The organism is Streptomyces sp. SID4985, assembly GCF_009863025.1.
Classification (GTDB): domain Bacteria; phylum Actinomycetota; class Actinomycetes; order Streptomycetales; family Streptomycetaceae; genus Streptomyces.
Genome location: NZ_WWIR01000628.1, coordinates 1 through 50,256 on the forward strand (window position 1 = coordinate 1; position 50,256 = coordinate 50,256).

At 67.5% G+C, this 50,256-nt stretch carries 60 protein-coding genes, 3 tRNA genes and 1 pseudogene; 9 read left to right on the forward strand and 55 right to left on the reverse strand.

All coding sequences use genetic code 11. From position 1 onward, the window contains the following. Window positions 1-48 precede the first annotated feature (48 nt). The 29 genes from GTW40_RS26760 to rpsJ form a co-directional block, all read right to left on the reverse strand. Window positions 49-1,071, reverse strand: coding sequence for a DNA-directed RNA polymerase subunit alpha (locus GTW40_RS26760; protein WP_161182732.1), 1,023 nt, complete (start codon window positions 1,069-1,071; stop codon window positions 49-51). 127 nt (window positions 1,072-1,198) lie between these two features. Beyond that, window positions 1,199-1,603, reverse strand: coding sequence for a 30S ribosomal protein S11 (rpsK, locus tag GTW40_RS26765; RefSeq protein ID WP_003956432.1), 405 nt, complete (start codon window positions 1,601-1,603; stop codon window positions 1,199-1,201). Window positions 1,604-1,672: 69 nt separating this feature from the next. Next, the gene (gene rpsM, locus GTW40_RS26770) at window positions 1,673-2,053 is read right to left on the reverse strand and encodes a 30S ribosomal protein S13 (protein WP_020132619.1); all 381 of its coding nucleotides are present in this window, start codon (window positions 2,051-2,053) and stop codon (window positions 1,673-1,675) included. A gap of 185 nt (window positions 2,054-2,238) precedes the next feature. Continuing rightward, complete coding sequence (gene rpmJ, locus GTW40_RS26775) at window positions 2,239-2,352, reverse strand: 50S ribosomal protein L36 (RefSeq protein WP_003998809.1); 114 nt, start codon at window positions 2,350-2,352, stop codon at window positions 2,239-2,241. Between the two features lie 59 nt (window positions 2,353-2,411). Next, window positions 2,412-2,633 carry a translation initiation factor IF-1 gene (gene infA / locus GTW40_RS26780; protein ID WP_004927214.1) on the reverse strand — a complete coding sequence of 74 codons (222 nt, stop codon included), beginning with the start codon at window positions 2,631-2,633 and terminating at the stop codon, window positions 2,412-2,414. 244 nt (window positions 2,634-2,877) lie between these two features. Further along, window positions 2,878-3,714 carry a type I methionyl aminopeptidase gene (map, locus tag GTW40_RS26785; protein WP_161182733.1) on the reverse strand — a complete coding sequence of 279 codons (837 nt, stop codon included), beginning with the start codon at window positions 3,712-3,714 and terminating at the stop codon, window positions 2,878-2,880. 99 nt (window positions 3,715-3,813) lie between these two features. Further along, a complete protein-coding gene (locus GTW40_RS26790; RefSeq protein ID WP_161182734.1) occupies window positions 3,814-4,479 on the reverse strand; it encodes an adenylate kinase in 666 nt (221 codons plus the stop codon). Next, entirely contained in the window at window positions 4,479-5,792 is a 1,314-nt protein-coding gene (secY, locus tag GTW40_RS26795) for a preprotein translocase subunit SecY (protein WP_161182735.1), read from the reverse strand. The genes GTW40_RS26790 and secY overlap by 1 nt, the downstream gene beginning before the upstream one ends. 187 nt (window positions 5,793-5,979) lie before the next feature. Beyond that, on the reverse strand, window positions 5,980-6,435 hold the full coding sequence (gene rplO / locus GTW40_RS26800; protein WP_161182736.1) for a 50S ribosomal protein L15: 456 nt from the start codon (window positions 6,433-6,435) through the stop codon (window positions 5,980-5,982). Window positions 6,436-6,437: 2 nt separating this feature from the next. Then, window positions 6,438-6,620: a 50S ribosomal protein L30 gene (gene rpmD, locus GTW40_RS26805; protein WP_003974250.1), complete on the reverse strand. Its 183-nt coding sequence runs from the start codon at window positions 6,618-6,620 to the stop codon at window positions 6,438-6,440. Continuing rightward, window positions 6,620-7,225, reverse strand: a complete 606-nt coding sequence (gene rpsE, locus GTW40_RS26810; protein WP_007494753.1) for a 30S ribosomal protein S5 — start codon at window positions 7,223-7,225, stop codon at window positions 6,620-6,622. The genes rpmD and rpsE overlap by 1 nt, the downstream gene beginning before the upstream one ends. A 64-nt stretch (window positions 7,226-7,289) precedes the next feature. After that, window positions 7,290-7,673, reverse strand: a complete 384-nt coding sequence (gene rplR / locus GTW40_RS26815; RefSeq protein ID WP_018543917.1) for a 50S ribosomal protein L18 — start codon at window positions 7,671-7,673, stop codon at window positions 7,290-7,292. Between the two features lie 3 nt (window positions 7,674-7,676). Further along, entirely contained in the window at window positions 7,677-8,216 is a 540-nt protein-coding gene (gene rplF / locus GTW40_RS26820; RefSeq protein ID WP_161182737.1) for a 50S ribosomal protein L6, read from the reverse strand. 24 nt (window positions 8,217-8,240) lie between these two features. Continuing rightward, window positions 8,241-8,639, reverse strand: coding sequence for a 30S ribosomal protein S8 (rpsH, locus tag GTW40_RS26825; RefSeq protein WP_026248232.1), 399 nt, complete (start codon window positions 8,637-8,639; stop codon window positions 8,241-8,243). Between the two features lie 209 nt (window positions 8,640-8,848). Next, window positions 8,849-9,034: a type Z 30S ribosomal protein S14 gene (locus tag GTW40_RS26830; protein WP_003948630.1), complete on the reverse strand. Its 186-nt coding sequence runs from the start codon at window positions 9,032-9,034 to the stop codon at window positions 8,849-8,851. Between the two features lie 5 nt (window positions 9,035-9,039). Next, window positions 9,040-9,597, reverse strand: coding sequence for a 50S ribosomal protein L5 (gene rplE / locus GTW40_RS26835; protein ID WP_161182766.1), 558 nt, complete (start codon window positions 9,595-9,597; stop codon window positions 9,040-9,042). Beyond that, window positions 9,594-9,917 carry a 50S ribosomal protein L24 gene (gene rplX, locus GTW40_RS26840; protein WP_018543913.1) on the reverse strand — a complete coding sequence of 108 codons (324 nt, stop codon included), beginning with the start codon at window positions 9,915-9,917 and terminating at the stop codon, window positions 9,594-9,596. The genes rplE and rplX overlap by 4 nt, the downstream gene beginning before the upstream one ends. Window positions 9,918-9,919: 2 nt before the next feature. Further along, window positions 9,920-10,288, reverse strand: coding sequence for a 50S ribosomal protein L14 (gene rplN / locus GTW40_RS26845; RefSeq protein ID WP_003998823.1), 369 nt, complete (start codon window positions 10,286-10,288; stop codon window positions 9,920-9,922). Between the two features lie 126 nt (window positions 10,289-10,414). Continuing rightward, the gene (gene rpsQ / locus GTW40_RS26850) at window positions 10,415-10,699 is read right to left on the reverse strand and encodes a 30S ribosomal protein S17 (RefSeq protein WP_018543912.1); all 285 of its coding nucleotides are present in this window, start codon (window positions 10,697-10,699) and stop codon (window positions 10,415-10,417) included. After that, a complete protein-coding gene (gene rpmC, locus GTW40_RS26855) occupies window positions 10,699-10,923 on the reverse strand; it encodes a 50S ribosomal protein L29 (protein WP_007494763.1) in 225 nt (74 codons plus the stop codon). Before rpmC ends, rpsQ begins: the two co-directional genes overlap by 1 nt. Then, window positions 10,923-11,342 carry a 50S ribosomal protein L16 gene (gene rplP, locus GTW40_RS26860; protein ID WP_161182738.1) on the reverse strand — a complete coding sequence of 140 codons (420 nt, stop codon included), beginning with the start codon at window positions 11,340-11,342 and terminating at the stop codon, window positions 10,923-10,925. Before rplP ends, rpmC begins: the two co-directional genes overlap by 1 nt. Before the next feature lie 5 nt (window positions 11,343-11,347). Further along, on the reverse strand, window positions 11,348-12,178 hold the full coding sequence (gene rpsC / locus GTW40_RS26865) for a 30S ribosomal protein S3 (RefSeq protein ID WP_030317320.1): 831 nt from the start codon (window positions 12,176-12,178) through the stop codon (window positions 11,348-11,350). Beyond that, on the reverse strand, window positions 12,178-12,525 hold the full coding sequence (gene rplV / locus GTW40_RS26870) for a 50S ribosomal protein L22 (protein ID WP_019329637.1): 348 nt from the start codon (window positions 12,523-12,525) through the stop codon (window positions 12,178-12,180). Before rplV ends, rpsC begins: the two co-directional genes overlap by 1 nt. Window positions 12,526-12,569: 44 nt before the next feature. After that, a complete protein-coding gene (gene rpsS, locus GTW40_RS26875; RefSeq protein ID WP_018543910.1) occupies window positions 12,570-12,851 on the reverse strand; it encodes a 30S ribosomal protein S19 in 282 nt (93 codons plus the stop codon). Window positions 12,852-12,863: 12 nt separating this feature from the next. After that, the gene (rplB, locus tag GTW40_RS26880; protein WP_161182739.1) at window positions 12,864-13,700 is read right to left on the reverse strand and encodes a 50S ribosomal protein L2; all 837 of its coding nucleotides are present in this window, start codon (window positions 13,698-13,700) and stop codon (window positions 12,864-12,866) included. Window positions 13,701-13,740: 40 nt separating this feature from the next. Continuing rightward, window positions 13,741-14,160, reverse strand: a complete 420-nt coding sequence (rplW, locus tag GTW40_RS26885; RefSeq protein ID WP_161182740.1) for a 50S ribosomal protein L23 — start codon at window positions 14,158-14,160, stop codon at window positions 13,741-13,743. Further along, window positions 14,160-14,816 carry a 50S ribosomal protein L4 gene (gene rplD, locus GTW40_RS26890; protein ID WP_018543907.1) on the reverse strand — a complete coding sequence of 219 codons (657 nt, stop codon included), beginning with the start codon at window positions 14,814-14,816 and terminating at the stop codon, window positions 14,160-14,162. Before rplD ends, rplW begins: the two co-directional genes overlap by 1 nt. A gap of 5 nt (window positions 14,817-14,821) precedes the next feature. Continuing rightward, window positions 14,822-15,466: a 50S ribosomal protein L3 gene (rplC, locus tag GTW40_RS26895; protein WP_161182741.1), complete on the reverse strand. Its 645-nt coding sequence runs from the start codon at window positions 15,464-15,466 to the stop codon at window positions 14,822-14,824. Between the two features lie 17 nt (window positions 15,467-15,483). Continuing rightward, entirely contained in the window at window positions 15,484-15,792 is a 309-nt protein-coding gene (rpsJ, locus tag GTW40_RS26900) for a 30S ribosomal protein S10 (protein ID WP_003948644.1), read from the reverse strand. A gap of 475 nt (window positions 15,793-16,267) precedes the next feature. Here rpsJ and GTW40_RS26905 point away from each other — a divergent pair, with 475 nt between their 5' ends. From GTW40_RS26905 to GTW40_RS26925, 5 genes are all read left to right on the forward strand, one after another. Continuing rightward, window positions 16,268-16,573, forward strand: coding sequence for a hypothetical protein (locus tag GTW40_RS26905; RefSeq protein WP_161182742.1), 306 nt, complete (start codon window positions 16,268-16,270; stop codon window positions 16,571-16,573). Next, entirely contained in the window at window positions 16,570-17,286 is a 717-nt protein-coding gene (locus tag GTW40_RS26910) for a hypothetical protein (protein WP_202486472.1), read from the forward strand. Before GTW40_RS26905 ends, GTW40_RS26910 begins: the two co-directional genes overlap by 4 nt. Before the next feature lie 33 nt (window positions 17,287-17,319). Next, the gene (locus GTW40_RS26915) at window positions 17,320-18,843 is read left to right on the forward strand and encodes a putative T7SS-secreted protein (protein ID WP_161182743.1); all 1,524 of its coding nucleotides are present in this window, start codon (window positions 17,320-17,322) and stop codon (window positions 18,841-18,843) included. Window positions 18,844-18,848: 5 nt separating this feature from the next. Continuing rightward, a complete protein-coding gene (locus GTW40_RS26920) occupies window positions 18,849-19,523 on the forward strand; it encodes a hypothetical protein (protein ID WP_237525726.1) in 675 nt (224 codons plus the stop codon). Window positions 19,524-19,609: 86 nt separating this feature from the next. Continuing rightward, window positions 19,610-20,161, forward strand: coding sequence for a hypothetical protein (locus GTW40_RS26925; protein WP_161182745.1), 552 nt, complete (start codon window positions 19,610-19,612; stop codon window positions 20,159-20,161). 70 nt (window positions 20,162-20,231) lie between these two features. Here GTW40_RS26925 and GTW40_RS26930 read toward each other — a convergent pair whose 3' ends face one another. The 19 genes from GTW40_RS26930 to GTW40_RS27020 all read right to left on the reverse strand — a co-directional run bounded on the left by GTW40_RS26930 (window position 20,232) and on the right by GTW40_RS27020 (window position 42,974). Beyond that, window positions 20,232-20,954 carry a hypothetical protein gene (locus GTW40_RS26930; RefSeq protein WP_161182746.1) on the reverse strand — a complete coding sequence of 241 codons (723 nt, stop codon included), beginning with the start codon at window positions 20,952-20,954 and terminating at the stop codon, window positions 20,232-20,234. Between the two features lie 216 nt (window positions 20,955-21,170). After that, window positions 21,171-21,470: a hypothetical protein gene (locus tag GTW40_RS26935; protein ID WP_161182747.1), complete on the reverse strand. Its 300-nt coding sequence runs from the start codon at window positions 21,468-21,470 to the stop codon at window positions 21,171-21,173. 239 nt (window positions 21,471-21,709) lie between these two features. Continuing rightward, on the reverse strand, window positions 21,710-23,707 hold the full coding sequence (locus GTW40_RS26940) for a hypothetical protein (protein ID WP_161182748.1): 1,998 nt from the start codon (window positions 23,705-23,707) through the stop codon (window positions 21,710-21,712). A 16-nt stretch (window positions 23,708-23,723) separates the two neighbouring features. Next, a complete protein-coding gene (locus GTW40_RS26945; protein WP_343245794.1) occupies window positions 23,724-24,122 on the reverse strand; it encodes a hypothetical protein in 399 nt (132 codons plus the stop codon). A gap of 180 nt (window positions 24,123-24,302) precedes the next feature. Beyond that, window positions 24,303-25,496 carry an elongation factor Tu gene (gene tuf / locus GTW40_RS26950; RefSeq protein ID WP_161182749.1) on the reverse strand — a complete coding sequence of 398 codons (1,194 nt, stop codon included), beginning with the start codon at window positions 25,494-25,496 and terminating at the stop codon, window positions 24,303-24,305. Between the two features lie 142 nt (window positions 25,497-25,638). Continuing rightward, window positions 25,639-27,765: an elongation factor G gene (gene fusA / locus GTW40_RS26955; RefSeq protein ID WP_161182750.1), complete on the reverse strand. Its 2,127-nt coding sequence runs from the start codon at window positions 27,763-27,765 to the stop codon at window positions 25,639-25,641. 39 nt (window positions 27,766-27,804) lie between these two features. Then, window positions 27,805-28,275: a 30S ribosomal protein S7 gene (rpsG, locus tag GTW40_RS26960; protein WP_081218873.1), complete on the reverse strand. Its 471-nt coding sequence runs from the start codon at window positions 28,273-28,275 to the stop codon at window positions 27,805-27,807. Window positions 28,276-28,277: 2 nt separating this feature from the next. Beyond that, window positions 28,278-28,649, reverse strand: coding sequence for a 30S ribosomal protein S12 (gene rpsL, locus GTW40_RS26965; RefSeq protein WP_003948652.1), 372 nt, complete (start codon window positions 28,647-28,649; stop codon window positions 28,278-28,280). Window positions 28,650-28,977: 328 nt separating this feature from the next. Continuing rightward, complete coding sequence (locus GTW40_RS26970; RefSeq protein WP_161182768.1) at window positions 28,978-29,478, reverse strand: DUF1707 and DUF4190 domain-containing protein; 501 nt, start codon at window positions 29,476-29,478, stop codon at window positions 28,978-28,980. A gap of 184 nt (window positions 29,479-29,662) precedes the next feature. Further along, window positions 29,663-33,562, reverse strand: a complete 3,900-nt coding sequence (locus GTW40_RS26975) for a DNA-directed RNA polymerase subunit beta' (protein WP_161182751.1) — start codon at window positions 33,560-33,562, stop codon at window positions 29,663-29,665. Window positions 33,563-33,672: 110 nt separating this feature from the next. Beyond that, entirely contained in the window at window positions 33,673-37,158 is a 3,486-nt protein-coding gene (gene rpoB, locus GTW40_RS26980) for a DNA-directed RNA polymerase subunit beta (protein WP_161182752.1), read from the reverse strand. Window positions 37,159-37,729: 571 nt separating this feature from the next. Next, window positions 37,730-38,113, reverse strand: a complete 384-nt coding sequence (gene rplL, locus GTW40_RS26985; RefSeq protein ID WP_161182753.1) for a 50S ribosomal protein L7/L12 — start codon at window positions 38,111-38,113, stop codon at window positions 37,730-37,732. Between the two features lie 118 nt (window positions 38,114-38,231). Further along, window positions 38,232-38,762, reverse strand: coding sequence for a 50S ribosomal protein L10 (rplJ, locus tag GTW40_RS26990; RefSeq protein WP_161182754.1), 531 nt, complete (start codon window positions 38,760-38,762; stop codon window positions 38,232-38,234). Window positions 38,763-39,087: 325 nt separating this feature from the next. Further along, on the reverse strand, window positions 39,088-40,002 hold the full coding sequence (locus tag GTW40_RS26995; RefSeq protein WP_161182755.1) for a hypothetical protein: 915 nt from the start codon (window positions 40,000-40,002) through the stop codon (window positions 39,088-39,090). Between the two features lie 153 nt (window positions 40,003-40,155). Further along, window positions 40,156-40,887 (reverse strand): 50S ribosomal protein L1, encoded by a 732-nt coding sequence (rplA, locus tag GTW40_RS27000; protein WP_161182756.1) that lies wholly within the window; start codon window positions 40,885-40,887, stop codon window positions 40,156-40,158. A gap of 99 nt (window positions 40,888-40,986) precedes the next feature. Continuing rightward, the gene (gene rplK / locus GTW40_RS27005) at window positions 40,987-41,421 is read right to left on the reverse strand and encodes a 50S ribosomal protein L11 (RefSeq protein ID WP_018543896.1); all 435 of its coding nucleotides are present in this window, start codon (window positions 41,419-41,421) and stop codon (window positions 40,987-40,989) included. A gap of 177 nt (window positions 41,422-41,598) precedes the next feature. Beyond that, window positions 41,599-42,435: a transcription termination/antitermination protein NusG gene (gene nusG / locus GTW40_RS27010; protein WP_161182757.1), complete on the reverse strand. Its 837-nt coding sequence runs from the start codon at window positions 42,433-42,435 to the stop codon at window positions 41,599-41,601. An 80-nt stretch (window positions 42,436-42,515) separates the two neighbouring features. Further along, entirely contained in the window at window positions 42,516-42,794 is a 279-nt protein-coding gene (gene secE, locus GTW40_RS27015) for a preprotein translocase subunit SecE (protein ID WP_161182758.1), read from the reverse strand. Window positions 42,795-42,901: 107 nt separating this feature from the next. Beyond that, window positions 42,902-42,974 (reverse strand) — tRNA-Trp (locus GTW40_RS27020). A 261-nt stretch (window positions 42,975-43,235) separates the two neighbouring features. Here GTW40_RS27020 and GTW40_RS27025 point away from each other — a divergent pair. Together GTW40_RS27025 and GTW40_RS27030 are read left to right on the forward strand one after the other, a co-directional pair. Beyond that, window positions 43,236-44,462 (forward strand): pyridoxal phosphate-dependent aminotransferase, encoded by a 1,227-nt coding sequence (locus tag GTW40_RS27025; protein ID WP_161182759.1) that lies wholly within the window; start codon window positions 43,236-43,238, stop codon window positions 44,460-44,462. Window positions 44,463-44,592: 130 nt separating this feature from the next. After that, on the forward strand, window positions 44,593-45,633 hold the full coding sequence (locus tag GTW40_RS27030) for an adenosine deaminase (RefSeq protein WP_161182760.1): 1,041 nt from the start codon (window positions 44,593-44,595) through the stop codon (window positions 45,631-45,633). An 18-nt stretch (window positions 45,634-45,651) separates the two neighbouring features. Here the strand turns inward: GTW40_RS27030 and GTW40_RS27035 are convergent, their stop codons facing one another. Next, the gene (locus tag GTW40_RS27035) at window positions 45,652-46,248 is read right to left on the reverse strand and encodes a TetR/AcrR family transcriptional regulator (RefSeq protein WP_161182761.1); all 597 of its coding nucleotides are present in this window, start codon (window positions 46,246-46,248) and stop codon (window positions 45,652-45,654) included. 117 nt (window positions 46,249-46,365) lie between these two features. Here GTW40_RS27035 and GTW40_RS27040 point away from each other — a divergent pair, with 117 nt between their 5' ends. Beyond that, window positions 46,366-46,998 carry an SDR family oxidoreductase gene (locus tag GTW40_RS27040; RefSeq protein ID WP_161182762.1) on the forward strand — a complete coding sequence of 211 codons (633 nt, stop codon included), beginning with the start codon at window positions 46,366-46,368 and terminating at the stop codon, window positions 46,996-46,998. 16 nt (window positions 46,999-47,014) lie between these two features. Here GTW40_RS27040 and GTW40_RS27045 read toward each other — a convergent pair whose 3' ends face one another. From GTW40_RS27045 to GTW40_RS27070, 6 genes are all read right to left on the reverse strand, one after another. Further along, window positions 47,015-48,070: a UDP-N-acetylmuramate dehydrogenase gene (locus GTW40_RS27045; protein WP_161182763.1), complete on the reverse strand. Its 1,056-nt coding sequence runs from the start codon at window positions 48,068-48,070 to the stop codon at window positions 47,015-47,017. A gap of 80 nt (window positions 48,071-48,150) precedes the next feature. Then, window positions 48,151-48,579, reverse strand: coding sequence for a MaoC family dehydratase (locus GTW40_RS27050; protein ID WP_161182764.1), 429 nt, complete (start codon window positions 48,577-48,579; stop codon window positions 48,151-48,153). 6 nt (window positions 48,580-48,585) lie between these two features. Then, complete coding sequence (locus GTW40_RS27055; protein WP_161182765.1) at window positions 48,586-49,038, reverse strand: MaoC family dehydratase N-terminal domain-containing protein; 453 nt, start codon at window positions 49,036-49,038, stop codon at window positions 48,586-48,588. A gap of 124 nt (window positions 49,039-49,162) precedes the next feature. Next, entirely contained in the window at window positions 49,163-49,327 is a 165-nt protein-coding gene (gene rpmG / locus GTW40_RS27060) for a 50S ribosomal protein L33 (protein WP_003948671.1), read from the reverse strand. 86 nt (window positions 49,328-49,413) lie between these two features. Then, window positions 49,414-49,486, reverse strand: a tRNA-Met gene (locus tag GTW40_RS27065). Between the two features lie 46 nt (window positions 49,487-49,532). Continuing rightward, window positions 49,533-49,605: transfer RNA gene (locus tag GTW40_RS27070), tRNA-Thr, on the reverse strand. Between the two features lie 290 nt (window positions 49,606-49,895). Between GTW40_RS27070 and GTW40_RS27075 the strand changes: the two are divergent. Continuing rightward, window positions 49,896-50,256, forward strand: a pseudogene (locus GTW40_RS27075) (hydrolase); the annotation flags it as partial.

The window sequence follows — 50,256 nt, forward strand, 5'->3', positions numbered from 1 at the left end:
AGGGGCGCGGGGAACTGCGCGACCAGCCACGACGGACCGGCAGCCGAATCAGTACTGCTCGGTCTCCACGAAACCGGCGTCAGCATCGTCATCGGCACCGAACGCGTCGGCGGCAGCGGTCGGGTCGAATCCGGGCGGGCTGTCCTTGAGCGCGAGGCCCATACCCGCCAGCTTCGCCTTGACCTCGTCGATGGACTTCGCACCGAAGTTGCGGATGTCGAGGAGGTCCGCCTCGGAACGCGCGACGAGCTCACCCACGGAGTGGATGCCCTCGCGCTTGAGGCAGTTGTACGACCGAACGGTGAGCTCGAGCTCCTCGATCGGCAGCGCCAGGTCCGCGGCAAGGGCGGCGTCCGTGGGGGACGGGCCCATGTCGATGCCCTCGGCGTCGATGTTCAGCTCGCGGGCGAGACCGAACAGCTCGACCAGGGTCTTACCGGCGGACGCCATGGCGTCGCGCGGGCGCATGGCCTGCTTGGTCTCGACGTCGACGATCAGCTTGTCGAAGTCGGTCCGCTGCTCGACACGCGTGGCCTCGACCTTGTACGTGACCTTGAGAACCGGCGAGTAGATGGAGTCGACCGGGATACGGCCGATCTCCTGGCCCACCTGCTTGTTCTGCACGGCGGAGACGTAGCCGCGACCGCGCTCGACGGTCAGCTCCATCTCCAGCTTGCCCTTGCCGTTGAGCGTGGCGAGGACGAGGTCGGGGTTGTGCACCTCGACACCGGCCGGGGGCGCGATGTCGGCGGCGGTGACCAGACCCGGGCCCTGCTTGCGCAGGTACATCACGACCGGCTCGTCGTGCTCCGAGGAGACGACCAGCTGCTTGATGTTGAGGATCATGTCCGTGACGTCTTCCTTGACACCCGGCACGGTGGTGAACTCGTGCAGGACGCCGTCGACGCGGATGCTGGTGACAGCGGCGCCGGGGATGGACGACAGGAGGGTACGGCGGAGGGAGTTGCCGAGGGTGTAGCCGAAGCCCGGCTCCAGCGGCTCGATCACGAACCGGGAGCGGAACTCGTCGACGACCTCTTCGGTCAGCGAGGGACGCTGAGCGATCAGCATGTTGTGATCCTTCAGTCAGGGGCGCCCACTATTTGACGCCCGACTTGTACTGCAAGGGTACGGGCGGCACGGCCCTTTTACAGTGCCGTACCGCCCGGAACCAGAGCTCTGCAGAAGCAGCCGTGCGTCAGACGCGGCGGCGCTTCGGCGGGCGGCAGCCGTTGTGCGGGGTCGGGGTGACGTCCTGGATGGAGCCGACCTCGAGGCCCGTGGCCTGCAGGGAGCGGATCGCGGTCTCACGACCGGAACCCGGGCCCTTCACGAACACGTCGACCTTGCGCATGCCGTGCTCCTGGGCGCGGCGGGCAGCCGACTCGGCAGCCATCTGCGCGGCGAACGGCGTGGACTTCCGGGAGCCCTTGAAGCCGACGTGGCCGGCGGAGGCCCAGGAGATCACGTTGCCCGACGGGTCCGTGATGGAGACGATCGTGTTGTTGAACGTGCTCTTGATGTGCGCGTGGCCGTGAGCGACGTTCTTCTTTTCCTTGCGGCGCACCTTCTTGGCAGCGCCCTGACGACCCTTGGGGGGCATCTAAAACTCCTACGGGGAGGTGGTCGGTCCTACAGCGAAGACCGCTGATGAAGCGTTGTCCGCTGAGGACTACTTCTTGCCCGGCTTCTTCTTGCCGGCGATGGCGCGACGCGGGCCCTTGCGGGTGCGGGCGTTGGTGCTGGTGCGCTGACCGCGGACGGGCAGACCACGACGGTGACGGAGACCCTGGTAGCAACCGATCTCGACCTTGCGGCGGATGTCGGCCTGGATCTCGCGACGGAGGTCACCCTCGGTCTTGATGTTGGCGTCCACGTACTCGCGGATCGCGACGAGCTGCTCTTCGCTCAGGTCGCGGACGCGGGTGTTCGGGTCGACGCCGGTCGCAGCCAGCGTCTCCTGGGACAGGGTCCGGCCGATGCCGAACACGTAGGTGAGGGCGACCTCCACGCGCTTTTCGCGCGGGATGTCAACACCGGAAACGCGTGCCATTCAATGGCTCCTGGTGATCTTCGGAGGTCTTCCACAGAACCGGGCCCCGGCCGCCGTACTAGGTACGAACCGGGTCCTCGGCCTCCGAACCGAGGGTGTCGAGCTGGATGGCTCGGGCTCTGCGTATGAACATATTCAGCTATGCGTCGCGCGAATCTCTGCGGTGCAGAGGGATCGGTCGTGCGTCAGCCCTGGCGCTGCTTGTGGCGCGGGTTCTCGCAGATGACCATGACCCGGCCGTGACGGCGGATCACCCTGCACTTGTCGCAGATCTTCTTGACGCTCGGCTTGACCTTCATGGGTGAGGTTCTCCGGGTCAGTGCCATCATCCCGGCGGCTGCCGGGATGCGGGCAAGATCTACTTGTAGCGGTAGACGATCCGGCCACGCGTCAGGTCGTACGGAGACAGCTCCACCACGACCCGGTCGTCAGGGAGGATGCGGATGTAGTGCATACGCATCTTGCCGCTGATGTGTGCCAGAACCTGGTGGCCGTTCTGGAGCTCGACCCTGAACATGGCGTTCGGAAGAGACTCGACGACAGTGCCCTCGATCTCGATGGCACCTTGCTTCTTGGCCACGCTTCGCCCTTCGAATCGACTACCTTGATCGACTCTCTCACTTACCCCGAAGGGCGGGCTGCGAGCGCATGAGGACATGCGGGTGCACGAGAGCCGACGAGTCAGTCTACGTCAGCGCACCCGAAAAACACGAATCGCAGAAGTCTGCCCTGCCCAACAGATCATCATGCACCAGGGGGCCCACCACTATGTCTGCGAGGGCTCGCCGCTGTCACTGCGCGGGCTCGCCGCCGTCGCTGTGCCCCTACGCCAGCGGATCCGGCGCCGCGGTAACCCCGTACTCGGCAAGCTTCGCCTTACCCCCGTCAGGCGCCGTCAGCACCAGCGGCCCCTGCTCGGTGAGAGCGACCGAGTGCTCCCAGTGCGAGGACCAGGTCCCATCCGTGGTGATGACCGTCCAGTCGTCGGAGAGCACCTCGGTCCGCGGCGTCCCCAGAGAAACCATCGGCTCGATGGCGAGGCAGAACCCCGGCACCAGCTTCGGCCCCTTACCCCGCCGCCGCTCGACGTAGTTCAGCAGATGCGGGTCCATGTGCATCTCGGTCCCGATGCCGTGGCCGCCGTAGTCCTCGATGATCCCGTACCGCCCGCCACCCGGCTTCGGCTGCCGACGGATGTACGTCTCGATGGCACGGGAGATGTCCACCAGCCGGTTGCCCTGCTTCATCGCCGCGATGCCCGCCCACATCGACTCCTCGGTGACCCGGGACAGCTCGATCAGCTCGGGCGCGTGCCCGGAACCGACGAACGCGGTGTACGCCGCGTCGCCGTGCCAGCCGTCGACGATCGCGCCGCAGTCGATGGAGATGATGTCGCCGTCCTTGAGGACGACGTCGTCGGAGGGGATGCCGTGGACGACGACCTCGTTGGCCGAGGTGCAGATCGTCGCGGGGAAGCCGCCGTAGCCCAGGAAGTTCGACTTGGCGCCGTGCTCGTCGAGCACCTTGCGGGCGACCTGGTCCAGGTCGCGCGTGGTGGCGCCGGGCACCGCCGCCTCACGGGTGGCCGCGTGGATCGCGGCGACGACCAGCCCCGCCGCACGCATCTTGGCGATCTGCTCGGGGGTCTTGATCTGCACCATGGGGGCCTGCGCTCTCCGTCACTCATCGACTGGGGTTAGGGACACAACACTACGGCCGCGGCGCCCCTGAGGGACACCGCGGCCGGTAGGTACCGCTTGTTACTCGTTCTCGCTCTGCTCGCTCTTCAGGGCGGCCAGCGCGCGCTCGGTGATCTCGTCCACCGGACCGAGCGAGGAGATCGTCACGACCAGGCCCTGGGACCGGTAGTAGTCGATGATCGGCTCGGTCTGCGTGTGGTACACCTCGAGGCGCTTGCGAACCGTGTCCTCGGTGTCGTCGTCGCGCTGGTACAGCTCGCCGCCGCAGACGTCGCAGACGTTCTCCTGCTTCGACGGGCTGTACGTCACGTGGAAGACGTGCGAGGAGTCGTTGCGGCAGATGCGCCGGCCGGCGATCCGCTTGACGACCTCGTCCTCCGGGACCTCAAGGTCCAGCACCGCGTCGAGCTTGATGCCCTCGCCGCGCAGCAGCTCGTCCAGCGCCTCGGCCTGCGAGACGTTGCGCGGGAAGCCGTCGAGCAGGAAGCCGCCCTCGGCGTCCGGCTGCTCCATGCGGTCCTTGGCCATCGCGATCGTGACCTCGTCGGGTACGAGGTTTCCGGCGTCCATGAAGGACTTCGCGAGTTTGCCCAGCTCCGTCTGCCGACTGATGTTGGCGCGGAACAGGTCGCCCGTGGAGATGTGCGGGACGGACAGAGTCTCGGCGAGGCGGACGGCTTGCGTTCCCTTACCGGCACCGGGCGGCCCGACGAGGACGATACGCATCAGCGGAGGAACCCTTCGTAATTGCGCTGCTGGAGCTGGCTCTCGATCTGCTTCACGGTCTCCAGGCCGACACCCACGATGATGAGGATGCTGGTCCCGCCGAACGGGAAGTTCTGGCTTGCCCCGAAGCCGGCCAACGCCATCGTCGGCACAAGAGCGATCAGACCCAGATACAGCGAACCCGGCCAGGTGATCCGGTTGAGCACGTAGCTGAGGTACTCAGCGGTCGGTCGGCCAGCCCGGATGCCCGGGATGAAGCCACCATACTTCTTCATGTTGTCCGCGACTTCCTCGGGGTTGAACGAGATGGCCACGTAGAAGAACGCGAAGAACACGATCAACAGGAAGTACAGCGTGATGTAGACCGGGTGGGTGCCCTTGGTGAGGTTCGTCTCGACCCACTGCTTCCAACCCGAGTTCCCGCCCGCGAACTGCGCGACCAGGGCCGGGATGTAGAGCAGCGACGAGGCGAAGATGACCGGGATGACACCGGCCTGGTTCACCTTGAGCGGGATGTACGTCGAGGTGCCGCCGTAGGACCGGCGGCCGATCATGCGCTTCGCGTACTGCACCGGGATACGGCGCTGGGCCTGCTCCACGAAGACGACGAGCGCGACCATGACCAGGCCCACCAGGATGACGGTGCCGAACTCGATCCAGCCGTCGGCCAGGGTGCCCTGCTTCTTGATGGCCCACAGCGCGGACGGGAAGGTCGCGGCGATCGAGATGAACATCAGGATCGACATGCCGTTGCCGATACCGCGGTCGGTGATCAGCTCACCGAGCCACATGACGACACAGGTACCGGCGGTCATGCAGATCACCATGGTGATCGTGACGAAGATGGACGGGTCCGGGACGATGCTCCCGGCGGCGGTGCAGCCGCTGAACAGCGCGCCCGTGCGGGCGGTGGCGACCAGGCCGGTGCCCTGGAGGATGGCGAGCGCCACGGTCAGATAACGCGTGTACTGCGTGATCTTCGCCGTGCCGGACTGCCCCTCCTTCTTGAGGGCCTCCAGACGCGGAATCACCACGGTGAGCAGCTGAAGAATGATGCTCGCCGTGATGTACGGCATGATGCCGAGGGCGAAGATCGTGATCTGCAGCAGCGCGCCACCGCTGAACATGTTGACCAGTCCGAAGAGGCCCTGATTGCCGGACGCCTCGGTCACGCAGGTCTGGACGGCCTTGTAATTGACGCCGGGGATCGGGATGTGGGTACCGACCCGGTAGACCACGATGATGCCCAGCGTGAAGAGCAGCTTCTTGCGCAGGTCGGGCGTCCTGAACGCCCGGGCGAACGCGGTGAGCACGGTGCCTCCTGCGACCCCCGCGCAACTGCGTCAAGGGTGACGGTCTAGAGGTTCGACGAATACGAAAAAGAACAGTGCAGGCCACCTTACCGGCGACACTGCCCCCCTAGGAACGACCAACCGGGGATACCTCATTGTGAGGTATCCCCGGTCGGGATCGTCTATGTCATCGAGAGACCTGAGGGACTCAGACCAGCTCGGTGACCGTACCGCCGGCGGCGGTGATCTTCTCCTTGGCGGAGTCGGAGACGGCGTCCACCGTCACCTGCAGCGCCACGGAGATCTCGCCCTGGCCGAGGACCTTGACGAGGCTGTTCTTGCGAACGGCACCCTTGGCCACCAGACCCTCGACGGTGACTTCGCCACCCTCGGGGTAGAGCGAGGCCAGCTTGTCGAGGTTCACGACCTGGAACTCGGTCTTGAACGGGTTCTTGAAGCCCTTCAGCTTCGGGAGACGCATGTGGAGGGGCATCTGGCCACCCTCGAAGCGCTCCGGAACCTGGTAACGGGCCTTCGTACCCTTGGTACCACGACCGGCCGTCTTACCCTTCGACGCCTCACCACGACCCACACGGGTCTTGGCGGTCTTGGCGCCCGGGGCGGGACGGAGGTTGTGGATCTTGAGCGGGTTCTGCTCACCCATGATCAGTCGACCTCCTCGACCGTCACGAGGTGGCGGACGGTGTGCACCATGCCGCGGAACTCGGGGCGGTCCTCCTTGACGACCTGCGTGTTGATGCCCTTGAGACCAAGGGAACGCAGGGTGTCACGGTGGTTCTGCTTGCTGCCGATGTAGGACTTGACCTGCGTGATCTTGAGCTGCGCCATTACGCACCAGCCCCGGCACGCGCACGCAGCAGAGCCGCGGGAGCGACGTCCTCGAGGGGCAGGCCACGGCGGGCCGCGACCTCCTCGGGACGCTGCAGGCCCTTGAGGGCCGCCACGGTGGCGTGCACGATGTTGATCGCGTTGTCGGAGCCCAGGGACTTCGACAGGATGTCGTGGATACCGGCGCACTCGAGCACGGCACGCACCGGGCCACCGGCGATAACGCCGGTACCGGGGGACGCGGGCTTGAGCAGGACGACGCCGGCAGCCTTCTCACCCTGGATGGGGTGCGGGATGGTGCCCTGGATACGGGGGACCTTGAAGAAGTGCTTCTTGGCCTCCTCAACACCCTTGGCGATGGCGGCCGGCACCTCCTTGGCCTTGCCGTAACCGACACCCACGGTGCCGTCACCGTCGCCCACCACGACCAGCGCGGTGAAGCTGAAGCGACGACCACCCTTCACAACCTTGGCGACGCGGTTGATCGCGACAACGCGCTCAACGTACGCGGTCTTCTCGGCGGCAGCTGCGCCGCCGTCACGGCCCTTCCGGTCCCGCCGCTCGCCGCCACCGGCACCGCCACCGCGGCGCTGGGGTCCAGCCATTGGAATTACCTCTCTCTGTTTTCCGCTAGCTACGCAGTGACACAAGTCGCTGCGCGACGGGGACTCAGAACTTGAGTCCGGCTTCGCGGGCGGCGTCCGCCAGGGCGGCGATGCGCCCGGCGTACTGGTTGCCACCACGGTCGAATACGACAGCCTCGACACCGGCGGCCTTGGCGCGCTCGGCGACCAGGGCGCCGACGGACTTGGCCTGCGCGGACTTGTCGCTCTCGCCACCGCGGATCGAGGCGTCCAGGGTCGACGCCGACGCCAGGGTGTGACCCTTGATGTCGTCGATGACCTGGGCCACGATGTGGCGGTTCGAGCGCGTCACGACGAGACGCGGACGCTCAGCCGTACCCGAGATGTGCTTGCGGATCCGGATGTGGCGACGCTTGATCGCGGCGCGCTTGTAGGCGTCGCCCTTGAGGATCTTCTGTCCGTATGCCATGGCTTACTTACCCGCCTTTCCGACCTTGCGGCGGATGACTTCGCCCTCGTACTTGACGCCCTTGGCCTTGTACGGGTCGGGCTTGCGCAGCTTGCGGATGTTGGCCGCAACCTCGCCGACCTTCTGCTTGTCGATGCCCTCGACCGAGAACCGGGTGGGGTTCTCGACCTTGAAGGAGATGCCCTCGGGGGCCTCGACGACGATCGGGTGGCTGTAGCCGAGCGCGAACTCGAGGTTCGAACCCTTGGCGGTCACTCGGTAACCGACACCGCTGATCTCGAGCTTCTTCACGTAACCCTGGGTCACGCCGGTGATCATGTTCGCCACCAGCGTGCGGGACAGGCCGTGCAGGGCCTTGTTCTGACGCTCGTCGTTGGGGCGGGTGACGTTCAGAACGCCGTCCTCACCCTTGGCGATGTCGATCGGCGCCACGACGGTGTGGGTCAGTTCGCCCTTGGGGCCCTTGACCTTGACCGTACGGCCGTCGATGGTGACGTCCACGCCGGCGGGAACCGTGATGGGGAGCTTGCCAATACGCGACATAGCTGTTTCCTCCGTTCCCTTCCGTTACCAGACGTAGGCGAGAACTTCTCCGCCTACGCCCTTCTTGCCGGCCTGCTTGTCGGTGAGGAGCCCGTGAGACGTGGAGATGATCGCCACGCCGAGGCCACCCAGCACCTTGGGCAGGTTGGTGGACTTCGCGTAGACCCGGAGACCGGGCTTCGAGATCCGCTTGATGCCCGCGATGGAGCGCTCACGGTTCGGACCGAACTTCAGCTCGAGGACGAGGTTCTTGCCAACCTCGGCGTCCTCGGTCTTCCAGCCGGTGATGAAGCCCTCCTGCTGGAGGATCTCCGCGATGTGAGACTTGATCTTCGACGCCGGCATCGTCACGGAGTCGTGGTATGCCGAGTTCGCGTTACGCAGACGCGTAAGCATGTCTGCGATCGGATCAGTCATGGTCATGAATTGGCCTTCGGCCTCTCTCGCCGGGGTTTCCTGGTGCGCCATCCCTCTCCCCGATCCGAGACGGGGCGGGTGCGGCGCGGTGGACCTACGGCGTAGTAAGTCGTACGGGCGACAGACGCCCAACCCCGCTAGCCTACGGCATGCGGGGAAGGGCCTCTGTCGACCCAGATGCTTACCGAGAGCTTCAGGAATCCCGAATTAGGGGATTACCAGGAGCTCTTGGTCACGCCCGGCAGCTCGCCACGGTGAGCCATCTCACGAAGGCACACGCGGCAGAGGCCGAACTTGCGGTACACGGAGTGCGGACGGCCGCAGCGCTGGCAGCGCGTGTAGCCACGCACACCGAACTTGGGCTTGCGAGCAGCCTTGGCAATAAGAGCCTTCTTCGCCATCTCGCTCACGCCTCCTTGAACGGGAAGCCGAGGTGACGAAGGAGCGCGCGGCCCTCAGCGTCGTTGGTCGCCGTGGTGACCACGGTGATGTCCATACCCCGGGTACGGTCGATCTTGTCCTGGTCGATCTCGTGGAACATGACCTGCTCCGTGAGACCGAAGGTGTAGTTGCCACGGCCGTCGAACTGCTTGGGGGACAGACCACGGAAGTCGCGGATGCGCGGGAGCGCGAGCGACAGGGTGCGGTCCAGGAACTCCCACATGCGGTCGCCACGGAGCGTGACGTGGGCACCGATCGGCTGACCCTCGCGCAGCTTGAACTGCGCGATGGACTTGCGGGCCTTGGTGATGGCCGGCTTCTGACCGGTGATGGTGGTCAGGTCACGGACGGCACCGTCCATGAGCTTCGAGTCACGGGCGGCGTCGCCGACACCCATGTTGACCACGATCTTGACGAGACCGGGGATCTGCATGACGTTCTCGTACTTGAACTCGTCACGCAGCTTGCCCGCGATCTCCTCGCGGTACTTCTGCTTCAGACGCGGAGTGGTGGTAGTCATCAGATGTCCTCACCCGTCCGCTTGGCAACGCGGATCTTGTTGCCCTCGTCGTCGAAGCGGTAACCGACGCGCGTGACGACCTTGTTGCCGTCCTTCTCCACGACCAGCTGAACGTTGGACACGTGGATGGGGGCCTCGGTGGTCACGATGCCGCCGGCCTGGGAGCCGCTGGCGGTCGGGCCGGCCTTGGTGTGCTTCTTGACCCGGTTGACACCCTCGACCAGGACGCGCTCGTCGCGCGGGTAAGCGGCAATGACCTTGCCCTGCTTGCCCTTGTCCTTACCGGTGATGACCTGGACCAGGTCGCCCTTCTTGATCTTCATGCTTACAGCACCTCCGGCGCGAGCGAGATGATCTTCATGAACTTCTTCTCGCGCAGCTCACGGCCGACAGGGCCGAAGATACGGGTGCCGCGAGGGTCGCCGTCGTTCTTCAGAATGACGGCGGCGTTCTCGTCGAAGCGGATGTACGAGCCGTCGGGACGGCGGCGCTCCTTGACGGTGCGAACGATGACCGCCTTGACGACGTCACCCTTCTTCACGTTGCCGCCGGGGATCGCGTCCTTGACGGTGGCGACGATGACGTCACCGATGCCCGCGTAGCGGCGACCGGAGCCACCGAGCACACGGATGCAAAGGATTTCCTTCGCACCAGTGTTGTCGGCGACACGCAGTCGCGACTCCTGCTGGATCACGTCTATCTCCTGTTTGTCTGCCGGTTCCCGGCCGGGGTCCGGTGAAGGACCCCGACCGAGCCTGGCGGAACGACCTGCGGATTTACCCCGCAGGAATACCTTGCTTCAGCAACTCCCTCGCGGGAATTACTTGGCCTTCTCGAGGATCTCGACGACGCGCCAGCGCTTCGTCGCGGACAGCGGCCGGGTCTCCATGAGGAGGACACGGTCGCCGACACCCGCGGCGTTCTGCTCGTCGTGCGCCTTGAGCTTGTTCGTACGGCGGATGACCTTGCCGTACAGCGCGTGCTTCACGCGGTCCTCGACGGCGACGACGACGGTCTTGTCCATCTTGTCGCTGACGACGAGACCCTCACGGGTCTTGCGGAAGCCGCGGGCCTCTGCGTTCTCAGTCACGTTCTTCTCGCTCATCAGGCGTTCTCCACCGTTTCGATGCCCAGCTCACGCTCGCGCATCAGGGTGTAGATCCGCGCGATGTCCTTGCGGACCGCCTTCAGACGGCCGTGGTTCTCGAGCTGACCAGTCGCCGCCTGGAAGCGGAGGTTGAACAGCTCTTCCTTGGCCTCGCGGAGCTTCGCAAGAAGCTCCTCGTTGCCCAGCTCGCGCAGCTCGGACGCCTTGGTACCGGCCGACATCACGCTTCACCTGCCTCGCGCTTGACGATCCGGCACTTCATCGGCAGCTTGTGGGCCGCACGAGTGAGGGCCTCACGCGCAATCTTCTCGTTGGGGTAGGACAGCTCGAACATGACCCGGCCCGGGTGCACGTTCGCGATCCACCACTCCGGAGAACCCTTACCGGAACCCATGCGGGTCTCGGCAGGCTTCTTCGTGAGCGGGCGGTCCGGGTAGATGTTGATCCAGACCTTGCCGCCACGCTTGATGTGGCGGGTCATCGCGATACGGGCCGCCTCGATCTGGCGGTTGGTCACGTACGCCGGCGTGAGGGCCTGAATGCCGTACTCGCCGAACGCGACCTGCGTACCGCCCTTGGCCTGACCACGGCGCTTCGGGTGGTGCTGCTTGCGGTGCTTGACCCTACGGGGGATCAGCATGTCGGTCAGGCCTCCGTTCCGGTGCTCTCAGCCGGAGCGGCGGCGGCGGGAGCCTCGGCCTTGGGGGCCTCGGCGCCGGCAGCCTGCTGCGGCTTACGACCGCGACCGCCACGCTCGCCACCGCGGCCACCACGGGCCGGGCGGTCGGCGCCGCCACGGGCCGGGCGGTTACCCGCACGGGCCGCAGCGTTCTCGGCGCGGACCTCGGCGATGTTCTTGACGTCGCCCTTGTAGATCCAGACCTTCACGCCGATGCGGCCGAAGGTCGTCTTGGCCTCGAAGAAGCCGTAGTCCACGTTCGCGCGGAGCGTGTGCAGGGGCACACGGCCCTCGCGGTAGAACTCCGAGCGGGACATCTCGGCGCCACCGAGGCGGCCACCGCACTGGATCTTGATGCCCTTGGCGCCGGCCTTCATGGCGGACTGCATGCTCTTACGCATGGCCCGACGGAAGGAGACGCGGGAGGAGAGCTGCTCGGCGACGGCCTGGGCAACCAGCTGAGCGTCGGTCTCGGGGTTCTTGACCTCGAGGATGTTCAGCTGGACCTGCTTGCCCGTGAGCTTCTCGAGGTCACCGCGGATGCGGTCGGCCTCGGCGCCACGGCGGCCGATGACGATGCCCGGACGAGCGGTGTGGATGTCCACACGCACGCGGTCACGGGTGCGCTCGATCTCAACCTTCGAGATGCCGGCGCGCTCCATGCCGGACGTCATCATCCGACGGATGGCGACGTCTTCCTTGACGTAGTCCTTGTACAGCTTGTCGGCGTACCAACGCGACTTGAAGTCGGTCGTGACACCGAGCCGGAACCCATGCGGGTTAACCTTCTGGCCCATTACCGGGTTCCTTCCTTGCTGCTGACGACCACGGTGATGTGGCTGGTCCGCTTGCGGATCCGGTAGGCACGGCCCTGGGCACGCGGCCGGAACCGCTTCAGGGTCGGGCCCTCGTCGACGTACGCCTCGGAGATGTAGAGGCTGTCGGCGTCGGTGTGGTCGTAGTTGTGCGCGGCGTTGGCGATGGCGCTGTCGAGCACCTTGCCGACCGGCACGGAGGCTGCCTGCGGAGCGAATCGCAGAACAGCCTGAGCCTCCGTGGCATCCATGCCACGGATAAGGTCCACCACGCGGCGGGCCTTCATGGGCGTAACGCGGATGTACCGCGCCTGGGCCCTGGCTTCCATGGTTGTCCCTCTCAGTTACTTACGTGTCTGAATGCGATCCGCTACTAGCGGCGCTTCGACTTCCGGTCGTCCTTGACGTGGCCCCGGAAGGTGCGGGTCGGCGAGAACTCGCCGAGCTTGTGGCCGACCATCGACTCGGTGACGAACACCGGGATGTGGGTCTTGCCGTTGTGCACCGCGAGGGTGTGTCCGAGCATCGCCGGGATGATCATCGAGCGGCGGGACCAGGTCTTGATGACGTTCTTGGTGCCGGCTTCGTTCTGGGCGTCCACCTTCTTGATCAGGTGGTCGTCGACGAAGGGCCCCTTCTTCAGGCTACGAGGCATCTCAACCCGTCCTTAGCGCTTCTTGTTCGTCTTGCGGCGGCGGACGATGTACTTGTTCGACGCCTTCTTGGGCGAACGAGTACGGCCTTCCTTCTTGCCCCACGGGGACACAGGGTGGCGACCACCGGAGGTCCGGCCCTCACCACCACCGTGCGGGTGGTCAACCGGGTTCATGACCACACCACGGACGGTCGGGCGAACGCCCAGCCACCGCTTACGGCCGGCCTTACCCCAGTTGATGTTGCTCTGCTCGGCGTTGCCGACCTCGCCGACGGTGGCGCGGCAGCGCACGTCGACCAGGCGGATCTCACCGGAGGGCATGCGGAGGTGGGCCATGGAGCCCTCCTTCGCCAGCAGCTGCACGGAGGCACCAGCGGAACGGGCGAACTTGGCACCGCCACCGGGACGGAGCTCGATCGCGTGGATCGTGGTACCGACCGGGATGTTGCGGATGGCCAGGTTGTTGCCCGGCTTGATGTCGGCCCCGGGACCGTTCTCGACGCGGTCACCCTGCTGCAGGTTGCGCGGGGCGAGGATGTAGCGCTTCTCGCCGTCGGCGTAGTGCAGCAGCGCGATGCGCGCGGTGCGGTTGGGGTCGTACTCGATGTGCGCGACCTTCGCCGGCACGCCGTCCTTGTCGTGACGACGGAAGTCGATCACTCGGTAGGCGCGCTTGTGTCCGCCACCCTGGTGGCGAACGGTCACACGACCGGCGTTGTTACGGCCGCCCTTGCTGTGCAGCGGGCGGACCAGCGACTTCTCCGGCGTGGACCGCGTGACCTCGACGAAGTCGGCGACGCTGGCGCCACGACGGCCCGGCGTAGTCGGCTTGTACTTGCGGATTCCCATTTCTCAGTCCTCGTCCGATATCGGACGATCCAGACCGCCCTTAGGCGGTCGGACCGCCGAAGATGTCGATACGGTCGCCCTCGGCGAGGGTCACGATCGCGCGCTTGGTGGCGGCACGCTGACCGAAGCCGGTCTTCGTGCGCTTGCGCTTGCCCTGGCGGTTGATCGTGTTGACCCCGGTGACCTTGACGTCGAAGACCGCCTGGACGGCCTGCTTGATCTGGGTCTTGTTGGCGTTCGGGTCGACGATGAACGTGTACTTGTTCTCGTCGATGAGCGAGTAGCTCTTCTCCGAGACGACCGGCTTCAGCAGGACGTCACGGGGGTCCGTGTACGACTTGCTCAGCGGGGTCTCGACCGTGTTCTTGCCCTCGGTGGCGTGGCGCTTCGCCTTGGCGACGCGCGCGGCCTTGGCGGCCTTGGCGGCCTTCGAGGCGATGCTCGGGTGACGCGTAGCCATCAGGCTTCGCTCCCTTCGGTGTCAGCGGCCTTGGGGCCAGACACGAAGGACTCGAACGCGGCCTGGGTGAAGACCACGTCGTCCGAGACGAGAACGTCGTACGTGTTCAGCTGGCCCGGCTCCAGGATGTGGACCTGGGGCAGGTTGCGCGCGGAAAGCAGCGCGGCCTCGTCGGAGCGCTCGATGACCAGGAGCACGTTCTTGCGCTCGCTGATCTTGCCGAGGAAGCTCTTCGCGGCCTTGGTGGAGGGGGTCGCACCCTCGACCACGCCGGTGACGACGTGGATGCGAGCGTTGCGGGCCCGGTCGGTGAGGGCGTGGCGCAGGGCCGCGGCCTTCATCTTCTTCGGGGTCCGCTGCGAGTAGTCACGCGGCGTGGGGCCGTGGACGACGCCACCGCCGGCGAACTGCGGCGCACGGGTCGAACCCTGGCGCGCGCGGCCGGTGCCCTTCTGGCGGTAAGGCTTCCTACCGCCACCACGGACCTCGCCACGGCTCTTGACCTTGTGCGTGCCCTGACGGGCCGCGGCCAGCTGCGCGACGACGACCTGGTGAAGCAGCGGAATGCTGATCTTCTCGACGTCGAAGATCTCGGCCGGGAGCTCGACGGTCCCGGCGTTGTCGCCGGAGGGCGACAGGATGTCAATGGTGCTCATAGTCCTCAGGCCCCCTTGGCCGCGGTGCGGACCAGGACGAGGCCGCCGTTCGGACCAGGAACCGCGCCCTTGATGAGGAGCAGGCCCTTCTCCGCGTCAACGGCGTGAACGGTCAGGTTCTGGGTGGTGACCCGCTCGTTGCCCATGCGACCCGCCATGCGCATGCCCTTGAAGACACGGCCGGGGGTGGCACAGCCACCGATGGAACCGGGCATGCGGTGCACACGGTGGGCACCGTGGGACGCCTTGCCACCCTTGAAGTTGTGGCGCTTCATGACACCGGCGAAGCCCTTGCCCTTGCTCTTCGCGGTGACGTCGACCTTGACGCCCGACTCGAAGACCTCGGCAGTGATCTCCTGACCCAGCGTGTACTCGCTGGCGTCGGAGGTACGGATCTCCACCAGGTGGCGGCGCGGAGTTACGTCGGCCTTGGCGAAGTGGCCCTTGAGGGGCTTGTTCACCTTGCGCGGGTCGATCTCGCCGAAGGCGATCTGGACCGACTCGTAGCCGTCGACGTCGTTCGTGCGGACCTGGGTCACAACGTTCGGACCGGCCTTGACGACGGTGACCGGAACAACACGGTTGTTCTCGTCCCACACCTGCGTCATGCCGAGCTTCTCGCCCAGGATGCCCTTGATCTGCTTAGCCATTCTCAGATCACCGATCCCTAGAGCTTGATCTCGATGTCGACACCGGCCGGAAGGTCGAGTCGCATCAGAGAGTCAACGGTCTTGGGGGTCGGGTCGAGAATGTCGATCAGGCGCTTGTGCGTGCGCATCTCGAAGTGCTCGCGCGAGTCCTTGTACTTGTGCGGCGACTTGATGACGCAGTACACGTTCTTCTCAGTGGGCAGCGGCACCGGGCCCGCGACCGACGCACCAGTGCGCGTCACCGTCTCGACGATCTTCTTCGCCGAGGAGTCGATGACCTCGTGGTCGTAGGCCTTGAGCCGGATGCGGATCTTCTGTCCCGCCATGGCTACTCAGTAGTCCTGTCTCTCAACGCTCTGGAACCCGGTGGTTTCCGATTGCCTTCTCTCCGACCCACGCGGTCGGGCGTGTCGCGCTCCCGCTGACAGAAATGCCCCTATACGGAACATCCCTTCGGGAATGCACACGGCCCGTCCGGAACCGCAGACCGGGGGCGGAAGGCCCACCGAGCGCCTGGCCGGTGCCGCACCCACACTTCCCGGAAGATTCCCGTACGTCCAACCCACAAGGGGTTGACGAGTACTGTGGGACTCGCTTCCGGTCCTCCCGGCGGGAGGCGCGCAGCATCAACACTCGACCGAGCAACTCGGACAGTCTGCCACATGGCCCCCGCCCCTGGCCAATCGAGCGCAAGAGATTACCCCGAGAGTGACGCAGGTCAAACACGGGTGATCCGCCGCGTCGTCCATATGTTGTGATGTGCACATCATTGACGGACGGATCCACGGGAGCGGAACAGGGATGGCGAGCTTCTGCAGGGCCGAGTTCGAGGCACTGGCCCGGCTCGTCGGAGACCTCGGCGAGTGCGCCGAGAACATGCGGTCCGCGATGCGGCAACTGGAGGACATCGGGCCGCGAGGAGCGGGTTCCACCGAGTTGGAGGACGCCTGTGACGACTTCCAGGACAAGTGGGGTCACGGCATCAAGCTGATCGCCGAGGCCACGGGCGGCGTCGCGGAGAAGGTCGCGCAGTCGGGGCGCCTCTTCCAGCACCTGGAGGACGAGGTCGCAGCCAAGGTCCGGTCCGTGAAGGTCGGGGCACGGTGACGGCGCCCCTGCCCGAGGAGACCGCCCCGCCCGCGTTCCGCTTCGAGGTCGGGCCCGAGTTCCACGAGATGCCCCTCGGCCTCGGGGACGACGAGGAGACGCACGGCGATCGCCTGCGGGAGTTCGCCCACGACTACTGGGGCGGGCAGGAGGATCTGGAGCCCCTGCGCCTGCTCACCCGGGCAGTCCAGGCGGCCGGCGCGCAGACCCTCGTCGAGGGCGGTGCCGTCTACCAGGCGATCGGGGTCTTCCCCATCGGTGGCAGCACGGACGGCACCGAGCCGCCCGAGCGGATCAGCCGTGCCACGCTCACCGTCAGCGTGCGGGAGCTGGAGAACCCCGACCCCCATCTCACCGCGGCGGGCATCTCCGAGGTCCTGGCGCAGGACGACGGGGAGAGCGAGGTCCAGCTGATCACGCTGCCGGCCGGTCCCGGGATCGTCCGCGTCGCCGGGTCGCGCTCGGTGTGGGAGCTGCCCGACGAGGAGGAGCTGGAGCAGTTCCACGTCCGGATCGAGGTCTGGCTGCCCTTCCCCTCGGAGGACCGGCTGCTGCTCCTCTGCCTGAGCACCGCCGACGTGCGGGACCTCTTCCACTACCAGGCGGTCCTCGCGGACATCGCCGACACCGTCGCCTTCGGCGAGACCGTCGGCGCCGGGGACGCCGAACCCGCGGACCACAGCGCGCCGCTCTCCCCCTTCACCGCCTACTGACGCCCCCGAGAACGGCACCGGAGATCACCCCCGTTGAGCACACAGACGTACGAAGCTCTCGGCTTCGACCCCGCGCCCGGCGTCCCCGCCTCGGTGGAGCGCCTGGTCACCTCCCTCACCGGGGTGGGCAAGCGACTCCATGACGCGCACACGACGCTGACGCGGCTGGGCAGGTCGAACGGCGCCTGGGCGGGCGAGGCGGCCTCGGCCTTCGCGAAGCAGGTCGGCAGCCTGCCGAAGTACCTGGCCGAGGGACACTCCTCCCTGACCGACGCCGCGCACGCACTGCACGGCTGGGACACGCGGCTGCGCGAGTTCCAGTCCCTCGCGCGCCGCTACGAGAGCGAGGCCGCCGCGGCCCGCAAGGCGCTGAAGGCCGCGCAGAACAACCCCGATCTGGGGCTGGCCGGCAAGTCCTTCGACACGCAGGAGCAGCTGCATGACGCGCAGCAGCGACTGGACCACGCGACGAAGCGGGTGCACGACGCCCGGGCCGACCTGGACGACATCGTCAAGAAGGCCCAGCGCCTGCTCGCCGACCACGACGCGGCGGCCGCGGCAGCCGCGTCGATGCTCCGCAGGGCCGCGGAGATCGCCCCCGACGCGTCCCTCCTCGACAAGCTCGGCGACCTGCTGTCGAGCATCGGCGACGAGGTCGGGAAGCTCGCCGGTGACCTCTGGAAGTGGGTCCAGAAGCACGCGGACACGATCTACGAGATCGGCGACTGGCTCGGCTACGCCAGCGCCGCCTGCGACGTCCTCGCCGTCGTCACCTCCGAGACCGTCGTCGGCGCCATCGCCTTCGAGGCCATCGGCATGGTGCTCAACGGCGGCGCCCTCGCCTTCCACGGCGTCGGCTGGGCGGCCGGCGCGAAGAAGGCCAACGCGATGGACATCGGCCTGGACCTCGTCGGCTTCATCCCGTTCGGGGATCTGCTGCGCGGCGGAAAGATCGCGAAGGGCGCCTTCACGGGCGTCAAGATCCCCATGCGGGCACTGGACTTCGGCGCCAAGGCGGCCGACTCGTGGAAGCGCGCCGGCGACATCATCGAGCACGTCGGAGGCACCGCGAAGCTGGGTACGGATGCCGAGAAGTGGGCGATGCGGAACGTGGGCGCCCTGGGCAGGAAGGCGGCGGCGATCCACATCACCGCGGACACGCTGAAGGACCGTTTCAACGTGGCCGTCGCCAAGGAGCTCGGTGATCGCGTCCTGTACGGGGCCGGTACGAAGCTGACGGACAAGGGCTTCCAGAAGCTGATGCCCCATCTGATCGAGAAGACCCCGCTGCGCCACATTCCCGCACTCGCGGACTCGGTCCGGCCGATCATCGACGACACCGGCAGGGCCGTCGACAGCTACATCGACCCCCGGTCCTGGACAGCGCGCGGGTACGAGGCGGTGACCGGCTCGAAGGACCTGTACAAGGAAGGGGTTCGCATCGCGACCGAGGACGTTCAGTACGGATCCGAGAAGATCCACGAGAAGATCGATCAGGCGCGCGAAAAAGCGGACCAGGTTCTCGGCCGCATCACGAGCGCCAACCCGTTGGGATGACAACCGTGAACAACAACGTGGCACACGCGTTCCAGGTCTCCGTGAACAACCCCGTTCCCGTGTCCGACCCGGCGGCGGGGCGGCTGCCTCAGGACGCCGAGATGGCTTCGACCATCCGGCCACCGGGTTCCCGGCCCGAGGACACACCGTTCGCCCGGGTCTTCGCACCGCGTTCCACCCACCGCCGGAGCCGCCAGTCGCCCGTGCCGTTCTGGATCCACAACGGCGCGGACGACACCCCGCTCTGTTCCGTCCGGCCCGTGGCTCCCGACGTCCACGACGTGCTCACGGCAGAGGGCGTGCCCCTCGCCCGCGTCACCCGCCGCGACGGCCGCCTCCTGCCCTGGCCGCGCCGTGTCCGCTGGACCGCGCGGCTGCACCCCTCGTCCCAGCAGGTCACGGGCCGCGAGGGGACGTGGTACGCGTGGCTCGCCTACGTGGTGACCGCCCCGGTCTGGTTCCTCTTCGTCGTCTGCCTGATGGTGTACTCCTACATCGACGGCTCCCCGGACGACGACTCCTTCGGCCGACCCTCCCGCACCCGCTGGCACGTCCCGGGGCACGGCACGGTCCTGGACTACCGGCGCATCAGCGACACCTACCGCCTCGAACCCCAGCACCTGGACCTCCGACTCGCCTACGCCCTCGCGGTCCTCACCACCTGGTACCGCGAACGCTGAACACGGAAGGCGCACGGCTCGCAGAAGGTGCCCGAAGGGATCGACCACGTGGGTGACAGGGCCCGCGACATCAGGCAGGCGCTCGGATGACCATGAACCGGATCGACTTCTCGACGGACACGCTCCTCACCGACCCCCGGCTGGGCCCCCGCCCACCGAAACCGGTCTCGACCGCACGCCTCCGGTACGTGCTGCAGTGGCTGTGGTTCCCGGCCCTGTGGGCACTGTGGCTGGTGCCCTACCTGGTCCTCGTGTTCCTGTACTTCACGGTCCTCTTCCCCCTCGCCTTCGTCTGGGATCTCGACCTGCCCGCGCCGCCCGGCACCGGCCGCCGCCTCCGCACCCGCCGCCGCCTGTGGCTGAACCGGGCCCGGCTGCGGCGGGAGTGCTCGGCCGACGAGCCCTGGCTGGAAGACCAGTTCCGCGCGCTGCTCGACGGCCGGGCCCCGGTGCTCCAAGGTCGGCAGAGCAGCGGCACGACCTGGCGTCACCGCGACGGCCGCGTGGAGGTCGACGACAGCTACTACGGCCGGCTGGGCGTGGCCCGGGCGGTAGGCATCGCCGAGACGTACGGCTGGCACACCGACGAACGGGGACTCTCCGCAGCTCCCCGCTGGATCGTGTTCCACGCGCGCTGAGCGCCGGACAGACACCGGAAGGGGCCGGTGGGCGTCACGCCCACCGGCCCCTTCCGTCCGACCGTCCGGACTAGCCCTTCGCGGCGTCCGTGCCCTTCAGCGAGGAGAGCACCTTCTCCGTGAGCTTCTTCGCGTTCGCGGCCCCGTTGTCGCTGCCCGCGGTGGACAGCGCGGTCACGACGGCGGTGCCCTTCCGGGCGGCGATGAGGGTGGTCCCGGTCTCCCAGGCGTCGCTGGTGAGGGTGATGGTGTAGGCCTCGTCGCCGAGACCGGCCGTGGCCGCCCCGGCGACCTTGACCTTGCTGTGGGAATCGGTGTCCATGTAGGAGGGGCAGGCGGCGACGACCTTCGGCAGGGCCTTCAGCACGTCGGCCGCGGTGGTGCCGCGGTAGACGTCGATCTCCTGGTCGAGCTCCTCGGACGTGTTCTTGCTGACGTAGGAGTTCTGGGCGAACGACACTCCGCCGATGCCGGTGAGTTCGATCCAGCTGGTGCCGGCGAGAAGGTCGCACTCGGGCTTGGCGACGGGCTTGGCGGACGGCGGCGTGTAGGTGTCACCGGTGTCCCGGCTCGCGGAGTCGTCGACCGCGAATCCCTTCGGGAAGTACGACGCCGGAGCCAGCGCCTTCTTCAGCTGCGCACCGGTCAGCAGGCCGGCGTTGGGGTCCTTGGCCTTGGCCACCTTGGCGCTCGTACCGCCGTCGGAGGCCGAGCCGGAGGAGCACGCCGTCAGAGCGGCCAGGGGAAGCGCCGCTACGGCGAGCAGCGTGACGGCACGGGACGGGAGGCGCATGGGTGTCCTTGCGGAGGAGAGGGCAGCACGAGAAAGCCCGTACGGCGTGCCGCACGGAGCAAGATCGCTGGATGGCTCGCAGAGTGTAGGGGCGCCCGCATCACGAAACGGCGGCCGAACATTCATGCGATGGTCAAGCAATGCGCCATCTTGGCAATCTTTGCCCCGCCTTGAAGCGATCTTGTGTTTCCCGTGGCTCACTGGTGGCACCCGGCGTCATCCAGCGCAGCCCAGAGTCCTGACAGTCGCCGGAAAGTAGGCCCGCATGAACTTCTCGATGTCCTTGCGGTGGGTCTGATCCGTGAGCTTGATCTGGGGGAGCTGGAGGGTGAGAGCGAAGTGGTCGCCTGACTTTGTATCGCATCGAGCGGCCGCAATGGCACCATCCGTTCCCACCACCGCTTTGAACGGCGCTTCCACTTCTCGCGCACTCGCTACGCGGGACACCGATCCAGTTTGTCGCGCCATGTAGTCGAAGTCCACTGGCCCGTCAGCCCACCAGAAATGCAGGCTCATTACCGAGATCTTCCCGGACAACAGGGAACATGGGGCCGAAACAGCTTCGGAGCGATCAACTCCGTTGATTTCATGAAAGTCGCGCCCAGGATCAATCAGTGCCCGAGTGAGGCTGGGGCTGACGCGTGTTCCACAGATGACAGCCGGGAGGGTCCGGTCGGTCGAGTCGACACAGGACGTTGCGAGGAACAGAACCCCCAGGGTGGCAGCGCGCAGAAAATGATCCCACGACCGCCAGTTCATTTGGGCTGCTTCCCCGAGACTCCAGCCGCCTGAACTGCTCCACTCTCAGATGCCTGCATCACCATTGCCCTCGTATCGAAACTGGCGCGCCCTTCTGCGGAGCGCGCTTTGTGCCATTCATCAGCCAGCGCCATTAGCTGCCTATTTCTCGCTGCGTACGTCTTTTCGTTGCTCTCCTTTTGTTGAGAATCCAGCCTCTCCTGCTCATCCTCCAACCACTTCCCCGTAACATAATCAAACCCCTCCTGCACATCCGCACTAGCAACAGGGATATAACCAATCACCCTGTCGAACAACGGCTTGGTCTCAAAGGTCGCCGTCTTCGGGTCCCCCTGAGCCTGCACCCGGGCCTCCTCCAGGAAGCCCACCGTGCGGCCGGCGCGGAGGAGGGGTTCGGGGGACGGGGAGTGGGGGGTGTGGATGTCGGAGACCATCGCTTGGTTGAGGCCGCCGTTCAGGACGCCGTAGGCACCCCGGTCCTTGGAGACCTGCTTCGTCACCTCGAAGAGCTCGTCCTGCGGCAGAGCCGAGCGGGAGATGTCGATCTCGCTCATCGATGCGTGCACGGTCGAACCGTGGTTCACCAGGACGTTCGCCAGTGGGCGGCGCAGGGACGGCGGGAAGTCGTCGCCCTGGCCGGAGAGGTGGTGGAGGGCGGAGCGGAGCACCGCTTCGTTCTGGGGGCCGTGCGGGACGTAGGGGCCGCCCGCCGGAGAGACACCCGTCGCCCCCGCTTCCAGCGCCGCCCCGAAGCCCGCCCGGTCGTCCGCGTCCGGGCCCGGTGTCCAGGTGCCGCCCCTCCCCTCCCGGAGCGTCACCGACCAGTCCCGTTCCTTCACCAGGTACCGCATGTGGGCGTCCGAGGAGAGGTAGTGGGCCGCGATGGCGGGGTCGCGGCTCATCAGGCCCAGCGCGCCGTCCACGGGGTCGTTGGCGAACCAGCCCGAGCGAGCCCCCGCGTACTCCCCCCGCGTCTGCCAGATCCCGGGGCGGCTCCGCTCGGCGGCGATCAGGTCGTCGGTCAGGTTCTCCAGCATGCGTGGGGAGTAGCCGTGGCCCGCGCGCATGAGGGTGACCAGGGACTGGTAGCCGAGTGCCTTGTCCAGGCGCTCGCCCTGCGCGTCGGTGGCCCGGCGCTGGACCCCCGCCCGTCGCATACCGGCGCGCCAGTGGCGGTACCAGGCCGAGCCGGTGTCGCGGGTCGCCGTCGCCAGGCTGTCGGCCAGGCCGGATTCGAGGGCGTGGTACGTCGGGGAGAGGCCGGGGACGCCCCGGGGCCCGTGGAGGAGGTCGTTCAGCTCGTTCGTGAGGCGGACGGTGCCCGCAGGGCCCAGGTCGTCCAGGATCATGCGGGAGAAGGTCTCGTCGCCCGCGTTGTCGCGGAACGCCCGCCGCAGTTCGGCGAGTTCGGCCGGGGTGAGCCGCCCGCCCCGGCTCAGCCGCTCCAGCGGACCCTCCGCCGCCAGCGCCTCGTACTGCTCGACATCGCCCCGCGCCGAACCGTTGAAGCCCCGCCCCGAGCCGCCGTCCACCGCGGCGGCCAGCGCCAGCCGCACCCCCTCGTCCGCGTCCGACACCGCCCGTACGGCATGGTCGACGCGGTCCTGCCAGGACCGTACGGCCGACTCGTCGGAGCCGTCCGCCGTCACCACCCCCTGGTCCGACACCCGCAGCCCCGCCGACAGGGCTTCCCGACGCGTCCTGGTCAACCGCCCCCGCAGCTCCGTGAACTGCGCGTGCGCGTCCCGCAGCAGGGAGGCGACCGCCTTGGCCTCCGTCCGCGCGGACTCGAACTCCCGCAGAGTGGCGCCGAAGCGGCCGTGCGCCGCCTCCGCGCTCATGCCGGACCAGGCGGGCGCGAGCGTGATGCCGTACACCTGCCGCCGGTACGCCTTCTCCTGCTTGGCGAACTCCCCCGCCATGCCGTCCCAGCGCTCGGCCGCGCCGGTGAGCGCGGCGAGGTCGGCGGTCATGATCTCGTGGTACGTCGGCATCGCGGCCCGCCCCCGCTCAGTACCGGTCCAGCGCCGACACGCGCCGTACGTCCGTACCGACGTCCAGGTCGGCCGCCGTCAGCACCGTGATCGTGCCGCCCAGCGCGTCCTTCTCCGCGCCCAGCCGGTCCAGCAGGTTCCGCACCTGCGCGCCCCAGGCCGTGTGCGCCGTACGCAGGGCCGTCGAGGTCAGCCAGCCGTCGCCGTCCCGGGCGCCGAACGCCTTCACGGCGGCGCCGGTCTCGTCGTCCGCCCACGCCCCGGCCGCCCGGGTGTCCGGCTCCAGGCCGTCCTGGAGCGCCCGCGCCGCCGCACGCTGCCGTGCGGGCGAGGAGGCCAGCAGTCCTCCCCCGCCCGGGGAAGCGACAGCACCACGAGCACCGCCAGGTGCCAGAGAAACACCAGGTCCGTCCACCGTCCACACTCCGATCCACCGTCCACCGTCCGACACCCCCCAACCGACGGACGGCGGTCTTCGTCACGGTGGGTTGTCGAGACCCGGGTTGACGGCTGCGCGGGGACAGCAAAGAGGCCCGTACGACCGGAGTCGTACGGGCCTCTCGAAGGTCAGTCAGTGACCTCGAAGCAAGGGAACTTACTTCGTGATCTTGGTGACCTGGCCGGCGCCCACCGTGCGACCACCCTCACGGATGGCGAACTTCAGGCCCTCTTCCATGGCGATGGGCTGGATGAGCTGCACCGACATCTCGGTGTTGTCACCCGGCATGACCATCTCGGTGCCCTCGGGGAGGGTCACAACACCGGTCACGTCAGTCGTACGGAAGTAGAACTGCGGACGGTAGTTGTTGAAGAACGGCGTGTGGCGGCCACCCTCGTCCTTGGACAGGATGTAGGCCTGGGCCTCGAACTCGGTGTGCGGGGTGACCGAACCGGGCTTGATGATGACCTGGCCGCGCTCGACGTCCTCGCGCTTGATGCCGCGGAGCAGCAGACCGACGTTCTCACCGGCCTGGCCCTCGTCGAGCAGCTTGCGGAACATCTCGATGCCGGTGACCGTGGTGGTGGTCTTCTCGGTCTTGATGCCGATGATGTCGACGGTCTCGTTGACCTTGAGGACACCACGCTCGATACGACCGGTGACGACGGTGCCACGACCGGTGATCGTGAAGACGTCCTCGATCGGCATCAGGAACGGCTTGTCGACGTCACGCTCGGGCTGCGGGATGGCCTCGTCGACGGCCTTCATCAGCTCGAGAACCGACTCGGTCCACTCGGGGTCACCCTCGAGGGCCTTGAGCGCGGAGACCTTGACGACCGGAACGTCGTCGCCCGGGAACTCGTACTCGGAGAGGAGCTCACGGACCTCGAGCTCGACGAGCTCCAGGATCTCCTCGTCGTCCACCATGTCGGCCTTGTTCAAGGCGACGACGATGTACGGAACGCCGACCTGGCGGGCCAGGAGCACGTGCTCCTTGGTCTGCGGCATCGGGCCGTCGGTGGCGGCGACCACGAGGATCGCGCCGTCCATCTGCGCGGCACCGGTGATCATGTTCTTGATGTAGTCCGCGTGACCGGGGCAGTCGACGTGGGCGTAGTGACGCGCATCGGTCTGGTACTCGACGTGCGCGATGGAGATGGTGATACCGCGCTGACGCTCTTCGGGCGCCTTGTCGATGTTGTCGAACGCGGTGGCCTCGTTGAGGTCCGGGTACGCGTCGTGCAGCACCTTGGTAATGGCGGCCGTGAGGGTCGTCTTACCGTGGTCGATGTGACCGATGGTGCCGATGTTGACGTGCGGCTTAGTCCGCTCGAACTTCGCCTTCGCCACTGGGTCCTCCTGTGGAGTGGTTCTGGTACGCCTTACTCATCGGCGCCAGGTGATCTTTGCTGGGATGCCGCCCGCCGGGGTGTTTCCGAGTGGTCCGACCCCGGCGGTCGGTGTCAAGCCTAAAGCGTGTAAACGGGGTGCGTTACTCGCCCTTGGCCTTCGCGATGATCTCCTCGGCGACGTTCCGCGGAACCTCGGCGTAGGAGTCGAACTGCATCGAGTAGCTTGCGCGACCCGAGGTCTTGCTGCGGAGGTCTCCGACGTAGCCGAACATCTCCGAGAGGGGCACGAGGCCCTTCACGATGCGAGCGCCCATCCGCTCCTCCATGGCCTGGATCTGGCCACGGCGGGAGTTGATGTCGCCGATGACCTCACCCATGTAGTCCTCGGGCGTGGTGACCTCAACGGCCATCATCGGCTCCAGGAGCACGGGCGAAGCCTTGCGCGCGGCCTCCTTGAAGGCCTGCGAACCGGCGATCTTGAAGGCGAGCTCGGAGGAGTCGACCTCGTGGTAGCCACCGTCGAGAAGAATGACGCGGACGCCCGTCATCTCGTAGCCGGCCAGGATGCCGAACTGCATGGCCTCCTGCGCACCGGCGTCCACCGAAGGGATGTACTCCTTCGGGATGCGGCCACCGGTGACCTTGTTCACGAACTCGTACGAGGTGTCGCCACTCTCGATCGGCTCGATCGCGATCTGCACCTTGGCGAACTGACCGGTACCACCGGTCTGCTTCTTGTGCGTGTAGTCGAGTCGCTCGACGGCCTTGCGGATCGTCTCGCGGTACGCGACCTGCGGCTTGCCGACGTTCGCCTCGACCTTGAACTCACGGCGCATACGGTCGACCAGCACCTCGAGGTGCAGCTCGCCCATACCACCGATGATGGTCTGGCCGGTCTCCTCGTCCGAGTGGACCTGGAAGGAGGGGTCCTCCTCCGCGAGACGCTGGATGGCGACACCCAGCTTCTCCTGGTCACCCTTGGACTTGGGCTCGATGGCGACCTGAATGACCGGCGCCGGGAAGTCCATGGACTCCAGGATGACCGGGTTCTTGTCGTCGGACAGCGTCTCACCGGTGGTGGTCTGCTTCAGGCCCATGACGGCGACGATGTCACCGGCGCCCACCGACTCGATCTCCTCACGCTTGTTGGCGTGCATGCGGTAGATCTTGCCGATGCGCTCCTTCTTGCCCTTGACGGAGTTCAGCACCGAGGTGCCGGACTCCAGGCGGCCCGAGTAGACCCGGACGAAGGTGAGCTTGCCCAGGTGCGGGTCGCTCATGATCTTGAACGCGAGCGCGGACAGCGGCTCGTCCTCGGACGGCTTGCGCTTGACGACGACCTCGGGGTCCTTGACGTCGTGGCCCTCGATGGCCTCGACGTCGAGCGGGGTCGGCAGGTAGCGCACGACCGCGTCGAGCAGGGGCTGGACGCCCTTGTTCTTGAACGCGGTACCGCAGAACACCGGGGTGACGGTGGTGCCGTCGGACTTGCCGGACGCGATGGTGATGCGACGGATCGCGGCGTACAGCTGCTCCTCGGTGGGCTCCTGGCCCTCCAGGAACAGCTCCATGATCTCGTCGTCGTTCTCCGCGACGGTCTCGACCAGCTTGCCGCGCCACTCCTCGGCGGCCTCGGTGTGCGTGGCCGGGATGTCGACGACGTCGTACATCTCGCCCTTGGCCGCCTCGGCGGACCACACGAGCGCCTTCATGCGGACGAGGTCCACAACGCCCTGGAAGTCCATCTCGGCACCGATCGGGAGCTGCATGACGATCGGGACAGCGCCGAGGCGGTCCTTGATCATGTCCACGCAGCGGTGGAACTCGGCGCCGGTACGGTCCAGCTTGTTGACGAAGCAGATGCGCGGCACGCCGTAACGGTCGGCCTGACGCCACACCGTCTCGGACTGCGGCTCGACACCGGCGACACCGTCGAACACCGTCACGGCACCGTCGAGCACGCGCAGGGAGCGCTCCACCTCGACGGTGAAGTCGACGTGCCCCGGGGTGTCGATGATGTTGATGGTGTAGTCGTTGCCCTCGAGGGGCCAGTGGCAGGTGGTGGCAGCGGACGTGATCGTGATGCCACGCTCCTGCTCCTGCTCCATCCAGTCCATCGTGGCGGCGCCGTCGTGGACCTCACCGATCTTGTACGACACGCCGGTGTAGAACAGGATCCGCTCGGTCGTCGTCGTCTTGCCCGCGTCGATGTGAGCCATGATGCCGATGTTGCGCACCTTGGCCAGGTCAAGTGAAGTGGTAGCCATAAGGCTTCAGTCTTCTCTCGGTCTCGATGTGGGTAGCGACTACCAGCGGTAGTGCGCGAAGGCCTTGTTGGACTCGGCCATCTTGTGCGTGTCCTCGCGCTTCTTGACGGCCGCACCGAGGCCGTTCGAAGCGTCGAGAAGCTCGTTGAGCAGACGCTCGGTCATCGTCTTCTCGCGACGGGCGCGGGAGTAACCGACGAGCCAGCGCAGCGCGAGCGTGCTGGCGCGACCGGGCTTGACCTCGATCGGCACCTGGTACGTCGCACCGCCGACGCGGCGGGACTTGACCTCGAGGGTCGGCTTGATGTTCTCCAGCGCGCGCTTCAGCGTGATGACCGGGTCGTTACCGGTCTTCTCGCGCAGACCCTCCATGGCGCCGTAGACGATGCGCTCGGCGGTGGAGCGCTTGCCGTTCAGCAGCACCTTGTTGATGAGGGAGGTCACCAGAGGAGAACCGTAGACCGGGTCGATGATGACCGGGCGCTTCGGGGCGGGGCCCTTACGAGGCATTCTTACTTCTCCTTCTTGGCGCCGTAGCGGCTGCGGGCCTGCTTGCGGTTCTTGACACCCTGGGTGTCGAGCGAGCCGCGGATGATCTTGTAGCGAACACCCGGCAGGTCCTTCACACGGCCGCCGCGCACGAGCACGATCGAGTGCTCCTGCAGGTTGTGTCCCTCACCCGGAATGTAGGCCGTGACCTCGATGCCGCTGGTCAGACGCACACGCGCGACCTTACGCAGGGCCGAGTTCGGCTTCTTCGGGGTGGTCGTGAACACACGCGTGCAGACGCCACGACGCTGGGGCGAACCCTCAAGTGCGGGCGTCTTGTTCTTCTCGACCTTGTCCTGCCGGCCCTTCCGGACCAGCTGCTGGATCGTAGGCACTACTTCTCCGGTTTCTGTGTGCCGAATGGTGAAGCTAACCTGGAACTTCGCCGACCCACGCGGTCGGGTGTGTCGAATCCGGCTGCCTCCCGCCGCAAAGGGGGAAGGGCGCGGATTGCGATGGCCGGTGACGGCTCGCCGCGCGGTCGAAGGCACGCACGAGAGCCAGGGCACACCCCAGGCACAAGGTATGAGCGTACCTACCGCACGGACTTCGGTCAAAACAAATGCGGGGCCACCCGCACCCGACGGACCGGGCATGTCAAGTCCCCGTACCACGGACGGCTGCGGATTTCACATGCCGGACACGCGTGGACGCCGACAGATCTCATGAACCGGTGGCGGCCGCCACGATGAGCAGCGCCCAGAACACGGTCCAGCCGGCCGTCGACAGCCAGCCGAGCACGATCCCGATCAGCGCCAGTCCGTCGCCGTCCTCGCCGGTGTGCCGAATCTCACCGCGCGCGGTGTGTCCCAGCACGATCGCCGGGATGCCAGTGAGCCCGGCGGTCAGCAGGCACAGCAGCCCGCAGACGGCGGCGCCGACCGCCTTGCCGTTGGTCCGCGGCCGCGGGGGCGGCGGAAAGGCCGGCGGGACGGGCCCGAAGCCCGTGTGCTGCGATGCGGGGCCATGGGGCAGGTCGGCCACCACCAGTGCCAGTTCGCCCACCGTACGGGCCGCGTAGGCCCGCTCCACCCGCCGGTCGAACTCCCCCTTGTCCAGCCGCCCCTCGCCGTACCCGGCGCGCAGCACGTCCACGGTGCGCTCCCGGTCGGCGTGCGAGGCCAGCAGGAACGACGGACCACTGCCCGGGACCGGTCCCGGCAGACGGCCGTTCCCCTCCCACCACGACGGATACGACACGGAGCACCTCCCGAAACCCCCGGCCGGAGTCTCTCCATGATGCGCCCGATCGCCCCTTCCCGGGCGGAAATGCCCGGAGACGCCATCGCCCGGACAACGCCGAAGGGCGGCACCCCCCGGAGAGGATGCCGCCCTTCGGACTGCTCGCTTACTGGTTGTACGGACCGTAGTCGTAGTCCTCCAGCGGCACGGCCTGGCCGGAGCCCGCGCCGAACGGCGAGTAGTCGATGTCGTCGTAGCCGACGGCCGAGTACATCGCGGCCTTGGCCTCCTCGGTCGGCTCCACCCGGATGTTGCGGTAGCGGGAGAGACCCGTACCGGCCGGGATGAGCTTACCGATGATGACGTTCTCCTTGAGGCCGATCAGGGAGTCGGACTTGGCGTTGATCGCCGCGTCCGTCAGGACCCTGGTCGTCTCCTGGAAGGAGGCCGCGGACAGCCACGACTCCGTCGCCAGCGACGCCTTGGTGATACCCATCAGCTGCGGACGACCGGAGGCCGGGTGACCGCCCTCCTGGACCACACGACGGTTCTCGGTCTCGAACTTCGACCGCTCGACCAGCTCGCCGGGCAGCAGCTCGGCGTCGCCCGACTCGATGATCGTCACACGGCGGAGCATCTGCCGGATGATGATCTCGATGTGCTTGTCGTGGATCGACACGCCCTGCGAGTTGTAGACCTTCTGGACCTCGCCGACCAGGTGGACCTGGACGGCACGCTGACCCAGGATGCGCAGCACGTCGTGCGGGTTGGTGGCACCCATGGTGAGCTGCTGACCCACCTCGACGTGCTCGCCCTCGGTCACCAGGACCTTGGCACGCTTCGAGATCGGGAACGCCGTCTCGTCGCTGCCGTCGTCCGGGGTGACGACGAGCTTCTTGGTCTTCTCGGTCTCCTCGATCCGCACGCGGCCGGAGGCCTCGGAGATCGGGGCGACACCCTTCGGGGTACGGGCCTCGAAGAGCTCGACGACACGGGGCAGACCCTGGGTGATGTCGTCACCGGCCACACCACCGGTGTGGAAGGTACGCATCGTCAGCTGGGTACCGGGCTCACCGATGGACTGGGCGGCGATGATGCCGACCGCCTCACCGATGTCGACCAGCTTGCCGGTGGCCAACGAACGGCCGTAGCACATCGCGCAGGTGCCGACGGCGGACTCGCAGGTCAGGACCGAGCGGGTCTTGACCTCCTCGACGCCGTGCTTGACCAGCTCGTCGATGAGGACGTCGCCCAGGTCGGTGTTGGCCGGGGCGAGCACCACACCGTCGACGACGATGTCCTCGGCCAGCGCACGTGCGTACACGCTGGTCTCGACGTTGTCGGCCTTGCGCAGCACACCGTCCGCGCCGCGGTCCGCGATACGGAGCTTGAGACCGCGCTCGGTGCCGCAGTCCTCCTCGCGGATGATGACGTCCTGCGAGACGTCCACCAGACGACGGGTCAGGTAACCCGAGTCGGCGGTACGCAGGGCGGTGTCCGCCAGACCCTTACGGGCACCGTGCGTGGAGATGAAGTACTCCAGCACGGACAGGCCCTCACGGAAGGACGCCTTGATCGGACGCGGGATCGTCTCGTTCTTGGCGTTCGACACCAGACCACGCATACCGGCGATCTGCCGCATCTGCATCATGTTTCCTCGGGCACCCGAGTCAACCATCATGAAGATGGGGTTCGTCTTGGGGAAGTTCTCGTTCATCGCCTCGGCGACCTCGTTGGTCGCCTTGGTCCAGATGTTGATGAGCTCCTGAGTGCGCTCTTCCTTGGTGATGAGACCGCGCTCGTACTGCTTCTGGACCTTCTCGTCCTGCGCCTCGTAGCCCTTGACGATCTCCTTCTTCGCCTCGGGAACGACGACGTCGGAGATGGCCACGGTGACACCGGAACGGGTCGCCCAGAAGAAGCCCGCCGCCTTCAGGTTGTCGAGCGTCGCCGCCACGATGACCTTGGGGTAGCGCTCGGCCAGGTCGTTGACGATCTCGGAGAGCTGCTTCTTGCCCACCGAGTAGTCGACGAACGGGTAGTCCTCGGGCAGCAGCTCGTTGAAGAGCGCACGGCCCAGGGTGGTGCGCAGACGGAACGAGTCCCCCTGCTGCCACTCGGGCTCGCCCTCCTCGCGCTCCGGCGGCGTCCAGCCACGCGGCGGGATGGTGCCCACCGGGAAGCGGATGTCGACCGGCGACTGCAGGGCCAGCTCACCGGCGTCGAACGCCATGATCGCCTCGGCCGTGGAGCCGAACGCGCGGCCCTCGCCCTTGGTGTCACGCAGTTCACCGTCGGTGGTGAGGAAGAACAGACCGAGGACCATGTCCTGGGTCGGCATCGTCACCGGACGGCCGTCGGCGGGCTTGAGGATGTTGTTCGAGGACAGCATCAGGATGCGGGCCTCGGCCTGCGCCTCCGCGGAGAGCGGCAGGTGCACGGCCATCTGGTCACCGTCGAAGTCCGCGTTGAACGCGGTGCAGACGAGCGGGTGGATCTGGATGGCCTTGCCCTCGACCAGCTGCGGCTCGAAGGCCTGGATGCCGAGGCGGTGCAGGGTGGGAGCACGGTTCAGCAGAACCGGGTGCTCGGCGATGACCTCTTCGAGGACGTCGTACACGACCGTGCGGCCGCGCTCCACCATGCGCTTGGCGCTCTTGATGTTCTGCGCGTGGTTCAGGTCGACCAGGCGCTTCATCACGAACGGCTTGAAGAGCTCCAGCGCCATGGCCTTGGGCAGACCGCACTGGTGCAGCTTCAGCTGCGGGCCGACGACGATGACGGAACGCGCCGAGTAGTCGACTCGCTTGCCGAGCAGGTTCTGACGGAAACGACCCTGCTTGCCCTTCAGCATGTCGCTGAGGGACTTCAGCGGGCGGTTACCCGGACCCGTCACCGGGCGACCACGACGACCGTTGTCGAAGAGGGCGTCAACAGCCTCCTGAAGCATGCGCTTCTCGTTGTTGACGATGATCTCCGGAGCACCCAGGTCGAGCAGGCGCTTCAGACGGTTGTTGCGGTTGATCACACGGCGGTACAGGTCGTTCAGGTCGGAGGTCGCGAAGCGGCCACCGTCCAGCTGCACCATCGGACGCAGGTCCGGCGGGATGACCGGCACGCAGTCGAGCACCATGCCCTTGGGGCTGTTGCTGGTCTGCAGGAACGCGGAGACGACCTTGAGGCGCTTGAGCGCACGGGTCTTCTTCTGGCCCTTGCCGGTGCGGATGATCTCGCGGAGACGCTCGGCCTCCTCCTCGAGGTCGAAGGACTCCAGGCGCTTCTGCAGCGCCGCGGCACCCATCGAGCCGTCGAAGTACGTGCCGAAGCGGTCACGCAGCTCGCGGTAGAGCAGCTCGTCGCCCTCGAGGTCCTGGACCTTGAGGTTCTTGAAGCGGTTCCACACCTCGTCGAGACGGTCGATCTCGCGCTGCGCGCGGTCGCGCAGCTGCTTCATCTCGCGCTCGGCACCCTCGCGCACCTTGCGGCGCACATCGGCCTTGGCACCCTCGGCCTCGAGCTCGGCCAGGTCGGTCTCGAGCTTCTTGGCGCGGGCCTCCAGGTCGGAGTCGCGGCGGTTCTCGATCTGCTGACGCTCGACGGAGACGTGGGCCTCCAGCGAGGGCAGGTCGCGCTGACGGCGCTCCTCGTCGACGTACGTGATCATGTACGCGGCGAAGTAGATGACCTTCTCGAGGTCCTTCGGGGCGAGGTCGAGCAGGTAGCCCAGACGCGACGGAACGCCCTTGAAGTACCAGATGTGGGTGACGGGAGCGGCGAGCTCGATGTGGCCCATCCGCTCACGGCGCACCTTGGCGCGCGTGACCTCGACGCCACAGCGCTCACAGATGATGCCCTTGAAGCGGACGCGCTTGTACTTGCCGCAGTAGCACTCCCAGTCCCGGGTCGGACCGAAGATCTTCTCGCAGAAGAGTCCGTCCTTCTCGGGCTTGAGCGTGCGGTAGTTGATGGTCTCCGGCTTCTTGACCTCGCCGTGGCTCCACTGACGGATGTCGTCAGCGGTGGCCAGACCGATCCGGAGCTCGTCGAAGAAGTTGACGTCGAGCACTATGCGTCAATCCCTCTCAGGGTTGTGAGTCATGGGGTCTGAAACGGGGGTCCTGGGGCCGGCCGGGGGCTCAGTTCCTTGCGGGACCGAGCCCCCGTACCGGACTCCCGTCAGACCTCTTCGACGCTGCTCGGCTCGCGCCGGGACAGGTCGATACCGAGCTCCTCCGCTGCGCGGAAGACGTCCTCGTCGGTGTCGCGCATCTCGATGGACATGCCGTCCGAGGACAGCACCTCCACGTTGAGGCACAGGGACTGCATCTCCTTGATGAGCACCTTGAAGGACTCGGGGATGCCGGGCTCGGGGATGTTCTCGCCCTTGACGATGGCCTCGTAGACCTTCACGCGGCCGGTGACGTCGTCGGACTTGATGGTCAGCAGTTCCTGGAGGGCGTAGGCGGCACCGTAAGCCTCGAGCGCCCACACCTCCATCTCACCGAAGCGCTGGCCACCGAACTGAGCCTTACCACCCAGCGGCTGCTGGGTGATCATCGAGTACGGACCGGTCGAGCGCGCGTGCAGCTTGTCGTCGACCAGGTGGTGCAGCTTGAGGATGTACATGTAGCCGACCGAGACCGGGTCCGGGAACGGCTCACCGCTGCGGCCGTCGAACAGCCGCGCCTTGCCGGTCGGGAGCACCATGCGCTCGCCGTCGCGGTTCGGGATGGTGTGCTGCAGCAGACCCGCCAGCTCGTCCTCGCGGGCACCGTCGAAGACCGGGGTGGCGACGTTGGTGCCGGGCTCGACCTGGTCGGCGCCGATGGCCTGCAGACGCTGAGCCCACTCCTCCGCGAGGCCGGAGACGTCCCAGCCGCGGCTGGCGAGCCAGCCGAGGTGGATCTCCAGGACCTGTCCCGGGTTCATTCGGGACGGGACACCCAGCGGGTTGAGGATGATGTCGACCGGGGTGCCGTCCTCGAGGAACGGCATGTCCTCGATCGGGTTGATCTTGGAGATGACACCCTTGTTGCCGTGACGGCCGGCGAGCTTGTCACCGTCGGTGATCTTGCGCTTCTGCGCGACGTAGACGCGGACCAGCTGGTTCACGCCCGGCGGCAGCTCGTCGCCCTCTTCGCGGTCGAAGACGCGGACACCGATGATCTTGCCGGTCTCGCCGTGCGGCACCTTCAGGGAGGTGTCGCGGACCTCACGGGCCTTCTCACCGAAGATCGCGCGGAGCAGACGCTCCTCGGGGGTCAGCTCGGTCTCACCCTTGGGCGTGACCTTGCCGACGAGGATGTCGCCCGCGGTGACCTCGGCGCCGATGCGGATGATGCCGCGCTCGTCCAGGTCCGCCAGGACCTCCTCGGAGACGTTCGGGATGTCCCGGGTGATCTCCTCGGGGCCGAGCTTGGTGTCACGGGCGTCGACCTCGTGCTCCTCGATGTGGATCGAGGAGAGGACGTCGTCCTGCACGAGGCGCTGCGACAGGATGATCGCGTCCTCGTAGTTGTGACCCTCCCACGGCATGAACGCCACGAGCAGGTTCTTGCCCAGGGCCATCTCGCCGTTCTCGGTGGCCGGACCGTCGGCCAGGACCTGGCCCTCGATGATCCGGTCGCCCTCGTTGACGATGACCTTCTGGTTGACCGAGGTGCCCTGGTTGGAGCGCGAGAACTTGTGCAGGCGGTACGTGATGTACGTGCCGTCGTCGTTGGCGGTCGTGACGTAGTCCGCGGAGACCTCCTGGACCACACCCGCCTTCTCGGCCTTGACCACGTCACCGGCGTCGACGGCGGAGCGGTACTCCATGCCGGTGCCGACGAGCGGGGCCTCGCTCTTGATGAGCGGCACGGCCTGACGCATCATGTTCGCGCCCATGAGGGCACGGTTGGCGTCGTCGTGCTCGAGGAACGGGATCATGGCGGTCGCGACCGACACCATCTGGCGCGGCGAGACGTCCATGTAGTCGACCTCGTCACCGGGGACGTAGTCGACCTCGCCGCCACGACGGCGGACCAGGACGCGGGACTCCTCGAAGCGCATGTCGTCGTTGAGCGTGGCGTTGGCCTGCGCGATGACGAAGCGGTCCTCCTCGTCGGCGGTCAGGTAGTCCACCTCGTCGGTGACCTGGCCGTCGACGACCTTGCGGTACGGCGTCTCGACGAAACCGAACGCGTTGACCCGGCCGTAGGAGGCGAGCGAGCCGATCAGACCGATGTTCGGGCCTTCGGGCGTCTCGATCGGGCACATGCGGCCGTAGTGCGAGGGGTGCACGTCACGGACCTCGAAGCCGGCCCGCTCACGGGAGAGACCACCCGGACCAAGCGCCGACAGACGGCGCTTGTGGGTGAGACCCGACAGCGGGTTGTTCTGGTCCATGAACTGCGACAGCTGGCTGGTGCCGAAGAACTCCTTGATGGAGGCGACGACCGGCCGGATGTTGATCAGGGTCTGCGGCGTGATCGCCTCGACGTCCTGGGTGGTCATGCGCTCGCGCACGACACGCTCCATACGGGCGAGACCCGTACGGACCTGGTTCTGGATCAGCTCGCCGACGCTGCGCAGACGACGGTTGCCGAAGTGGTCGATGTCGTCGGTCTCGACGACGATCGACTGGCCGCTGTCGCCGACCGTCTCGGTCTCGCCCGCGTGCAGCTTCACCAGGTACTTGATCGTCGAGATGACGTCCTCGACGGTCAGGACACCCGCGTTCAGCGGAGCGTCCGCACCCAGCTTCTTGTTGACCTTGTAGCGGCCGACCTTGGCCAGGTCGTAGCGCTTGGGGTTGAAGTACAGGTTCTCGAGCAGCGTCTGCGCGGCCTCGCGCGTGGGCGGCTCGCCCGGACGCAGCTTGCGGTAGATGTCGAGCAGCGCGTCGTCCTGGCCCTGGGTGTGGTCCTTCTCCAGGGTGGCGCGCATCGACTCGTACTCGCCGAACTCCTCGAGGATCTGCTCGGTGGTCCAGCCGAGCGCCTTGAGCAGGACGGTGACCGACTGCTTGCGCTTGCGGTCGATGCGGACACCGACCATGTCGCGCTTGTCGATCTCCATCTCCAGCCAGGCACCCCGGGACGGGATGATCTTGGCGGAGTAGATGTCCTTGTCGGACGTCTTGTCGATGGAGGAGTCGAAGTAGACACCGGGGGAACGGACCAGCTGGGACACCACGACACGCTCGGTGCCGTTGATGACGAAGGTGCCCTTGTTCGTCATGAGCGGGAAGTCGCCCATGAAGACCGTCTGGGACTTGATCTCGCCGGTCTCGTTGTTGGTGAACTCAGCCGTGACGAAGAGCGGAGCGGCGTACGTGAAGTCGCGGTCCTTGCACTCGTCGATGGAGTTCTTCGGCGGCTCGAAGCGGTGGTCGCGGAACGTCAGCGACATCGACCCGGAGAAGTCCTCGATCGGGGAGATCTCCTCGAAGATCTCCTCCAGACCGGACTTGGTGGGGACGTCCTGACCGTTCTCGAGAGCCTTCTCGACGCGAGCCTTCCAGGCGTCGTTGCCGAGCAGCCAGTCGAAGCTCTCGGTCTGGAGCGCGAGAAGGTTCGGAACCTCGAGGGGCTCCTTGATCTTTGCAAAGGAAATGCGCAGCGGGGCGGTGCTGGCGCCGTTGTTCGTATTCGCGGTCGAGGCAGTGCGCGAGGCGGCCAAGAGGGGGTCCTTCCGAGGGCTCGGACTCACTACGCGCGTACCGGCCCCTCTCCCAGCGCGAAGACGGAAAACCCCAGGTCAGGGAAGTTCGGCCGTCAGTGCTCGGGGGAGGGCAGACCCCTGGTGACGGGCAGGGGACAGCTAACAGGCAGCGCAAAGGGTCAGTGTAGCCACTTGGCACACTGATGTCCAGTGCGGGTTTCGGGGACCCTTCGTCTTTCTCAACGCCCTCGTCTTCGACGCCCTCGGCATGTTGCCCTCAACGCACGGTGATACTGCCCTCTTCGCCGTCGATCCATGCCTCGGATTCGGATCGTTGTGACGACGCGTCCTGAGAATTGCGCGCTGCGTGCGGTTCGTCAAGGCCCCCCAGCCGGAACGGGGCCGTCCGGAGACGCGACGATGATCACCATACCCCTCGCCACCACGAGTGCAAGGCAACCGTGGTCCCCCTCCGGACACGCCGAAGAGCGACCACCCGGATGGATGATCGCTCTTCGGTGCGTTCGCGTTACAAGCCCTCTCGGGCCGTAATCAGAGCGCTGTGAGGTTCGCTGAACCCCGTGAGGTCTTACTTGACCTCGACGGAGGCGCCGGCGGCCTTGAGGGACTCGGCAGCCTTCTCCGCGGCCTCCTTGGCGACCTTCTCGAGGACCGGCTTCGGGGTGCCGTCGACGAGGTCCTTGGCCTCCTTCAGACCCAGGGAGGTCAGCTCGCGCACGACCTTGATGACCTGGATCTTCTTCTCGCCGGCGCCGGTGAGGATGACGTCGAACTCGTCCTGCTCCTCGACGGCCTCGGCGGCGGCGGCCGGGCCGGCCGGGCCGGCGACGGCGACGGCAGCGGCGGCGGTGACGTCGAACTTGTCCTCGAAGGCCTTCACGAACTCGGAGAGCTCGATGAGGGTCATCTCCTCGAACTGGGCCAGCAGCTCGTCCTGGGTGAGCTTCGCCATGATGGCGGTCCTTCCACTAATTCGGCAGGTGCCGGATGTACTGGGTGAGGCGGGCGTACTTAGGGCCCGCTGCGACCCTCGCCGCCGTCAGGCGGCCAGGATCAGAAAGCGAGCCGAATTACTCGGCACCGCCCTGCTCGGCCTGCTTGGCGCGAAGGGCGTCCACGGTGCGGACGAGCTTCGACGGCAGCGCCTGGAAGAGCGAAGCAGCCTGAGACTGCTTGCCCTTGAAGGCACCGGCCAGCTTGCTGAGCAGAACCTCGCGGGACTCGAGGTCCGCAAGCTTCTTGATCTCGTCGGCGGACATCGCCTTGCCATCAAGGACACCGCCCTTGATGACGAGGTTCGGGTTGTCCTTGGCGAAGTCACGCAGACCCTTCGCCGACTCCACCGGGTCACCGGTGACGAAGGCGACGGCCGTCGGACCAGCGAAAAGCTGGTCGTCCAGCGTGATCCCGGCCTCGTTGGCCGCAATCTTGGTCAGCGTGTTCTTCACCACGGCGTAGTGGGCGTTCTCACCGAGCGACCGGCGCAGCGTCTTGAGCTGTGCCACGGTGAGACCGCGGTACTCGGTCAGCACGGCGGCGTTGGAGCTGCGGAACTTGTCCGTCAGCTCGGCAACCGCGGCAGCCTTTTCGGGCGTCGCCATAGAGTCTCGGCCTCCTTCCGGGTGATTCTGACCGCGCGGACCCGAAGGAGGACTGGGCAAAAAGAAACGCCCCGGCGCAGGTGCTCGGGGCGGACTCGACCGGCCGCACACGCGTGAGCGCGTCTGCTCCGGGAGTTCTTCCACAATCACCTGCGCGGGTCGCCCACTTTTCAGTAGGTCCTTCGGCCACCGAACGCTCATAACAGCGCACGGCAACGACCAGCGGTCTTTGGCTTCTCCGAGAGAGTACGGGACCGGGGCACCGCCGAGCAAATCGGTGCCCTCCGGACCCTCCGGAGGCCCTGGAACCTCAGGACCTGGCGCCTCAGGAAGGGAGGCCGCTGCCGGACTGCAGGGACTTCACCAGGTCCTTGAAGTCCTTGGTGTCGCTCGCCGGGGGCGCCTCGGTGGTGACCTTGACGCCGTAGTCGCTGAAGTGGGTGGTGCTGAGCATCTCGCCGTTCGCCGACTTGGCCTTCTCGACCTTCTTGACCAGCAGGTTCTTGTCGTTCATCCAGATGTCGACGGTCTCGGTGGTGATGCCGGCCTGGGTCAGCTCGCTCTTGAGGTCGGACAGCTGCGCGGCCGTGAGTCCGCTGTTCTTTCCCGCCAGGGCGGCGATGTCCACGGCACCGGAATAGTGCGTCGTGGCGACGCCGTCCACCGTCTCCTCGCCGACCTTCTTCACATCACCGGAGGCGAGCAGCAGCTTCACCGACTGGTTCGGGGAGCTGCGGCGGACCTGGTCCTGGAGGTACGCGGTCGCGCCCCGGCCGCCCAGCTTGGCGATGTCGGCGTAGCCGTACCTGAGCCAGTGCCTGCCGCCGTACTGCTTGACGAAGGCGCCGCCCATCTTCGCGTAGAAGGCGTCCGGCAGATAGCGGGCCTGGGAGGAGGCGGAGCCGGCCTTGCGCATCAGCTCGGCCATGTCACCGCCGGTGTAGGTGATGGTCATCTCACCGCGCAGGCCGCCGCCGTTCCAGGCGAAGGCGCCGTCGGCCGAGGTCTCCACGAGCTTGCCGAGGCTCATGGTGGAGCGCACCTTCACGGACTCGGCCTGCTCGGTCGACCGGTCCGCCGAGCGGAGGGCCGCGATGGGGCTCACCGGTACGACTTCCTGGGCCGCCTTGCCGCCCTTGCCGCCCTTCCCGTCGTCCTGGACGCCGCAGGCGGCCACCCCGGACAGCGCGGCGGCGACGGCGGCCGCGAGGGCCGTACGGCGGACGGTCGTGCTCTGCATGTGTTTCCCCACCCCTTGACGCGTTGTCGTGTTCGCACCGTAGCGCGGGCCACTGACAGCGCGCACAGAAAAAGGACGGACCCCGCCACCTCTCGGTTGCGGGGTCCGCCCTGCTGACGCGTCACCGACGCGGCTGCCTCATGAGCCGGGGGCTCAGACGGCGGCCGGGTCCTCCTCGACGAGGAGGTTACGGGTGCGGTTCGAGTCGACCGGAATGCCGGGGCCCATCGTGGTGCTGATGGCGGCCTTCTTGATGTAGCGACCCTTGGCGGCGGACGGCTTCAGACGGAGGATCTCCTCCAGGGCCGCGCCGTAGTTCTCCACCAGCTTCGTGTCGTCGAACGACGCCTTGCCGATGATGAAGTGCAGGTTCGAGTGCTTGTCGACGCGGAACTCGATCTTGCCGCCCTTGATCTCGGTCACGGCCTTGGCCACGTCCGGGGTCACGGTGCCGGTCTTCGGGTTCGGCATCAGACCACGCGGGCCGAGGACGCGGCCGAGGCGGCCGACCTTGCCCATGAGGTCCGGGGTGGCGACGACGGCGTCGAACTCGTTCAGGCGGTTGCCCTTGGAGATCTCGTCGATCAGCTCGTCGGAGCCGACGATGTCGGCGCCCGCGGCACGCGCGGCCTCGGCACGGTCGCCGGTCGCGAAGACCAGGACCCGGGCGGTCTTACCGGTGCCGTGCGGAAGGTTCACGGTGCCACGGACCATCTGGTCGGCCTTGCGCGGGTCGACACCCAGACGGAAGGCGACCTCGACGGTGCCGTCGAACTTGGACGTGGAGGTCTCCTTGGCGAGACGGACGGCCTCGAGCGGGGCGTACAGCTTGTCCCGGTCGATCTTGGCGTCCGCAGCGCGGAGAGCCTTGCTGCGCTTGCTCACAACTGCTCCTGGTGTGTTCTGGGAAAGGAGTCGTGGTACGGGCCGAGCAGGCCCTGCCACGTGCGACCGGCTACGGCCGCATGACTACAAGGGGGGTGTTCAGCCCTCGACCGTGATACCCATGGAGCGGGCGGTGCCGGCGATGATCTTCGACGCGGCGTCGAGGTCGTTGGCGTTGAGGTCGGGCATCTTGGTCGTGGCGATCTCGCGGACCTGCGCCTCGGTGATCTTGGCGACCTTGGTCTTGTGCGGCTCGCCGGAGCCCTTCTCGACACCCGCGGCCTTGAGGATCATCTTGGCGGCCGGCGGCGTCTTGGTCACGAAGGTGAAGGAGCGGTCCTCGTAGACCGTGATCTCCACCGGGATGACCCAGCCACGCTGCGACTCGGTCGCGGCGTTGTAGGCCTTGCAGAACTCCATGATGTTGACGCCGTGCTGACCGAGCGCGGGGCCGACCGGCGGGGCCGGGTTCGCCGCACCGGCGTTGATCTGGAGCTTGATAAGCCCCGTGACCTTCTTCTTCTTGGGAGGCATAGCTCTCCGGGTCCTTTCGATTCGGGTCCTGCCCGCGTCCGGGGAACCACCCGGATGCAGGCATACCGCACAACGATAACGGGTATAGATGCGCGGCTAAAAACCGGGCAGGTCAGACGTGCTACGAGAGCTCGTCTGACCTGCCCGGAAGCGTGTGCCCAGGGGAACCGGCGAGTGCTAGTTCTTCTGGATCTGGTCGAAGCTCAGCTCGACCGGGGTCTCGCGGCCGAAGATCTCGACGAGGCCCTTGACCTTCTTCGAGTCGGCGTTGATCTCGTTGATCGTGGCCTGGAGGGTGGCGAAGGGGCCGTCGGTGACGGTGACCGAGTCGCCCACCTCGAAGTCCAGCACCTGGACCTCGACCTTGCGCTGCGGGGCGGGCTTGCCCTCGGCCTCGGCGGCCTCGCGGGCGGCCTTCTCCTCGGCCTCCGGGGCGAGCATCTTGACGATCTCGTCCAGGGTCAGCGGGTACGGGTCGTAGGCGTTGCCGACGAAGCCGGTGACACCCGGGGTGTTGCGGACGACGCCCCAGGACTCGTTGGTCAGGTCCATGCGGACGAGGACGTAACCCGGCAGCTTGTTCTGCTTGATCGTCTTGCGGTCGCCGTTCTTGATCTGGACGACCTCTTCCTGCGGCACCTCGGCCTGGAAGATGTAGTCCTCGACGTTCAGCGAGACGGCGCGCTGCTCCAGGTTGGTCTTCACGCGGTTCTCGTAACCGGCGTAGGTGTGGATGACGTACCACTCGCCGGGGAGGGTGCGCAGCTCCTCGCGGAGCGCGACGACCGGGTCGACGGGCTCGGTCTCTTCCTCGACCTCGACGATGTCCTCGGCGACCTCGACGACCGCTTCGGCGTCGCCCTCGACGTGCACGGCGGCCTCTTCGGCCGGCTCGCCCGCCTCTTCCTCGGCAGCCTCGAACTCGTCCCGCTCGTCCGCGCCCTCGACGATGTCGAGCTCGTCGTCGACCGTCTCGTCCGGCTCGGTGGCGTCGTTCAGGTTCGGGTCAGACACGATGGCTGCTTCTTCCTGGATACATAGGGGTGGAACATGCGAAAACGGGCGCCGGTACCACGGCGCCCTTCGCTTTTGGCTCAGCCGAAAACGTACTTGGCCGCGTGGTTGAGCCCATAGTCAATCACGGTCACCAGGGCGATCATGACGACAACAAAGACGATCACCACAGTGGTGTAGGACGTCAGCTGGTTGCGCGTCGGCCAGACGACCTTGCGGAGTTCCGCGATGATCTGGCGGTAGAAGATCGCGAGGCGCTTCAGCGGGCCCTTCTTGGCGCGCTTGCCGCCCTTGCGGGGCTTCTTCTGCAGCTCGTCCTGAGCATCAGGCGTATCGATGGAGCCCACGGCGTCCGTCATGCGTCCTCACCTGATCCCGGGTCGTGGCCGTGCCGCGCCCGGTTCTTGAGCCGCACGGCGGTGCATTGCAGTACGTACATGCGCACACATCCTGGCGGTGTGTGTAGCAGGGCCGGAGGGACTTGAACCCCCAACCGCCGGTTTTGGAGACCGGTGCTCTACCAATTGAGCTACGACCCTTTGTGTGTTCCCCAACGTACCGCATCCGACCGAGTGCCCGGTGTGCACCGGTCGCGCGACGGCCGCTGGAGACCAACGAGGTGTGAGTGTACGTGGTCCGGGGCCCGGCGTCGAACAGAAAGTGGCTGACCGGGTACCGCGCAGCGGTGATCGTCCTGGCCGGGGCCCGGATTCGGACACCGGTTCTGCCGGGGCCCTGTTGCCGTTCAGTCTGTGAAACCCGTGTACCCGGGGCGTTTCGGGTCTGGAACGATGGGCCCCATGAGCGCTGCAAACCCTCCCACCGAGCGCCGGGTCTCCGCCCGAGTCGGCGCGATCTCCGAGTCCGCCACCCTCGCCGTGGACGCCAAGGCCAAGGCCCTCAAGGCCGCCGGGCGTCCGGTGATCGGCTTCGGCGCCGGTGAGCCCGACTTCCCGACCCCCGGCTACATCGTCGAGGCGGCCGTCGAGGCGTGCAGGAACCCCCGGTTCCACCGCTACACCCCGGCGGGCGGCCTGCCCGAGCTGAAGACCGCCATCGCCGCGAAGACGCTGCGCGACTCCGGCTACGAGGTCGACGCGTCCCAGATCCTCGTGACCAACGGCGGCAAGCAGGCCATCTACGAGGCGTTCGCCGCGATCCTCGACCCGGGCGACGAGGTCATCGTCCCGGCGCCGTACTGGACGACCTATCCGGAGTCGATCCGCCTCGCGGGCGGTGTCCCGGTGGAGGTCGTGGCCGACGAGACGACGGGCTACCGCGTCACCGTCGAGCAGCTGGAGGCCGCGCGCACGGAGAAGACCAAGGTCGTCCTCTTCGTCTCCCCGTCCAACCCGACCGGCGCCGTCTACAGCGAGGCCGAGGCCGAGGCGATCGGCCGCTGGGCCGTCGAGCACGGCCTGTGGGTGCTGACCGACGAGATCTACGAGCACCTGGTCTACGGCGACGCGACGTTCACCTCGCTCCCGGCGATCCTGCCCGAGCTGCGCGACAAGTGCGTCGTGGTCAACGGCGTCGCCAAGACGTACGCCATGACCGGCTGGCGGGTGGGCTGGGTGATCGGCCCGAAGGACGTGATCAAGGCCGCGACCAACCTCCAGTCGCACGCCACGTCGAACGTCTCCAACGTGGCCCAGGCGGCCGCGCTCGCCGCCGTCTCCGGCGACCTGGAGGCCGTGGCGGAGATGCGCGAGGCCTTCGACCGGCGCCGTAGGACGATCGTGCGGATGCTCAACGAGATCGACGGCGTGGTCTGCCCGGAGCCCGAGGGCGCGTTCTACGTCTACCCGTCGGTCAAGGCGCTGCTCGGCAAGGAGATCCGGGGGCGCCGCCCCAAGGACTCCGTCGAGCTGGCCGCGCTGATCCTGGACGAGGCCGAGGTCGCGGTGGTCCCGGGCGAGGCCTTCGGCACGCCGGGCTATCTGCGGCTGTCGTACGCGCTCGGCGACGAGGACCTGATCGAGGGCGTGAGCCGGCTGCAGAAGCTGCTGGCGGAGGCGCGGGACTGAGGTTCCTCTCTTCGGAAGCGGGCCGCCGGGCACTCCTGGGAGTGCGTGGCGGCCCGCTTCCGTGTGCGAGCAAGCCCACTAAAGGGGAACCCGCTACCGGTGTGCCGCACGCGTGCGGCAGGATCTGGGGATGGAGCGTGTACGTGATGTCTCTGAGCTGCCGAAGGCCCATCTTCATCTGCACTTCACCGGGTCGATGCGGCCGGAAACCGTCCTCGAACTGGCCGACAAGTACGGCGTCCGCCTGCCCGACGCGCTGACGGAGGCGCTGACCAGCGGCGAGCCGCCGAGACTGCGGGCGACGGACGAGCGCGGCTGGTTCCGCTTCCAGCGGCTGTACGACGCGGCCCGCTCGTGTCTGCGCGAGCCGGAGGACATCCAGCGGCTGGTCAGGGAAGCCGCCGAGGAGGACCTGAAGGACGGCTCGGGCTGGCTGGAGATCCAGGTGGACCCGACCTCGTACGCGCCCCGGCTGGGCGGTCTGATCCCGGCCCTTGAGGTCATCCTGGACGCGGTGGAGACCACCTCCCGCGACACCGGGCTCGGGATGCGGGTGCTGGTGGCCGCGAACCGGATGAAGCACCCGCTGGACGCGCGCACGCTGGCCCGCCTCGCGGTGCGGTACGCGGACCGGGGCGTGGTCGGCTTCGGGCTCTCCAACGACGAGCGGCGGGGCATGGCCCGTGACTTCGACCGGGCCTTCCACATCGCCCGCGAGGGCGGTCTGCTCGCGGCGCCGCACGGCGGCGAGCTGACCGGACCGGCCTCGGTGCGGGACTGCCTGGACGACCTGGACGCCTCCCGGATCGGGCACGGCGTGCGCGCGGCGGAGGACCCGCGGCTGCTGAAGCGGCTGGCGGACCGGGGCATCACCTGCGAGGTCTGCCCGGCCTCGAACGTGGCGCTCGGGGTCTACGAGAAGCCGGAGGACGTCCCGCTGCGCACGCTCTTCGAGGCGGGCGTGCCGATGGCGCTGGGCGCCGACGACCCCCTCCTCTTCGGCTCCCGGCTGGCCGCCCAGTACGAGATCGCCCGCCACCACCACGCCTTCACGGACGCGGAACTGGCCGAACTGGCCCGCCAGTCGGTGCGCGCCTCGGCGGCCCCGGAGCCGAAGAAGGACCACCTGCTCGCGGGCATCGACGACTGGCTGACCCGCCCGGCGGCCTGAGGCGTGGGAGGTACGGGCTCAGGCGGCGATGCCGGTCAGCACGGTACGGACCATGCGGGCGGCGAAGTCGTCCACGGGCGGCCGGGTGCCGTCGGGGCTCGCGTCGTAGGCGAAGGCGCGCTGGACGCAGGCGCCGAGCAGGAGCAGGGCGGCGGCGTAGGTGTCGGCGTCGGGGCGGACGCGGCCGATGGACTGTTCGGCCCGCAGATAGGCGTCCAGGCCCTCGATGGGCACGTGGGGGCCGGTGCCGAGGGTGCGCAGGGCGTCGTCGTGGCGGCGTTTGAGCTGCTGCTCGGCGTAAAGGGACGCGGCGATCGGGAAGCTCTGCTCGTAGAAGAGGGCGGCCTCGCGGGTGATGTCCGTGAGGTTCTGCTCCAGGGTGCCCTGCCCTGGCGCGGCCGTGAGGCCGGAAAGGAGCGGGGTGAGTCCGGGCAGCCGCTCGTGGAGGACCTGGACGAACAGGTCCTCCTTGCTGTCGAAGTACTTGTAGAGGGCCGCCTCGGAGCAGCCGGCCGCCTTGGCGATCTCCTTGGTGGTGGCGCGGGCGAGGCCGACGGTGAGCATCAGCTCGTGGGCGGCGTCGAGGATGCGGACGCGGGCCGGCTTCGTCTGCATGTGTCGTCCAATCGTCCTTGACGAACAGGTGAGTGTTTACCCACTCTAGAAGGCACATGGGTGAGTGAATGCTCACCCACCTGTGGTCCGGGGTACGCCCGAAGAGAGGAAGTCGCCATGAAGCTCACCGTTTTCGGTGCCACCGGCGGTATCGGTGGCGAGATCGTCCGGCAGGCACTGGAGGCCGGGCACGAGGTCACGGCCGTGGTCCGGGATCCGGCGCGGCTGGCCGTGACGGGCGAGAGGCTCGGTGTGGTGCGCGGTGATCTGTCGGACCCCGAGGCGTTGCGGTCCGCGGTCGCGGGGCGGGACGCGGTGCTGTCGGGGCTCGGCGCGCGGACACGCAAGGACGCCGGGATCACCACCCCGCTGACCCGTACGGTCCTGGGCGCCATGGAGGCGGAGGAGGTACGCCGCCTGCTCGTGGTGACCGCCGCGCCGATCGGCCCCGCTCCGGAACGGGAGAGCGCCCTGGACCGGGGGATGCGGCGCGTGGTGTCGGCCGTCTTCAGGGACATCTACGCCGACCTGCGCGAGACAGAGGCCGAGCTGGCGGCAAGCGGCACCGACTGGACGGCCGTACGCCCCCCGAAGCTGCTGGACAAGCCGCTCACCGGCCGGTACCGCAGGGTGATCGGCGGCTTCCCGCACGGCGGGCGCTTCATCGGGCGCGCGGACGTGGCGCACGCGATGCTGTCGATGATCGGCGACGGGGCGACGGTCGGGCAGGGGGTCGGGGTGGCGTACTGAGGCCGTGCTTACGGACTCACAGACTCACGCCGACCGTCACCGGCTCGTTGACGAGCGTGACGCCGAAGGCCTCGCGGACCCCGGCGACGACCTCGCGGGCCAGGGCCAGCAGGTCCTCGGTGGTGGCCTCGCCGCGGTTGGTGAGGGCGAGGGTGTGCTTGGTGGAGATGCGGGCGGGGCCGGTGCCGTAGCCCTTGGTGAAGCCCGCCTTGTCGATCAGCCAGGCCGCCGAGGTCTTCCGGTGCCCCTCCCCCGCCGGGTACGCGGGCGGCTCGACGCCGTCGCCGAGGCGGGCGCGCACGCGCGCGTGGAACGCGGCGAACTCCTCCTCGGTGAGGATCGGGTTGGTGAAGAAGGACCCGGCGGACCAGGTGTCGTGGTCCTCGGGGTCGAGCACCATGCCCTTCCCGGCACGCAGCCTCAGCACGGTCGCGCGGGCCTCGGCCAGCGGCACCCGGTCGCCGACCTCGACGCCGAGCGCGCGGGCCGTCTCGGCGTACTTGACCGGCGCGGACAGCCCGTCGGCGTCCTCCAGGCCGAAGCGGACGCGCAGGACGACATAGCGCTCGGGGTCGGCCTTGAAGCGGCTGTGACGGTAGGAGAAGCCGCACTCCTCGCCGCTCAGCACGACCGTCTCCCCGGCCCGGCGGTCGTAGGCGACGACCTCGGTGATCGTGGCGGAGACCTCCTGGCCGTAGGCGCCCACGTTCTGGATCGGGGTGGCGCCCGCGGAGCCGGGGATGCCGGCCAGGCACTCGATCCCGGCGAGTCCGGCCTCGACGGTGCGGGCGACGGCGTCGCTCCAGACCTCGCCCGCGGCCAGCTCCAGGGTGGTGCCGCGCAGCTCCAGGCCGCGCGTGGCGATGCGCAGGGCGGTGCCGTCGAAGCCCTTGTCGCCGATGACCAGGTTGGAGCCGCCGCCGATGACGAGCAGGGGGGTGCCGTTGTCGTCGGCCTCCCGTACGGCGTCGATCACCTCGGTGTCGGTGACGGCGGTGACCAGCCGGGTGGCGGGGCCGCCCAGCCGGAAGGTGGTCAGCGGGGCGAGGGGGGCGTCGTGGAGTACGTGCACGGGCACAGACTACGAGACCGGGTGAACGGTAAGGGGCGCCCGCCATGGCGGACGCCCCTTACTCACCGCGCTGTCGCCTGTCAGGCCAGCCGTACGACCGCCCGGGACATGCCCAGGACCTTCTGGCCGCCGCTGGTGGCGACGAGGTCCACGCGGACGGTGTTGTCGTCGAGCTTGGCCGCGACCTTGGCGGAGACGTGGATCTCCGCACCCTTGTCGTCGTCGGGCACGACGACCGGCTTGGTGAAGCGGACGCCGTACTCCAGGACCGCGCCCGGGTCGCCGGTCCAGTCGGTGACCACGCGGATCGCCTCGGCCATGGTGAACATGCCGTGCGCGATGACGTCCGGCAGGCCCACCTCCTTGGCGAAGCGCTCGTTCCAGTGGATGGGGTTGAAGTCCCCGGAGGCGCCCGCGTAGCGCACGAGGGCGGCGCGGTCCACGGGGAAGGTCTGGGCGGGCAGCTCGGTGCCGACCTCGACGTCGTCGTAGGCGATGTTCGCCGTCATCGGTGCTCAGCCCTCCTCGGCCGCGCGGGCCACCAGCTTGGTCCAGGCGGTCACGACGTGCTCGCCGGCCTCGTCGTGCACCTCACCGCGGATGTCCAGGATGTCGTTGCCCGCCATGGACTTGATCGCCTCGATGGTGGACGTGACCGTGAGCCGGTCACCGGCGCGCACCGGGCGGCGGTAGGCGAACTTCTGGTCGCCGTGCACGACGCGGCTGTAGTCGAGGCCGAGCTGGGGGTCCTGGACGACCTGTCCGGCGGCGCGGAAGGTGATGGAGAACACGAAGGTCGGCGGCGCGATCACATCGGGGTGACCGAACGCGCGGGCGGCTTCCGGGTCGGTGTACGCCGGGTTGGCCTCACCGACGGCCTCGGCGAACTCGCGGATCTTCTCGCGGCCCACCTCGTAGGGCGCGGTGGGCGGATACGTACGCCCCACGAAGGACTGGTCGAGCGCCATGGCCCGGAACCTCCTGGTCTAGCTGCGGCATCGGCTCGCGTGCCCGAGTCGTGCGACACGTGAGATAAAACGACATGAGGCCGCCCCCCGTATGTCTGGGGGCGGCCTCATGTACGAGCCTGATTTATCGCGTCTCGCGGTGCGCGGTGTGCGCATTGCAACGCGGGCAGTGCTTCTTCATCTCAAGACGGTCCGGGTTGTTACGCCGGTTCTTCTTGGTGATGTAGTTCCGCTCCTTGCACTCCACGCAGGCCAGCGTGATCTTCGGGCGGACGTCGGTGGCAGCCACGTGAGTGCTCCTAGGACGAACGGATGGGTTGAACGCATAAAAGAGTAGCCGATCGAAGGACCGACCCCGCAATCGGCTACCGTGTGTAGCGGTGACCGGACTTGAACCGGTGACACAGCGATTATGAGCCGCTTGCTCTACCGACTGAGCTACACCGCTTTGATGAGATCGGTTCCCGCCTTGCGACGGGAACTTCTCACACCAGAGCCCCAATACGGAATCGAACCGTAGACCTTCTCCTTACCATGGAGACGCTCTGCCGACTGAGCTATTGGGGCGAGCGAGGAAGACATTACACGGTCCGCCGCCGTTCGCCCAAATCCGTATCCGGCCGCCCGTCCCGGGCACCTCTCCCGGCCCTCGCGCCCCTCCGGCACCAGGCCGGGACCACGTCGGCACCGGCCCTCGGCAGGCGGCTGACCTGGGGTGACCACGCCAGTACGACTAATGCGGCCTCCACGGCCCGCGCGGGCGCCGACCCTAGGCTCGGGACTACTCAGCGTGATCTTGAGCCGCCTCCCCCGCGCCTTCCGGCGGCCGTCCCGTCCGTTCCGTCGCCTGGAGTCCGATGCACGACAGCCATCCGCAGCCGCCGAATCCGCCGGAGCCCCCGGGCCGTCCCGACCCGGCCGCGCTCCTGCTGTGCGGGGCACGGCTGACCGACGGCCGGACCGTGGACGTACGGCTGTCGGACGGGCGCATCGAGGCGGTCGGCACCGCCGGCAGCCTGGCTCCGGGGCCGCCCGGCACCGTCTCCCGCGTGGACCTCGGCGGCTATCTGCTGCTGCCCGCCCCCGCCGAACCGCACGCCCACGGCGACACGGCGCTGAGCGCCGAGCAGCCGGGCCCGGTGTCGTACGCCCCCGAGGACGTCCAGCGCCGGGCCACCGAGGCGGCGCTGCTCCAGCTCGGGCACGGGGCGACGGCGT

What these genes read in the sequence shown, in the direction of transcription:
- GTW40_RS26760 (WP_161182732.1), bottom strand. Translation starts at nt 1,071, where the DNA reads ATGCTGATCGCTCAGCGTCCCTCGCTGACCGAAGAGGTCGTCGACGAG.
- rpsK (WP_003956432.1), bottom strand. Translation starts at nt 1,603, where the DNA reads ATGCCCCCCAAGGGTCGTCAGGGCGCTGCCAAGAAGGTGCGCCGCAAG.
- rpsM (WP_020132619.1), bottom strand. Translation starts at nt 2,053, where the DNA reads ATGGCACGCGTTTCCGGTGTTGACATCCCGCGCGAAAAGCGCGTGGAG.
- rpmJ (WP_003998809.1), bottom strand. Translation starts at nt 2,352, where the DNA reads ATGAAGGTCAAGCCGAGCGTCAAGAAGATCTGCGACAAGTGCAGGGTG.
- map (WP_161182733.1), bottom strand. Translation starts at nt 3,714, where the DNA reads ATGGTGCAGATCAAGACCCCCGAGCAGATCGCCAAGATGCGTGCGGCG.
- GTW40_RS26790 (WP_161182734.1), bottom strand. Translation starts at nt 4,479, where the DNA reads ATGCGTATCGTCCTCGTCGGGCCGCCCGGTGCCGGTAAGGGAACGCAA.
- rplO (WP_161182736.1), bottom strand. Translation starts at nt 6,435, where the DNA reads ATGGGTGAGCAGAACCCGCTCAAGATCCACAACCTCCGTCCCGCCCCG.
- rpmD (WP_003974250.1), bottom strand. Translation starts at nt 6,620, where the DNA reads ATGGCGCAGCTCAAGATCACGCAGGTCAAGTCCTACATCGGCAGCAAG.
- rpsE (WP_007494753.1), bottom strand. Translation starts at nt 7,225, where the DNA reads ATGGCTGGACCCCAGCGCCGCGGTGGCGGTGCCGGTGGCGGCGAGCGG.
- rplR (WP_018543917.1), bottom strand. Translation starts at nt 7,673, where the DNA reads ATGGCATACGGACAGAAGATCCTCAAGGGCGACGCCTACAAGCGCGCC.
- rplF (WP_161182737.1), bottom strand. Translation starts at nt 8,216, where the DNA reads ATGTCGCGTATTGGCAAGCTCCCCATCACGGTTCCCGCCGGCGTGGAC.
- rpsH (WP_026248232.1), bottom strand. Translation starts at nt 8,639, where the DNA reads ATGACCATGACTGATCCGATCGCAGACATGCTTACGCGTCTGCGTAAC.
- GTW40_RS26830 (WP_003948630.1), bottom strand. Translation starts at nt 9,034, where the DNA reads ATGGCGAAGAAGGCTCTTATTGCCAAGGCTGCTCGCAAGCCCAAGTTC.
- rplX (WP_018543913.1), bottom strand. Translation starts at nt 9,917, where the DNA reads ATGAAGATCAAGAAGGGCGACCTGGTCCAGGTCATCACCGGTAAGGAC.
- rpsQ (WP_018543912.1), bottom strand. Translation starts at nt 10,699, where the DNA reads ATGAGCGAGAAGAACGTGACTGAGAACGCAGAGGCCCGCGGCTTCCGC.
- rpmC (WP_007494763.1), bottom strand. Translation starts at nt 10,923, where the DNA reads ATGTCGGCCGGTACCAAGGCGTCCGAGCTGCGCGAGCTGGGCAACGAG.
- rplP (WP_161182738.1), bottom strand. Translation starts at nt 11,342, where the DNA reads ATGCTGATCCCCCGTAGGGTCAAGCACCGCAAGCAGCACCACCCGAAG.
- rpsC (WP_030317320.1), bottom strand. Translation starts at nt 12,178, where the DNA reads ATGGGCCAGAAGGTTAACCCGCATGGGTTCCGGCTCGGTGTCACGACC.
- rplV (WP_019329637.1), bottom strand. Translation starts at nt 12,525, where the DNA reads ATGGAAGCCAGGGCCCAGGCGCGGTACATCCGCGTTACGCCCATGAAG.
- rpsS (WP_018543910.1), bottom strand. Translation starts at nt 12,851, where the DNA reads ATGCCTCGTAGCCTGAAGAAGGGGCCCTTCGTCGACGACCACCTGATC.
- rplB (WP_161182739.1), bottom strand. Translation starts at nt 13,700, where the DNA reads ATGGGAATCCGCAAGTACAAGCCGACTACGCCGGGCCGTCGTGGCGCC.
- rplW (WP_161182740.1), bottom strand. Translation starts at nt 14,160, where the DNA reads ATGGCTACGCGTCACCCGAGCATCGCCTCGAAGGCCGCCAAGGCCGCC.
- rplD (WP_018543907.1), bottom strand. Translation starts at nt 14,816, where the DNA reads ATGAGCACCATTGACATCCTGTCGCCCTCCGGCGACAACGCCGGGACC.
- rplC (WP_161182741.1), bottom strand. Translation starts at nt 15,466, where the DNA reads ATGGCTAAGCAGATCAAGGGCATCCTGGGCGAGAAGCTCGGCATGACG.
- rpsJ (WP_003948644.1), bottom strand. Translation starts at nt 15,792, where the DNA reads ATGGCGGGACAGAAGATCCGCATCCGGCTCAAGGCCTACGACCACGAG.
- GTW40_RS26905 (WP_161182742.1), top strand. Translation starts at nt 16,268, where the DNA reads ATGGCGAGCTTCTGCAGGGCCGAGTTCGAGGCACTGGCCCGGCTCGTC.
- GTW40_RS26925 (WP_161182745.1), top strand. Translation starts at nt 19,610, where the DNA reads ATGACCATGAACCGGATCGACTTCTCGACGGACACGCTCCTCACCGAC.
- GTW40_RS26930 (WP_161182746.1), bottom strand. Translation starts at nt 20,954, where the DNA reads ATGCGCCTCCCGTCCCGTGCCGTCACGCTGCTCGCCGTAGCGGCGCTT.
- GTW40_RS26935 (WP_161182747.1), bottom strand. Translation starts at nt 21,470, where the DNA reads ATGAGCCTGCATTTCTGGTGGGCTGACGGGCCAGTGGACTTCGACTAC.
- GTW40_RS26940 (WP_161182748.1), bottom strand. Translation starts at nt 23,707, where the DNA reads ATGCCGACGTACCACGAGATCATGACCGCCGACCTCGCCGCGCTCACC.
- fusA (WP_161182750.1), bottom strand. Translation starts at nt 27,765, where the DNA reads ATGGCTACCACTTCACTTGACCTGGCCAAGGTGCGCAACATCGGCATC.
- rpsG (WP_081218873.1), bottom strand. Translation starts at nt 28,275, where the DNA reads ATGCCTCGTAAGGGCCCCGCCCCGAAGCGCCCGGTCATCATCGACCCG.
- rplL (WP_161182753.1), bottom strand. Translation starts at nt 38,113, where the DNA reads ATGGCGAAGCTCACCCAGGACGAGCTGCTGGCCCAGTTCGAGGAGATG.
- rplJ (WP_161182754.1), bottom strand. Translation starts at nt 38,762, where the DNA reads ATGGCGACGCCCGAAAAGGCTGCCGCGGTTGCCGAGCTGACGGACAAG.
- GTW40_RS26995 (WP_161182755.1), bottom strand. Translation starts at nt 40,002, where the DNA reads ATGCAGAGCACGACCGTCCGCCGTACGGCCCTCGCGGCCGCCGTCGCC.
- rplK (WP_018543896.1), bottom strand. Translation starts at nt 41,421, where the DNA reads ATGCCTCCCAAGAAGAAGAAGGTCACGGGGCTTATCAAGCTCCAGATC.
- secE (WP_161182758.1), bottom strand. Translation starts at nt 42,794, where the DNA reads ATGACGGACGCCGTGGGCTCCATCGATACGCCTGATGCTCAGGACGAG.
- GTW40_RS27025 (WP_161182759.1), top strand. Translation starts at nt 43,236, where the DNA reads ATGAGCGCTGCAAACCCTCCCACCGAGCGCCGGGTCTCCGCCCGAGTC.
- GTW40_RS27030 (WP_161182760.1), top strand. Translation starts at nt 44,593, where the DNA reads ATGGAGCGTGTACGTGATGTCTCTGAGCTGCCGAAGGCCCATCTTCAT.
- GTW40_RS27035 (WP_161182761.1), bottom strand. Translation starts at nt 46,248, where the DNA reads ATGCAGACGAAGCCGGCCCGCGTCCGCATCCTCGACGCCGCCCACGAG.
- GTW40_RS27040 (WP_161182762.1), top strand. Translation starts at nt 46,366, where the DNA reads ATGAAGCTCACCGTTTTCGGTGCCACCGGCGGTATCGGTGGCGAGATC.
- GTW40_RS27050 (WP_161182764.1), bottom strand. Translation starts at nt 48,579, where the DNA reads ATGACGGCGAACATCGCCTACGACGACGTCGAGGTCGGCACCGAGCTG.
- GTW40_RS27055 (WP_161182765.1), bottom strand. Translation starts at nt 49,038, where the DNA reads ATGGCGCTCGACCAGTCCTTCGTGGGGCGTACGTATCCGCCCACCGCG.